The organism is Janthinobacterium sp. 17J80-10, from assembly GCF_004114795.1.
GTDB lineage: Bacteria > Pseudomonadota > Gammaproteobacteria > Burkholderiales > Burkholderiaceae_D > Paucimonas.
Genome location: NZ_CP035311.1, coordinates 3489799 through 3546177 on the forward strand (window position 1 = coordinate 3489799; position 56379 = coordinate 3546177).

The 56379-nt window shown below is 58.8% G+C and carries 57 protein-coding genes and 1 tRNA gene (2 of these 58 cut by a window edge); 29 read left to right on the forward strand and 29 right to left on the reverse strand.

The annotated features are described in order from the left end of the window. On the forward strand, positions 1–148 hold the 3' end of the coding sequence (locus EKL02_RS15660; RefSeq protein ID WP_128902903.1) for a cytochrome c3 family protein. The gene continues 434 nt to the left of window position 1, outside the view; 148 of the gene's 582 nt are visible here — the last part of the coding sequence; the start codon falls outside the window, past its left edge; its stop codon occupies positions 146–148. A 48-nt stretch (positions 149–196) separates the two neighbouring features. On the opposite strand, the gene hemN is transcribed toward EKL02_RS15660, so the two are convergent. Next, positions 197–1627 (reverse strand): oxygen-independent coproporphyrinogen III oxidase, encoded by a 1431-nt coding sequence (gene hemN, locus EKL02_RS15665; protein ID WP_128902904.1) that lies wholly within the window; start codon positions 1625–1627, stop codon positions 197–199. Positions 1628–1805: 178 nt separating this feature from the next. Between hemN and EKL02_RS15670 the strand changes: the two genes are divergently transcribed. Then, positions 1806–2255: a YbaN family protein gene (locus EKL02_RS15670; RefSeq protein WP_241687738.1), complete on the forward strand. Its 450-nt coding sequence runs from the start codon at positions 1806–1808 to the stop codon at positions 2253–2255. On the opposite strand, the gene EKL02_RS15675 is transcribed toward EKL02_RS15670, so the two are convergent. Further along, complete coding sequence (locus tag EKL02_RS15675) at positions 2218–2658, reverse strand: ProQ/FinO family protein (RefSeq protein WP_128902905.1); 441 nt, start codon at positions 2656–2658, stop codon at positions 2218–2220. The genes EKL02_RS15670 and EKL02_RS15675 overlap by 38 nt on opposite strands. Positions 2659–2822: 164 nt before the next feature. Here EKL02_RS15675 and EKL02_RS15680 point away from each other — a divergent pair, with 164 nt between their 5' ends. After that, on the forward strand, positions 2823–3842 hold the full coding sequence (locus EKL02_RS15680) for a serine/threonine-protein kinase (protein WP_128902906.1): 1020 nt from the start codon (positions 2823–2825) through the stop codon (positions 3840–3842). Positions 3843–3855: 13 nt separating this feature from the next. Here the strand turns inward: EKL02_RS15680 and EKL02_RS18695 are convergent, their stop codons facing one another. After that, positions 3856–3990 carry a hypothetical protein gene (locus EKL02_RS18695; protein ID WP_277750569.1) on the reverse strand — a complete coding sequence of 45 codons (135 nt, stop codon included), beginning with the start codon at positions 3988–3990 and terminating at the stop codon, positions 3856–3858. A 180-nt stretch (positions 3991–4170) separates the two neighbouring features. Between EKL02_RS18695 and EKL02_RS15685 the strand changes: the two genes are divergently transcribed. From EKL02_RS15685 to EKL02_RS15695, 3 genes are all read left to right on the forward strand, one after another. Next, positions 4171–4722 (forward strand): NAD(P)H-dependent oxidoreductase, encoded by a 552-nt coding sequence (locus EKL02_RS15685; RefSeq protein WP_128902907.1) that lies wholly within the window; start codon positions 4171–4173, stop codon positions 4720–4722. 335 nt (positions 4723–5057) lie between these two features. Continuing rightward, a complete protein-coding gene (locus tag EKL02_RS15690; RefSeq protein ID WP_241687739.1) occupies positions 5058–6323 on the forward strand; it encodes an AI-2E family transporter in 1266 nt (421 codons plus the stop codon). A gap of 59 nt (positions 6324–6382) precedes the next feature. Further along, a complete protein-coding gene (locus EKL02_RS15695) occupies positions 6383–6862 on the forward strand; it encodes a hypothetical protein (protein ID WP_128902908.1) in 480 nt (159 codons plus the stop codon). Positions 6863–7342: 480 nt separating this feature from the next. Here EKL02_RS15695 and EKL02_RS15700 read toward each other — a convergent pair whose 3' ends face one another. From EKL02_RS15700 to EKL02_RS15720, 5 genes are all read right to left on the reverse strand, one after another. Beyond that, positions 7343–8485, reverse strand: coding sequence for an outer membrane beta-barrel protein (locus EKL02_RS15700; RefSeq protein WP_128902909.1), 1143 nt, complete (start codon positions 8483–8485; stop codon positions 7343–7345). A 109-nt stretch (positions 8486–8594) separates the two neighbouring features. After that, positions 8595–9884 carry an ice-binding family protein gene (locus tag EKL02_RS15705; RefSeq protein ID WP_164932045.1) on the reverse strand — a complete coding sequence of 430 codons (1290 nt, stop codon included), beginning with the start codon at positions 9882–9884 and terminating at the stop codon, positions 8595–8597. A gap of 565 nt (positions 9885–10449) precedes the next feature. After that, positions 10450–11280 carry a response regulator gene (locus tag EKL02_RS15710; protein WP_128902911.1) on the reverse strand — a complete coding sequence of 277 codons (831 nt, stop codon included), beginning with the start codon at positions 11278–11280 and terminating at the stop codon, positions 10450–10452. A gap of 38 nt (positions 11281–11318) precedes the next feature. After that, the gene (locus tag EKL02_RS15715; protein WP_347232091.1) at positions 11319–13631 is read right to left on the reverse strand and encodes a PAS domain S-box protein; all 2313 of its coding nucleotides are present in this window, start codon (positions 13629–13631) and stop codon (positions 11319–11321) included. Positions 13632–13755: 124 nt separating this feature from the next. After that, a complete protein-coding gene (locus EKL02_RS15720; protein WP_128902912.1) occupies positions 13756–14505 on the reverse strand; it encodes a Crp/Fnr family transcriptional regulator in 750 nt (249 codons plus the stop codon). A gap of 370 nt (positions 14506–14875) precedes the next feature. On the opposite strand from EKL02_RS15720, the gene EKL02_RS15725 reads away from it, so the two are divergent. Both EKL02_RS15725 and EKL02_RS15730 read left to right on the forward strand, forming a co-directional pair. Further along, positions 14876–15517 (forward strand): glycine zipper 2TM domain-containing protein, encoded by a 642-nt coding sequence (locus EKL02_RS15725; protein WP_241687740.1) that lies wholly within the window; start codon positions 14876–14878, stop codon positions 15515–15517. Positions 15518–15690: 173 nt separating this feature from the next. After that, positions 15691–15840 carry a lmo0937 family membrane protein gene (locus EKL02_RS15730; RefSeq protein WP_128902913.1) on the forward strand — a complete coding sequence of 50 codons (150 nt, stop codon included), beginning with the start codon at positions 15691–15693 and terminating at the stop codon, positions 15838–15840. A 597-nt stretch (positions 15841–16437) separates the two neighbouring features. On the opposite strand, the gene EKL02_RS18285 is transcribed toward EKL02_RS15730, so the two are convergent. The 11 genes from EKL02_RS18285 to EKL02_RS15785 form a co-directional block, all read right to left on the reverse strand. Then, positions 16438–16608 (reverse strand): hypothetical protein, encoded by a 171-nt coding sequence (locus EKL02_RS18285; RefSeq protein ID WP_164932046.1) that lies wholly within the window; start codon positions 16606–16608, stop codon positions 16438–16440. A 172-nt stretch (positions 16609–16780) separates the two neighbouring features. Beyond that, positions 16781–17368 (reverse strand): hypothetical protein, encoded by a 588-nt coding sequence (locus EKL02_RS15740; protein WP_128902915.1) that lies wholly within the window; start codon positions 17366–17368, stop codon positions 16781–16783. Continuing rightward, the gene (locus EKL02_RS15745; RefSeq protein WP_241687741.1) at positions 17337–18248 is read right to left on the reverse strand and encodes a hypothetical protein; all 912 of its coding nucleotides are present in this window, start codon (positions 18246–18248) and stop codon (positions 17337–17339) included. The genes EKL02_RS15740 and EKL02_RS15745 overlap by 32 nt, the downstream gene beginning before the upstream one ends. A gap of 55 nt (positions 18249–18303) precedes the next feature. Then, positions 18304–19746 (reverse strand): cardiolipin synthase, encoded by a 1443-nt coding sequence (gene cls / locus EKL02_RS15750; protein ID WP_128902916.1) that lies wholly within the window; start codon positions 19744–19746, stop codon positions 18304–18306. Continuing rightward, positions 19746–20819, reverse strand: coding sequence for a glycine zipper 2TM domain-containing protein (locus EKL02_RS15755; protein WP_128902917.1), 1074 nt, complete (start codon positions 20817–20819; stop codon positions 19746–19748). The genes cls and EKL02_RS15755 overlap by 1 nt, the downstream gene beginning before the upstream one ends. Positions 20820–20934: 115 nt before the next feature. Next, the gene (locus EKL02_RS15760; protein WP_128902918.1) at positions 20935–21141 is read right to left on the reverse strand and encodes a DUF3185 family protein; all 207 of its coding nucleotides are present in this window, start codon (positions 21139–21141) and stop codon (positions 20935–20937) included. A 122-nt stretch (positions 21142–21263) separates the two neighbouring features. Further along, entirely contained in the window at positions 21264–21578 is a 315-nt protein-coding gene (locus EKL02_RS15765; RefSeq protein ID WP_128902919.1) for a BON domain-containing protein, read from the reverse strand. Between the two features lie 73 nt (positions 21579–21651). Then, the gene (locus EKL02_RS15770; protein ID WP_128902920.1) at positions 21652–22326 is read right to left on the reverse strand and encodes an OmpA family protein; all 675 of its coding nucleotides are present in this window, start codon (positions 22324–22326) and stop codon (positions 21652–21654) included. 269 nt (positions 22327–22595) lie between these two features. Beyond that, on the reverse strand, positions 22596–23075 hold the full coding sequence (locus tag EKL02_RS15775; RefSeq protein WP_128902921.1) for an SRPBCC family protein: 480 nt from the start codon (positions 23073–23075) through the stop codon (positions 22596–22598). 15 nt (positions 23076–23090) lie between these two features. Continuing rightward, complete coding sequence (locus tag EKL02_RS15780) at positions 23091–23675, reverse strand: DUF1571 domain-containing protein (protein ID WP_206732409.1); 585 nt, start codon at positions 23673–23675, stop codon at positions 23091–23093. Positions 23676–23732: 57 nt separating this feature from the next. Beyond that, on the reverse strand, positions 23733–24011 hold the full coding sequence (locus EKL02_RS15785) for a hypothetical protein (RefSeq protein ID WP_128902922.1): 279 nt from the start codon (positions 24009–24011) through the stop codon (positions 23733–23735). 155 nt (positions 24012–24166) lie between these two features. Between EKL02_RS15785 and EKL02_RS15790 the strand changes: the two genes are divergently transcribed. Then, positions 24167–24373, forward strand: a complete 207-nt coding sequence (locus EKL02_RS15790; protein WP_128902923.1) for a hypothetical protein — start codon at positions 24167–24169, stop codon at positions 24371–24373. A gap of 209 nt (positions 24374–24582) precedes the next feature. Then, entirely contained in the window at positions 24583–25269 is a 687-nt protein-coding gene (locus EKL02_RS18425; RefSeq protein ID WP_206732410.1) for a PEP-CTERM sorting domain-containing protein, read from the forward strand. A 150-nt stretch (positions 25270–25419) separates the two neighbouring features. Here EKL02_RS18425 and EKL02_RS15800 read toward each other — a convergent pair. From EKL02_RS15800 to pepN, 3 genes are all read right to left on the reverse strand, one after another. Further along, positions 25420–25495, reverse strand: a tRNA-Thr gene (locus EKL02_RS15800). A 71-nt stretch (positions 25496–25566) separates the two neighbouring features. Continuing rightward, positions 25567–26583, reverse strand: coding sequence for a class 1 fructose-bisphosphatase (locus EKL02_RS15805; RefSeq protein WP_128902924.1), 1017 nt, complete (start codon positions 26581–26583; stop codon positions 25567–25569). A gap of 10 nt (positions 26584–26593) precedes the next feature. After that, positions 26594–29311 (reverse strand): aminopeptidase N, encoded by a 2718-nt coding sequence (pepN, locus tag EKL02_RS15810; RefSeq protein ID WP_128902925.1) that lies wholly within the window; start codon positions 29309–29311, stop codon positions 26594–26596. A 62-nt stretch (positions 29312–29373) separates the two neighbouring features. On the opposite strand from pepN, the gene EKL02_RS15815 reads away from it, so the two are divergent. Continuing rightward, entirely contained in the window at positions 29374–29715 is a 342-nt protein-coding gene (locus EKL02_RS15815; protein ID WP_128902926.1) for a hypothetical protein, read from the forward strand. A 52-nt stretch (positions 29716–29767) separates the two neighbouring features. Continuing rightward, complete coding sequence (locus EKL02_RS15820) at positions 29768–30430, forward strand: DUF4136 domain-containing protein (protein WP_128902927.1); 663 nt, start codon at positions 29768–29770, stop codon at positions 30428–30430. Here the strand turns inward: EKL02_RS15820 and EKL02_RS18290 are convergent. From EKL02_RS18290 to EKL02_RS15830, 3 genes are all read right to left on the reverse strand, one after another. After that, positions 30421–30558 carry a hypothetical protein gene (locus EKL02_RS18290; RefSeq protein WP_164932047.1) on the reverse strand — a complete coding sequence of 46 codons (138 nt, stop codon included), beginning with the start codon at positions 30556–30558 and terminating at the stop codon, positions 30421–30423. The genes EKL02_RS15820 and EKL02_RS18290 overlap by 10 nt on opposite strands. 23 nt (positions 30559–30581) lie before the next feature. Continuing rightward, positions 30582–31556 (reverse strand): quinone oxidoreductase, encoded by a 975-nt coding sequence (locus EKL02_RS15825; RefSeq protein ID WP_128902928.1) that lies wholly within the window; start codon positions 31554–31556, stop codon positions 30582–30584. Positions 31557–31654: 98 nt separating this feature from the next. Next, positions 31655–32569, reverse strand: coding sequence for a DMT family transporter (locus tag EKL02_RS15830; protein ID WP_128902929.1), 915 nt, complete (start codon positions 32567–32569; stop codon positions 31655–31657). A 183-nt stretch (positions 32570–32752) separates the two neighbouring features. On the opposite strand from EKL02_RS15830, the gene EKL02_RS15835 reads away from it, so the two are divergent. The 7 genes from EKL02_RS15835 to rng all read left to right on the forward strand — a co-directional run bounded on the left by EKL02_RS15835 (position 32753) and on the right by rng (position 39144). Further along, positions 32753–33478, forward strand: a complete 726-nt coding sequence (locus tag EKL02_RS15835; RefSeq protein ID WP_128902930.1) for a YebC/PmpR family DNA-binding transcriptional regulator — start codon at positions 32753–32755, stop codon at positions 33476–33478. A gap of 4 nt (positions 33479–33482) precedes the next feature. Then, the gene (gene purD / locus EKL02_RS15840) at positions 33483–34751 is read left to right on the forward strand and encodes a phosphoribosylamine--glycine ligase (RefSeq protein ID WP_128902931.1); all 1269 of its coding nucleotides are present in this window, start codon (positions 33483–33485) and stop codon (positions 34749–34751) included. A gap of 10 nt (positions 34752–34761) precedes the next feature. Further along, the gene (gene hemF / locus EKL02_RS15845) at positions 34762–35658 is read left to right on the forward strand and encodes an oxygen-dependent coproporphyrinogen oxidase (RefSeq protein ID WP_241687742.1); all 897 of its coding nucleotides are present in this window, start codon (positions 34762–34764) and stop codon (positions 35656–35658) included. Between the two features lie 120 nt (positions 35659–35778). After that, positions 35779–36513, forward strand: a complete 735-nt coding sequence (gene rsfS, locus EKL02_RS15850) for a ribosome silencing factor (RefSeq protein ID WP_128902933.1) — start codon at positions 35779–35781, stop codon at positions 36511–36513. Positions 36514–36522: 9 nt separating this feature from the next. Beyond that, positions 36523–36993 carry a 23S rRNA (pseudouridine(1915)-N(3))-methyltransferase RlmH gene (gene rlmH, locus EKL02_RS15855; RefSeq protein ID WP_128902934.1) on the forward strand — a complete coding sequence of 157 codons (471 nt, stop codon included), beginning with the start codon at positions 36523–36525 and terminating at the stop codon, positions 36991–36993. A 46-nt stretch (positions 36994–37039) separates the two neighbouring features. After that, positions 37040–37675 (forward strand): Maf family protein, encoded by a 636-nt coding sequence (locus tag EKL02_RS15860; RefSeq protein WP_128902935.1) that lies wholly within the window; start codon positions 37040–37042, stop codon positions 37673–37675. 8 nt (positions 37676–37683) lie between these two features. Then, positions 37684–39144, forward strand: a complete 1461-nt coding sequence (gene rng, locus EKL02_RS15865; protein ID WP_128902936.1) for a ribonuclease G — start codon at positions 37684–37686, stop codon at positions 39142–39144. Between the two features lie 18 nt (positions 39145–39162). On the opposite strand, the gene msbA is transcribed toward rng, so the two are convergent. Genes msbA through EKL02_RS15880 form a run of 3 tightly spaced genes read right to left on the reverse strand, consistent with a single transcriptional unit; the run spans position 39163 to position 42838 of the window. Then, positions 39163–40887: a lipid A export permease/ATP-binding protein MsbA gene (gene msbA / locus EKL02_RS15870; RefSeq protein ID WP_128902937.1), complete on the reverse strand. Its 1725-nt coding sequence runs from the start codon at positions 40885–40887 to the stop codon at positions 39163–39165. Positions 40888–40901: 14 nt separating this feature from the next. Next, entirely contained in the window at positions 40902–42107 is a 1206-nt protein-coding gene (locus tag EKL02_RS15875; RefSeq protein WP_128902938.1) for an O-antigen ligase family protein, read from the reverse strand. Positions 42108–42133: 26 nt separating this feature from the next. Continuing rightward, positions 42134–42838 carry a glycosyltransferase gene (locus tag EKL02_RS15880; RefSeq protein WP_128903552.1) on the reverse strand — a complete coding sequence of 235 codons (705 nt, stop codon included), beginning with the start codon at positions 42836–42838 and terminating at the stop codon, positions 42134–42136. Between the two features lie 206 nt (positions 42839–43044). On the opposite strand from EKL02_RS15880, the gene dnaE reads away from it, so the two are divergent. Next, positions 43045–46491: a DNA polymerase III subunit alpha gene (gene dnaE / locus EKL02_RS15885; protein WP_128902939.1), complete on the forward strand. Its 3447-nt coding sequence runs from the start codon at positions 43045–43047 to the stop codon at positions 46489–46491. Here dnaE and EKL02_RS15890 read toward each other — a convergent pair whose 3' ends face one another. Continuing rightward, positions 46492–47343, reverse strand: a complete 852-nt coding sequence (locus tag EKL02_RS15890; protein WP_128902940.1) for a glycosyltransferase family 2 protein — start codon at positions 47341–47343, stop codon at positions 46492–46494. A gap of 104 nt (positions 47344–47447) precedes the next feature. Here EKL02_RS15890 and EKL02_RS15895 point away from each other — a divergent pair, with 104 nt between their 5' ends. The 9 genes from EKL02_RS15895 to EKL02_RS15935 form a co-directional block, all read left to right on the forward strand. Further along, positions 47448–48290: a sulfurtransferase gene (locus EKL02_RS15895; protein WP_206732411.1), complete on the forward strand. Its 843-nt coding sequence runs from the start codon at positions 47448–47450 to the stop codon at positions 48288–48290. Positions 48291–48549: 259 nt separating this feature from the next. Continuing rightward, positions 48550–49773, forward strand: coding sequence for a hypothetical protein (locus EKL02_RS15900; RefSeq protein ID WP_128902942.1), 1224 nt, complete (start codon positions 48550–48552; stop codon positions 49771–49773). Continuing rightward, positions 49770–51173 (forward strand): cytochrome P450, encoded by a 1404-nt coding sequence (locus tag EKL02_RS15905; RefSeq protein WP_128902943.1) that lies wholly within the window; start codon positions 49770–49772, stop codon positions 51171–51173. The genes EKL02_RS15900 and EKL02_RS15905 overlap by 4 nt, the downstream gene beginning before the upstream one ends. After that, positions 51170–51517 carry a hypothetical protein gene (locus EKL02_RS15910; RefSeq protein ID WP_128902944.1) on the forward strand — a complete coding sequence of 116 codons (348 nt, stop codon included), beginning with the start codon at positions 51170–51172 and terminating at the stop codon, positions 51515–51517. Before EKL02_RS15905 ends, EKL02_RS15910 begins: the two co-directional genes overlap by 4 nt. A gap of 355 nt (positions 51518–51872) precedes the next feature. Then, positions 51873–53288 carry a mannose-1-phosphate guanylyltransferase/mannose-6-phosphate isomerase gene (locus tag EKL02_RS15915; protein ID WP_128902945.1) on the forward strand — a complete coding sequence of 472 codons (1416 nt, stop codon included), beginning with the start codon at positions 51873–51875 and terminating at the stop codon, positions 53286–53288. A gap of 38 nt (positions 53289–53326) precedes the next feature. Next, entirely contained in the window at positions 53327–54478 is a 1152-nt protein-coding gene (locus EKL02_RS15920) for a hypothetical protein (RefSeq protein WP_128902946.1), read from the forward strand. Positions 54479–54488: 10 nt separating this feature from the next. Further along, a complete protein-coding gene (locus EKL02_RS15925) occupies positions 54489–55286 on the forward strand; it encodes an ABC transporter permease (RefSeq protein WP_128902947.1) in 798 nt (265 codons plus the stop codon). Further along, positions 55283–55933: an ABC transporter ATP-binding protein gene (locus EKL02_RS15930; protein WP_128902948.1), complete on the forward strand. Its 651-nt coding sequence runs from the start codon at positions 55283–55285 to the stop codon at positions 55931–55933. The genes EKL02_RS15925 and EKL02_RS15930 overlap by 4 nt, the downstream gene beginning before the upstream one ends. After that, positions 55908–56379, forward strand: partial view of a glycosyltransferase family 1 protein gene (locus tag EKL02_RS15935; protein WP_128902949.1) — the start only. It continues 1049 nt past the right edge of the window; only the first 472 of its 1521 coding nucleotides appear in the window; it begins with the start codon at positions 55908–55910; its stop codon lies off the right edge, out of view. The genes EKL02_RS15930 and EKL02_RS15935 overlap by 26 nt, the downstream gene beginning before the upstream one ends.

Sequence of the window (56379 nt, forward strand, 5' to 3'; positions counted from 1 at the left end):
CCACCAGTTCGAATCGATGGATTTCACCAAGCAGAGCAAGCGCGCAGTCGATGCCCATTCCACCTTCCTCGCCGGCGGTGAAAAGACCTGTATCGATTGCCACAAGGGGATCGCCCACACGCTGCCCGACATGGCAGGCGTGAAATAAAAAAACGGCGCCGCAATGGCGCCGTTTCTGTATCGGGCAAAGGCAGTATCAGATCGTCTTGGAGTAACGCATGCGTTCCAGCTTGATTTCGTGCGGCATGCCCAGATAACGGTCGAACACCATGCAGATATTGCGGATCAAAAGCCGCCCCTTCGGCGTGACGGTAATGCCTCCTGCCGTCATTGTCAGCAGGCCATCTTCCTGGAGCTGCTGCACCTGCTGCAATTCACGGGCGAAGTAAGTGCCAAAGTCGATGGCAAATTCCCGTTCGATGGCCGGCATCGACAGCGCAAAATCACAGGCCAGTAACTGGATCACGCGACGGCGCAGGAAGTCGTCGGCGTTCAATGCCAGGCCGCGCGCCACCGGCAATTCGCCGGCGTCGATGCGCTGGTAATAGTCTTCGAGCTTTTTCTCGTTCTGGCTATAAGTGCCGCCCACCGCGCTGATTCCCGAGACGCCGCACGACACCAGCTCGGCTTCCGCATGGGTGGAATAGCCCTGGAAGTTGCGTTGCAGGCGATTTTCCCGCTGCGCCACCGCGAGGTCGTCGCCCGGCTTGGCAAAGTGGTCCATGCCGATATACACATAACCCGCGCCTGTCAGCCGTTCGATGCACAGGGCCAGCATGTCGAGCTTGGTTTCCGGGCTGGGCAAATCCTCTTCGAGGATCAGTTTCTGCGACTTGAACAGCTGCGGCATGTGCGCGTAGTTGTAAATCGAGATACGGTCCGGGTCGGCATCGATCACCTTGGAAAGCGTCTCGCTCATCGTGCGCATGTTTTGCTTGGGCAGCCCGTAGATCAGGTCGATGCTGATGGAACGGAAACCTGCGTCCCGCGCCGCGTTGATCACGGCGAGCGTTTGCTCCTGCGGCTGGATGCGGTTGACGGCCTTTTGCACTTCCGGGTCGAAGTCCTGCACCCCCAGGCTGATGCGGTTGAAGCCCTGGGCGCGCAACACATGCACGCGCTCCGGGTCGACCGTGCGCGGATCGATTTCAATCGAATATTCGCCAACCTCGTCCGGAGCAAAACTGAAGGATTTCCGCATATGCGCCAGCAAGCCATCCATCTGCGCATTCGACAGGTAAGTCGGCGTGCCGCCACCGAAGTGCAGCTGCTCGACCTGGTTCATGCCCTCGAAAAGCTGCGCCTGCATCGAGATTTCCCGCAGCAGGTAATCGAGATAGATGTCCGCCTTGTTATGGTCGCGGGTGATGATCTTGTTGCAACCGCAGTAGTAGCAGAGCGACTCGCAAAACGGGATGTGCACGTACAGCGACAGCGGCGTGGTGGCGCCAGCGGCACGCACGCGGGAGACTGCCTGCAGATAGTCTGCATTGCCGAATCCCGGCGTGAAACGGTCCGCTGTCGGATACGAGGTGTACCGCGGCCCCTGTTTGCTGTGGCGGCGGATCAGGTCGGCGTCGAACTGGACGAGCGGACCGGTGATGGGTAATTCTGCGGGGGCAGTCATGTTGCGCACTCCTTGCGACTCGATACGCAAGTGTACGAGCGCAGTGCAGCAAAAGTGGTTGATCCAGGTCAAGCAAAACCAGGTGGACGCGCTCCTGGCGCTGCAAAGGGCATGATCAAAACATCAAGTTAGGAGGCTTGATCTGGATTATTTCCATTCTGCCGATGCACGGAGTAGCATGCATGCCATGCCACCCCTGTTGCCTGCGGAAACCGCCGCAATGAAAATCGTCCTGAATGTCGTCGCAAGCATTGCCGTTGTACTGGCAATCCTCGGACTATTCCTGCCACTGCTACCGACCACGCCTTTTTTGCTGCTGGCCTCGGCCTGCTATGCCCGCGGCTCGACGCGGATGCACAGGTGGCTGCTGCACAACCGGCTATTCGGCGAAACCCTGCGCAATTATGAAAACAACAAGGCCATTCCCTTGCGCGCCAAGGTCGTCGCCCTGGTCCTGCTGTGGAGTTCGATGCTGTTTTCAATCTGGACAGTCGGCCATCCAGCCCTGAAGGGAATACTGCTGGTGATCGCCCTGGGCGTCACCGTATTCCTGTTGCGCATGAAAACCCTGCAACCGGCCCCGGTCGAGATCAGCGGGTGCGCGAAAACTTCGCCGCCAGCTGATTGAGTTTCTCGCTGCGCCGCTGCGCTTCCTCGTCGGCTTTTTTTTGCGCGTCCTGGGCCTGCCGTTGCGTCTTGCGCAGTTCGGCATCCTTTTTCAGGCGCTCGTCGAGCGCCTTGCCCGCATGGGCGCGCTGCTCTTCCGTGACCTCGCCGGCGGCGTTGCCATCCAGGTCGAAGCGGGCAGTCGCCTTTTTCATCGCCTTCAGATACCGCAACGAATTGGTATGCATGCCGAGCGCAATGCGCAGCGCCTTGCGGTTCAGGTCCGGCTGGCGTTCGATCAGCTGCTTGTCGATGCCGATGGCCAGCGGCAGGCAATCGCGCAACACGGCAAAATTCGTCTGCAATTCCTTCAGCAGGGCACGTGCGACTTGAAAGGGGCTGGGCACGTTGTTTTCGATACTCATACAGGATAAAAAGAGTGAATTTCCAAAGGAATGCAGGATATCACGGAGTCGCGCCCGTTCCTTGCGTTGGATACGCCTGAGACTGTGGCAATTTTTTCTTGGACACCAAAAGTTACCCTAAAAAAACTAGCAAACTGGCAACATTAATGGCATGCTTTACAAACATGACACTCGCCAACCCCATTGCCACCAATAAAGATACCCTGAGCCGCATCGGCCGCTTTCGCATCATCCGCGAACTTGGCCGCGGCACCATCGGTTGCGTCTATCTCGGGCATGACCCGGTCATCGACCGCGAAGTCGCCATCAAGACCTTCCTGCCCTCGATGGCGGCGCCGGCACGCAGGCGCATGGAAGAACAGTTCATCAATGAAGCGCGCGCCTCCGGACGCCTGAACCATACGAATATCGTCACAATTTACGAAGCCTATTCGGAAAGCGGCACGACCTATATTGCGATGGAATACCTGCAGGGCACCGAACTGCACCGGTTGCTGGCGGCCAAGCACAAGTTTTCCACCAGCGACATTGCCTCGATCATTTATCGGCTTGCTGGCGCCCTGGACTTCGCCCACAAGCACAATGTCGTGCATCGCGATATCAAGCCGGCGAATATCTTCCTGGTCGCCGACAATCAGCCCAAGCTGATGGATTTCGGCATTGCGCGCGCCCCCAACCGCGTCGCGGATGAACAGGGTGACAGCAACGACGCGCCCTACACCCTGTATTGCAAGGACAACCTGCTCGGCACGCCGAATTACATGTCGCCGGAGCAAGCCACCTACTCCCCGGTCGACCACCGTACCGATATCTATTCACTGGGCGCTGTGATGTACGAGATGCTGACCGGACGCCGGCCGTTCGTGGCGGAAAACGTCGAAAAGCTGCTGGAAAAGATTGCCCACAGGGCCCCCAAGGCGCCGCATGAAATCAATCCGGAAATACCGGAAGGCCTGTCGGCGATCGTCATGCGCGCCATGAGCAAGCGCCCGGAAAAGCGCTTTGCCAGCGCAGCCGACATGGCCGAAGAAATCAAGCGCTACGTATTGGAAGGCAAGCGCCGGCGCCGCGAAGACCGCACGCGCGAAGGCGAGGAAAAACGGCGGCGCAGCGACCGCCCGCAGGAAAAGAACAATCCGGGTTTGCTCGGCCGGCTTTTCAGAACGGTCAGCGGAAAATCCTGAGCCGCATCCCGCCTTAGCGCACCAGCGCCAGGAGCGTGACAGCAGCAGCCAGCGAGGCGGTGCACAGTGCCGCGATTCCCATGCGCTTGCGGTTGTATAACGCGGTGCGGCGACCGAGATAGATTTTGTTGTACAGTGAATGTCCCATGGCCCCACCTCCCCGGCAGTAATAATTTTACGCGTGAACTGAAATCAAACTGATCCTGGCATGTCTGTCTAACAGCCATGGATCAACGATACCAGCACCACGGAAGTTGTCTGGCAAAGAAACAAAAATTTACATCCCCTTGCAACGGACTTTTCAACCTTACAACGTCAGGAGCACAGCATGAATCAATACCAGATCGCCGTCATTGTCGGCAGCCTGCGCCGCGATTCCATGAACCGCAAGTTTGCCGATGCCCTGATACGCCTGGCGCCGGCGGAATTCTCCTTCAAGCAACTTGATATCGGCACCCTGCCGCTGTACAACCAGGACAATGAAGCCAACCCGATGGAAGCGGTCAGGCAACTGAAAGACGACATCAAGGCGGCGCAAGGCGTGCTGTTCGTCACCCCCGAATACAACCGTTCGATTCCCGGCGTGTTGAAAAACGCCATCGACCATGCGTCGCGTCCCTATGGCCAGAGCGCCTGGGCAGGCAAGCCGGCCGGGGTGATCGGCGTGTCTCCCGGCGCCATCGGCTCAGCCCTGGCGCAGCAGCATTTGCGCAATATCCTGGCGTACCTCAACATGCCCACCCTGGGGCAGCCGGAAGCGTTTGTGCAAGCCAAGGAAGGTTTATACGATGATGCCGGCAATATTGGCGAAGCCAGCAAGAAATTCCTGCAGGGGTGGATGGGTCGCTACGTCGACTGGGTCAAACAGCACGCGGCCTGATGTAGCCGGCATCCAGGTATCGGGCCAGCTCGATAGCTCCGACATACATAAGCGCGCTGTAATTCCAGGGTGACCGGGATGCCTGCACTGGATCCCCTTTCGCGTCCAACTTTCTTCACAATGCCTCAGATCTTAGGGCAAAAAACGGTTACTACCAACGAACCGTGCGAGTGTACGTCAGCGCACCGATAAATTCCCAAACTCAACTTATAGTTGCCCATCAACTCGCGAAGCGCGCTACCGGCGCTGCCAGGCGCGGCTCCTACACTACAGCGAAACGACCGTCATGTTGCCGGTTGTGCTGCATATTTTGGGAATACAACAGAGATTCGGCCTTGCCGGCCACCACCTATGCACATTGCGAGCAGACGTCTCGCACAAAGGCCATTATGCAAACCAGCAGAATTTTGAATGACATTCCCGCACTGACGACTCCGTCGATTTCTGAAGCGCGCATGCAGGATTCACCGGCCGATGCCGCCCTCACGCCCAGCTCCGCGGCGGCACTGGTTCCGCCCGTCTCCCGAGGCGCTGCACTCACGATTATTGCAACGGTGGCACTCGTGTTTGCGCTGCAGTGGGCGGAAAACTTTTTCATCCCCGTCATTTTCAGCATCCTGATTTCTTATACGTTGACGCCGGTCGTGGCCTGGCTGGAACGCATCAAGGTTCCACGTATCGTCGGCGTCAGCCTGATACTGCTCACGCTATTGGGCGGGACTGTCGCCGTGGTTGATTCGCTCCACACTGAATTTCAATTGATAGTGCAACGCTTGCCAGATGCGGCGCACCAAATCACGACGGCGATATCCAAAGCGCAGGGCGGCCAGCAGAGCACCATGCAAAAAATGCAGGCAGTTGCCACTGAAATTGAAAAAGCGACCGCGCAAGAAGCCGGTGCGATTCCTGGCGCCAAACGGGTGCCGGCTCCAATTGTAATCGCCCGTCCCGCCTTTAAACTGCAGGAATGGTTATGGGCAGGGTCAATGAGCGCCGCCGGCTTCCTCGGGCAAGCGACCATGGTTGTATTCCTGGTGTTTTTTCTTTTACTGTCCGGCGATAGCTTTAAACGCAAGCTGGTGAAGATTACGGGGCCATCGCTGGCATCAAAAAAAATCACGATTCACATCCTGGACGATATTAACCAATCGATCCAAAGCTATATGTTCATGCTGCTGGTCACAAACATCTTGCTGGGCGTGTTGCTATGGGGGGCGTTTCGCTGGATTGGCCTGGAAAACGCCGGCGCCTGGGCCGTTGCCGGCGCATGCTTGCATATCATCCCCTATTTTGGGCCAATGATTATCGCCCTGACCACCGGCCTCACGGCGTTCATGCAGTTTCAATCATTATCGAAAATGTTTCTGGTATCCGGCACTTCGCTGCTGGTCGCGGTCCTGGTCGGCACTTTTATCACGACCTGGATGACCGGGCGGATTGCAAAGATGAATGCGGTTGCAGTGTTTATCGGCCTGCTTTTTTGGGGATGGGTCTGGGGTATCTGGGGCCTGTTGTTGGGCATCCCGATTATCGTGATGGTGCGGGTGATTGCAGAACACATCGAAGGCTGGCAGCCAGTGGCGGAATTGCTGGGCGAATAAAATCGCCTGCCAATAAAGCCGATTACTTATACAACCCTGTATTTTTTAAAAGGCATCACATGAAAAAATTTATTTTTGCAGCAAGTTTGCTCGCCTTGAGCTCCGCGGCAATTGCGGCTGACGTTGGCGTATCGGTCAATATTGGCCAGCCTGGATTTTATGGCCAAATTAACATCGACAACGTACCACAGCCGCGCGTCGTCTATGCTCAACCTGTGCTGATTCAGCGACCGGCACGTTACGTCGAGCAGCAGCCAGTCTATATGCGGGTGCCGCCAGGACATGCCAAGAAATGGTCGAAGCACTGCGCCAAATACAATGCTTGTGGCCAGCGCGTGTATTTTGTGCAGGACAGCTGGTACAACAATGAATATGCGCCACGTTATCGTGCGCAGCAGGGCGATCTGAATTCCCATCATGACAATGGCCGTGACGGTCATCCTGGCAATTACGTCAGGCAAGATCGGAATGAAAAACAGGATAGAACCAGCAATCATGATCACGGCAATGGCCATCAAAAAGGCAACGGCAAGCATTAACGCTACACTGACGCAGTAACCGGGATGATCCTCTAAAGAGTCAAGAAAGGATCGTTCCCCCTATAAGATTGTCATTCCTAGGAAACGCCGCTGTTTCTTCTACCTCGGTTACGACATATCCGTGCCAGCGAAAATGCCTTGATCGTCAGATATGCATCCAGCTTCCTCGTCCATTCTTGCAGTATCTGTCGTCCCACACGTCCTCCCCCCTCCATTCTGGTGCCGCTTTGGTGTACTGCCAGACACGGCAGTGCACGCTCTTCAACGTCGTAGACTCCGAACGCTTCGCGCAGTGATCGGCGCTCGGGAAGCGCATAGACGATGCCGTCGGCTTTCTTAAAGGCAGGTATCATCACATGTTCATAGAATTTGACGGGCACATTGATGCAGCCACAGGAAAGCAAGACTTAAAGTGAAAGAGGCTGGCACGATTTGCATCGTGCCAGCCTCTTGTCTGCGCTTTAACGGATCTTTCCGGAATTACCTGGTGCCAGAGACTTGAACTTCCACCCGACGATCAGGTTGCAGGCATGCAATCAGCTGCGAACTGGCTTTCGTGCCTTTACATTCGCCTGGCTTGGTCACCGGGTCGGCGCCATTGACGCCTTTAGACGTGATCTTGACGGCCGGGATGCCTGCCGATTGTGCCAGATAAGCCTTGACCGCTTCCGCACGGCGGCTGGACAGTTTCACGTTGTAGGCATGCGAACCGAGGCGGTCGGTATGGCCGGTGACGATCACGACATCAAAGGCGGTACCCTTCAAATCAGCCGCCAGCTTGTCGAGCGCCTGCTTGCCGGCCAGCTTGAGGGTCGTCTTGTCGAAGTCGAACAACGAATCGGCGGCAAAGCTCACACGGGTCGCTACCGGCGCTGGCGCCGGAATGACAGTGACAGGTGCCGGCTGTGACGCAGGTGCAGCCGCAACGAATACCGGCGTATCAACGCGCGCTGCCGGGGTGGGTGTTTTTGCGCCGAAGCGGTAAACCAGCCCAACCGAGATCAACTCGATGTCGCCCTTGTTACCGACGGCATCGTTGATACGATAGCGTTCCACTTCGCCGCGCATCGCCAGCGCGTCAGTAAACGCGTACTGAAGGCCTACGCCGAGCTTGTAGTTGGCGGCGCGCTTGCTCGGATTCGGATTGGTGACGGTCACTGCACCGGTGCTGACGAAACGATCCCGGGTTTGCGCATAGGTAACACCGGCGCGGCCGAATGCGGAAAACTTTTCCGTGATCGGCAAAATACCGACCAGGTCGAGATTCAGGCCTCTGATCTTGGCATTGCCGGTCAGCGTGCCGGCCGGTATCGTGTTGGCGGTATATCCGAACTTGCCCAGATCGAAATAGCCGCCTTCGAGGGCGAGATTCCTGTTCAGCTGATAGCCGCCAAGAACCTTGTAGCCGGTAGCGCGGTCGTCATCAGTGATCGTGCTCGATGAAAAGCCGCCGTTCAACAAGCTGCTACTGATGCGGGCGTCGTCGATGGTCGCCCTTGACTGGCCGATATTGGCACCGGCATACCAGCCGGCCTGATTGGTTTCGTCGGCCATGGCGAAGGGGCTGGTGATCGCTGCGAGAGCAATCAAACCCAGCGCCCGTGATGCGCTTGCTAATTTCATACAGTGCTCCAGGAAAATTTCAGAATATTTGTGAGGCGAGCTTGTTGCATGTTCAAGGCATTGCCGGACCAAACCGGTGCGTCGTTCAGCCGGCATGCGTCATGCATTTTTACTGGCAACCAAGCGGTGCAGTGACATGCCCGGGCACGGAAACGACGTTGGAGTCAAACACGAACGCGCCAGCGGTGAATGCGCCGGCAAACAAGCGGCCGCACGAGGTGGCACCGGTCGTCATCGTGATATCTGCGCCGGCCAGGATATTGCCTTGCCATACAGAGTTCGTGCCAAGCGTGGCGGAAGTGCCCGCCTGCCAATAAACATTGGATGCCTTGGCGCCGTTGATCAGGAGGATGCGTGCGCCCGCTGCAGTGCCGATGGTGCTTGACGACTGGAAGATGAAGGAAGCATCAGGGTCGTTCTGGCCATCGAGCGTCAGATCACCGGTGATCAGGATCGACGTGGTGGATTGATAGACGCCCGGAGCGAACAGATTGTCTCCCTGAACCAGTGCATTGCCGGTCGGTGCACCGAGGGTTGTGCCAGCCGCAATCGTGGTGGCGCCGCCCAGCGAACCAGCTGCCGGAGGGCCGGCCGGTGGGGTAATGCTCAGATACGCAGCACGCAAGTCAGCCTGCACCGCATTGGCAGTGGTGGTATCTGGGAATGTTGGCGTAATGACGGTGCCATTGATGGTCGGCGGGGAACCGCCACACAGGCCAAAACCGCCGACGTTATCGACCATTACTGCATTACAGGTGGCGGTTGGATTCAGTACCACATTGCCATTGATATGGCTGATCGGGACAGTCAGCGTATTGGTGACGCCGGCAGTTGCGGCAATGCCGTACGAAGAGGCTGTTCCAAGATTGACCGCTGAAGGAGGCGTTACCGCGGCGACTGGGGCTGTCTTGAAGTTCCATGCATAGTCACAACCCATCGCCCTGCCAGCGGCGCTCGTGGCGGCCTTCAGGATCACCGCAGTATAAGCGGTGTTGGGCAAGAGCGCCGACGCGGTGGTGAAAGTCGCGACGTTGGTGATGGCGTTATAGGTGACCGATGCCGGGACAAGCGCCGCGCCGCTCGCAGGGGCAACGGCAAAGCTGGAAGAATTGATGGTCGCGGCAATCATCGGCATGCTGAAAGTCGCCGTAATCAATTTGCCGCCGCCAGCCACGCCATTGGTGCCCGTGGTCGCTGCCTGGCTGCCACTGACCGGATTCGTCACGGATACTGCCGGAATGGTGGCGCCATCGACCGGGCATATCGCCCCCGGAATGATTGAGCCCACCGGGACTGTAAACACGGCAACGCCGGCGCCCAGGATCGGGGCGCGTCCGCTATCGCCACCGCCGCAACCGGCGATGAAGGCAACCAGCAGGCAGGGAGTAAGCCACTTCATTCTTGTGGAGTACGTTTCTAATCTGTTCATTTTGTTTTCTTTCGGTTTGGAATGACTGTGGTTAAGCTGACACGTGGCGCCAGAGTGAATCCACTTGCTTGGGAACCGCCCAAGTTCAAAAAATAGAAACGCGGTTCGTATGGAGGAAGCTTGCGCTGTTGCAAGCATTTGATCGGTGCGCTAGCGAACGCAGCGCCCATTACCGCCATGCACAGAGCCTTCTAAGCCGCCGGCATTGTTCTGGGGGCGCCGCAAATGGGCTTTGCGCTGATCATAGCTGCCGCATAGTGCAACATGATGCCCCTGACGCCTATGCCAAGGGCACCTCGCTGACCATCTTCATCTGGGGGTGTACGACTCTTGGCAAACGGCGGGGAGCGGGACTGATGCAGCAAACGATGAAGCCGAGAATCAGACAGAACCTTGAGCAACAGCCAAGGCCGTTCCCTGAGAGACCGCCCGCGCTGTGCGATGACCAGCGCGCAGACGCTCGACAATGGAATCAACGACGAGGGGATTTCAGTATGTTCAAAAATGATCTCCGCCGCAGCAAGCTTTTAATGTATTAACGAGCAGCAAGCATACGATGCGTGACATCCATCCCCACGCCGCGATAACCGACAAACCGGCTGGCGGTATCGAAAATCGGCTCACCGCTGACTTGCAGATACTGAATCGTGCCGTCGGCAATGGTGCGGCTATAAATGAGATCCAAAAATGGCTTGCGGGCGGCGATATTCGATTCGAGCATTGCCCGCTCAGCCGCATTCCAGCCATCCAGTATCGTAGTGGTGGAACCTAGCATTTGGTCTGGCGCAATGCCAAGCATCTCAAATACGGGGCCAAACACTTTGGTGAATTTTCCGAGAGCATCTTGCTCCCAATACCAGTCCGACGACAATTCCGTAAAACTGCGAAACCGGGCTTCGCTCTCGCGCAATTCTGCCGTGCGTTCTTGCACTGTTTGTTCAAGTAGCCTGTTGTAGTTATCAAGCTTTTGATAGAGCAGACGCACTTCCAGCATGTTGTGAATGCGGGTCTGCACTTCGACCAGGTCGAATGGCTTGCTGACAAAATCTTTAGCGCCGGCTTGCAACGCCCGCAGCTTGTGCCCCGGTTGCGCGGTGATCACTAGTACAGGCAAATAACCTTCCGCCTCCAACGGCTTTAACTTCTCCATGACTTCGAAGCCATCCATCTCCGGCATTTGCAGATCAAGCAGAATCAGGTCGTAGCGATTTTTACGGTGCAACTCTGCCACTGACTGTGGGTCGCGCGTCGATGAAATCTGCAGATAGCCGGAATTGCGCAGCATTTGCTCGAGCAGCAGGACGTTGGCCTCTTGATCATCCACGATCAAGATAGCGGCATGTAATATTTCTGACTTTTCTAACACGGTGTTTACCCCAAGGCCGTTGATCGGATCTTATGTGCTTACGGTAGCAGTTCAGACTTACGCGTTGCGCCAATCTCCGCCGCACGACGCAAGGCGACGTCCAGCGCATCCATAAATTCCGGCACCTTGATTGGCTTGGTCAGGTAGCGGAAGAAGCCCGCATCCAGTCCTCTCTTTACGTCACGCGGCACCGCATTGGCAGATAGTGCAATGATCGGGATATGCGCCGTGCTCGCATCGTTACGTAAAATTTCCAGGGCATCAAAGCCGCTGATGCCTGGCAAATTAATGTCCATCAAAATCAAGTCTGGCTGATAGGTGCGCGCAAGCTCCACGCCGAGATGGCCGTCCACCGCAGTCAATAATTTCAAATCACTGCGCCGCGCAATCAATTGTTCTACCAGCACCAGGTTGGCAGGATTATCTTCAACATACAGCAGGGTGCGCAGCGGCGCCCGAGCCTCGGCCGCGCTAAGCCGGCTGTCGTCGCCAAGACTCTCGCTGCTACCGAGCGCCAGCGCAGGTGCGCTCGATGCCGCCAGGTCAAACCAGAACACGCTGCCGGCACCAACCGTGCTGGATACGCCAATTTCACCGCCCATCAATTCAATCAATTGCTTGGTAACAACCAAACCAATGCCGGTTCCTTCTTCGCTGCCATTGGCCTGCCCGAGCCGGTTAAATGGCTGAAAGAGCTGTGCAACTTGTTCCTCGCTCAAGCCGGCGCCCGTGTCCGCGACACTGACGCGCACACGGTTCAAACCGACCAACGCGCATTCGACGGTGACAGCACCGCCATCGCGATTGTATTTAATTGCATTGGCCAGCAGATTGATCAGCACTTGCTTGACCCTGGTGCGGTCTGCGTGAACATAAAAATGCTTGTCAAACGACGGGAAGGTCATGCGAATCTGCCGCTTTTGCGCCTGCGGCTCAATCATGGCCTGGCAATCTTGCAATACGTCGGCCAAAGACATGGCCTCTTGCGACATTGTCACCTTGCCCGACTCGATCATCGCCAGATCAAGAATTTCATTAATCAGGCGCAGCAAATACCAGCCTGCCTGCAGAATCTGATCGATTGACTGCTTTTGCGCCTTCGAAGGTGGCGGCGTATCTGATGCCATTAGCTGCGCAAAGCCGAGCACGGCGTTGAGCGGCGTACGGAGCTCGTGACTCATGCTGGAAAGAAATTCTGACTTGGCCAGGTTCGCTTTTTCGGCGATCGCGCGGGCGCCTTCCAAGGCGGCATTCGTTTCCTGCAAAGCATGCTCGAACTGCTTACGTTCGGTGACGTCGCGTGCCGCGGCAAAAACGCCTTGCAAGTTTCGATCGCGGTCATGAAAGGTGGTCGCGTTATACGACACCACGGTTTGTTTGCCGTCGCGGGACAAGGCCGTCAATTCGTAATTAGTGACTTTGCCTTCTTGCAGAACTTGTGTGATGGCGGCTTCTGCCCGCGCGGGATCCGTGAAATAATTTTTAAACGGTGCACCGATCAAATCCTCGCGGGAAGTACCGGTCAACAGCTCCATTTGTTGATTGACATCGCTGATGATGCCACGCGGATCAGTCGTCATCAGTGCATCGATATTCGACTCGATCAGCGAACGGGTGTAATACTGTTGATCCCGCAGCCGCTGGTCAAGCAGCGCTTGTTCGGCTTCGACCCGCTTGCGCTGCGAATTGTCCGTACCGATGAACATATAACCAATCAAGTGATCCGCCTCATCCCGCAACGGGGCCACCGAAACCACGACCGGAAAGCGACTGCCATCCTTGTGAATATAGGTCATTTCATAAATATCTTCGACGCCTTGTGTGGCCTTGGCGACCAGCGCTTCAAAGCCGGCGGCAACAGGACGTCTCAATTCCACGCTCAGTGCGGCGGCCCGAGCAGTCAACACCTGCGGCTCCAAAATGTCGGCCGGCGTCATTTTCTTGACCGCGTCGATTGCGCCATAACCCAGCATGCGCTCAGCACCGACATTAAAGATCTGGATGACGCCCTGCGGATCGGTCGCGATGCAGGAAAAATTTGCGCTATTGAAAATGGCATGTTGCAGTGCGCCTTCTTTCAGCAAGGGCTGTTGCGCTTCCTGCAACGCGCGTTCGATCTTCAACCGCGCCGCCATTACCCGGAGAATCCGCACATAGATAAAGGTTAGCGCCGCCAACAGCACCACCACACCACCTTCAATGATTTTGACAAGCGTGGTGGATTGGGCGGCAGTATTCAGGGCGATGCCGCCGACCAGCAACAATACCGTCAGTGTCATGCCGAAACCGACCAGCATCAATCGTTCGCCCGGCGCATTTTTATTGGTAGAGATCATTGAAATCACTTGCATTTACTTGAACCGAAATCCCGATTCAATAAGGTTGCCGCACGATGGCCTTGCGGATAAGACGATTTGACGTGAAACGAAAATCCACGTCCTGGCGTGGCAAATTTCCCGCTCTTGCTTCTCAACTTCACGAAAATCCTGCGCCTGGCGGCTGTATTTGACGCTGGCGGGTATCGGATAGCAGGCGCGCGAACTCTTTTTTGACGACGGCGTAACATTCGCAGACATTTTTTTCAAGACCGGCCCGGTTGGCCACGGTAATGTGTCCCCGTCGATAACGGATGTAGCCACAGTTTTGCAGCTTGCCGGCGGCTTCAGTCACGCCTTCACGCCGCACCCCCAGCATGTTGGCGATCAGTTCCTGCGTAATTGTCAACTCAGTTGCCGGTATACGGTCGATCGTCAGCAACAGCCAGCGGCAGAGTTGCTGCTCGACCGAGTGATGGCGGTTGCACACTGCCGTCTGCGACATCTGCGTCATCAGTGCCTGGGTATAGCGCAGCAGAAGGCGCATGACCGGACCGGCACGATTGAATTCTTCCAGAAGAAGATGCGCTTTCAAGCGGTACCCATGACCGCCAGTTTGCACCACCGCACGACTTGACGTCGTATCGCCACCCATGAAAATAGAAATGCCGAGTATGCCTTCATTGCCGACACCAGCCATTTCAGACGATCCGCCGTTTTCCAGCAAATAATGCAGCGATACGATCGCCGTGGTCGGAAAATAAACAAATTGGAGCTTGCCGCCGGATTCATAGAGAACGTCACCAAGGAGCATCGGCACTAATTCCAGGTGAGGCAACAGGCGCGAAAATTCCGCGTCGAGCATGGCTGCCAAGAGGTGGTTTTGATTAGGATCGTGGATACTGGACATGGGATTCTGGCTTCCAATCGTGAGGCAAACGGGCTCAGCAAGACCGGGAGCATGGGATCACACGGTAACACACAGCGTTCCTAACGCAGCACTTTATTGCGTGTGCGCCGTTGAAATCGTGCATATATCCAGATATCCGATTCTATTCCGCCAATGTGGCCGGCTTTTTGAACGCCAGCAGGTTTACTTCTGATATTTCCCCGATCACCTGACGTCGCACGCAGCGCGCTCGTTTTGATGTGTGTGACAACGCACCGACCACCCTCATGTTTAGGAGCATCTTAGGGCATCGGTGATGTCACATTACAAAAGAACGTGCTTTGCATAGCCTGGGCCGATGTAACGGCGCCTGCACCAAAACCAAACGCCATTGCGTAACACGGCAAGCCAATCAACTTGCCAAACTTCATATAACAACAAGGGAACCACCATGAACACTGTAAATAAGCGCTCGCTCCATCCGATGATGATGGCCGCCTGCATTGGTCTTTTCGTATTTTGCGCGGTAGGCATCGCCGCAATGATGGGATGGATACCGAATTCGATTGGGAAAAATCCCGAAGCCTCTGCACTGATCGCCGACAACAAGCCCGCCGAAGTTGAAAAGCCACGGCACGTGGCGCAGGCAGTGAAACAACAAGCCGCACCGGTGCGCGTGGCAAGCGCTGTGAAGGCAAGTTGCAGTCAATGCGGCATTGTGGAATCAGTTCACGCCATTGAAACACGTGGCACAGGCAGCGGTGTCGGCGCCGTCGGCGGCGCCGTCGTCGGTGGCCTGTTGGGAAATCAGGTCGGTGGCGGCAATGGCAAAAAAGCCATGACAGTCGTCGGCGCGCTAGGTGGCGCGGTGGCCGGCCATGAAATCGAAAAAAGCGCCAGAGCCAATATCAGCTATGAAACCGTCGTCCGCATGGAAAACGGCTCAATCCGCACCATTGCCAATGCAACGCAGCCTTCATGGCAAAGCGGCGACCACGTCAAAGTGATCGATGGTGTTATCCGCTCAAGCTAGTCAGACCGGTGCCAGCCTGCGTGCCTTGCACATGGTCTGGTCTAAATATCCCCGTGCTGCATCATTTTTGTTGCCGGATTCCTTTTAATTTAACAAACACAGGTTGCAGATGCTCGAGTTAATCCAGCGCGGCCCGCATCCTTGTAGCGCGACCTGAACCCTGAAAGAAAAAAATGTTATATACCATTGCAGTTGTCCTGGTGATCTTGTGGCTTCTTGGCCTGGTGACCTCCTTTACCGTTGGCGGATTGATTCACGTTCTTTTGGTCATTGCAGTCGTGGTCGTTCTGCTGCGCATTATCAGCGGCAGAAAGCCGCTTTAAATGGCTTAACGAATACATTCTTGCGCGTGACTTTCACAAGGAAGTGCCAGTTGCGGAGGTATAAAAAAGACAGGCACGACCTGTCTTTTTTAATGGCGAATCAGTTGATCGGATGATTCAGAGTTTTGAGCGCAACGATGCTTGCTGACGCGCCAGGCGCCTGGCCTGGTCGTCGAATGACATTGAAAGCCTGGCAGCTTTCAGGGTGGATATGTCCGGTTCCAGGCTACGCTGTGGCGCACGCGGCATAGCCCACGCCACCCTGCGCGCCTCCTCTGCTGCTGAATAGTTATTGACGGCGTTTATGACCTTTGCCTTGACTGGCCGTGGACCAGACGCAGGGCCAGCGTCAACGGCTCTGGCTTCGGCATGGCAGGACTGGTCGGTATATGTCACACTGCCGGCGTCATCGATACACTGAGAGACCGCTCCCGCGGCAGGTACGTTCAACGCCATGAGAAGCAATGCGCCGATGATTGAATGGGGGAAAGGAAAATGGATCATGCAAGGCCTGTCGTGTTTGAATCGTTGCAGCATGCGCCGATCCCGCACGAATATCGGTTCGTCACCGCACCAACGCGCACGCAACTGATCGGCTTAAGCCGGATCTTTTCCACGCGTACTGGCAACGCCGGTCAATATGCCAACCCCGAGCAAGATCACCGATGCGATGGCGACATATAGCGTCGGCACGCCCGCAGTAACCAAACCCCAGGCGACGCCGCCGATAAGAATAGCAAACCCGACTAGATAAATAAGAAATGACATAAGGACTCCGATAAAGTAAATGATGATAAGACGCCGCGCCGGTGATACTGGTTACATCGACATTGCATTAAAATTACATTGACGATTTATACAAATAAAAACCCGGCAAAACATTCTATTTTTGCCGGGTTTTTTACAGCGCCAACGTGCTGTGCTGTTTCTAGAATCTGTTTTATTTGGTTGCGCCCGGAGCCGATGCCGTCGATGGCGTAGCCAGGGAATCCTTCAGCACTGCATTTGCCTCTTTCATTTCCGATTTCATTTCCGACTTTGCCTCAGACTTTTCGATCTTCATTTTTCTCTCTGCGGCTTTTTTGGCCGTCTTGTTTTCTGCCTTGGCGACTCGGTGGGCGTGGCGTTTTTGCACGATCGGGTCGGAATAAACTGGCGCATTTGGATCCACTTTGACGGTGTCTGCACCAGAGACTGCCTGCGCCGACGCTACATTGGCGAATGCCATAACAGATGCTGCAAGCAGTAAATGACCTAATTTCATGGGAATTTCTCTCTGTAAGTTTATAAATAATGAAGTCAAAGACACCAAGCACAAAACCTGTTTGCGCTTAAGCGCTTTTAAAGGACTGGCTGTGCAACTGCCACCTCTGTTATCCGCTTTTCCTGCCGAGCGCTCTGTTCGCTGTCGCACATTCGTTAAATTATGAAATTTAAAACGATCTTTAGGCAGCGCAACAGGAATTTCTCCTAGATTTCGGAAACCTAATGGATGGTCAATGTGCCGCCTGCTGCCGTTCATATTCACTGCGCTTCATGCTCAAGTAAGTCTGACGATCCATTTCGCGCAATTGACGCGGATAGCGCTCAGTGGCAGTAAACCAGTCCTGCAGGCGCTTTTCGGTTTGCGAGGATTCGGCAGAGTTGGCTGCACCCAGGAAGGCATCGATCGCCAGGTAATAGCGCATCGTATTGCGCTCCATTAAGCCTCGCACCCCGCCAATATAGTCAGGCTGCCCGTCATGACGCTTGCCGATCACGGAAAATCCAACTTTATGACTGCCGATCGTGCCGAGATAGGTTTTCATCGCCAGTTTTCCAGCGAAGCTCACGTCGTACGAAAAAGTTAAATGCAGAAAGGTTTTATCATGAGGAAGCGGTACGGCCTCCAAAAAAATACGGTACGCGCTGGTCTCCATAGGCCCTTGCCTGGCGCTCAAGGCGACACCGAAGTATTGCGGTGTGGCTGCCGCCACGCTATAGGTAAATTCAAATTGCTCGGTATCGATCAATTCTTCAGGAGTTTTCTTGCCAAGATTAATTCTCAGCCTGGAAGATGACGGCCCCTCGGTGGCATTGCAAAATTTGGTATTGATATGCAAGAGCATGATGTCGCACCAATGATCCGGATTGTTTAATCCGGCATGCACTGCGCTAAACGGATGATTGACGACGGCGTATATATCGCCGCCGAGACGACTCTCGCCTTCCGACGATTCAAGTATCAACGGCTGTTTGAATGGCGTACTTCGCAACGACGCTTCCAGCGACGCATGTTTGGCATGCAGCAGCGCGACACTCTCAGATTCGGCCGCTATGGCCGGACTGACTGCCGCACAAAATAGTAATAACGCCAACGCCCGGCGCACGACCGTGCCCGCATCCTGTCTGATTTTTGCTTGCTTCATCACGATTCCTTTGTAATCCTGCGGCCACCCGGCATTCGCATAAGGCGCCGAGGTATCAGAGCCAATAAGCCAATTGTCGTGCGGCCCATTCCTTCAGCCTGTCACCAGTGCCTCGCCGCTGCCATTTGCCAGGAGTGATTTCGACCGAGTTGCGCAAATCTTCCGTAAACGCGGCCTCCATTGCTGCGCCAAACTCTTCCCCCATCACCACCAGATTGATTTCACTGTTGTGTAAAAAACTTCTGGTGTCGATATTGGTTGAACCGACGGTCGACCACATTTTGTCGACGACCGCGGTTTTGGCATGCAAGATAGCGACTTGCAACTGATAGATTCTGATCCCGCTTTCCAACATTTCAGCGTAATAAGATCGCGCTGCATGAAACACCAGGCTACTGTCGGTCACGCCTGGCAAAATAATCCTGACGTCGACGCCACGGCGCGCTGCTGCGTTCAATGCCTGCAAAATCTGTGCATCCGGCACGAAGTAAGCGCTGGTGATATGCACCGTGTGCTGCGCGCCTTCAATTGCCAGCATGTAGGCCTTGTAGATTTCATGGTCGCCGCCGGGTTCGCTGGCGAGCACGCGCACAAGCTTGTCGCCAGCCTCGATCTGAGGTGGAAAGAACATCCTGTCTGGCAAATCCGGCGCATTCTGGCTCGCCCGGGATTCCAGAAAAACGGTTTGCAGCGCCGCCACGGCGGGGCCTTCAATTTTGATATGCGTGTCGCGCCAGCCCACTTTTTCATCGCGGCGGGCAGACGAGCGAAATAGCGAACTGGTCGAATAATCGCCACTGATATTGACGCCGCCAGTAAATCCAACGCTGCCGTCGACGATAAGAATTTTCCGGTGATCGCGGTTATTCGGCAGCCACGGCCCGATCAGTTTCAGTGGATTGACCGGATTAAACGCGAGCAGGTGGATGCCGGCATCACGCATTTTGTCAAAAAACGCTTGCGGTGTGCCAAAGGTGCCGACGCTATCGTAGGTGATGGCGACCTGCACCCCTGCCCTTTGGCGGGCGATCAAGAGGTCCGCAAACTTCATGCCGAGATCGTCTTGATCGAAAATATAGGTTTCCAGATGAATATGGTGACGGGCGTTACTGATCGCCTCAATCATTGCCGCCATGGTTTGCGGACCATCGTAGAGCAGCGTGACTTTATTGCCGGTGATAAGAGAACTTCCGGTCGCTGCCTCTTCGCGCACCGCGACTTCCCTAACGTCGGCATGCGAGATGCGCGCGCCGTGCCAACGCCTGGCAATGAGCGCGTTTGATTTTGCCGGCCTCATGTCGCCTTGCGCATTGGCCACCGTCGGGCTAGCCACGGAGATCAGCGCATCATCACGGTAAGGCACCTCGGGCAAGGATGCGCATGCTGTTGTCAGCAGTATGGCGCAGCCGGCACCGATTGCATGGATCAGTCGCTTGAAGTTAATGGCGCAACTGGCGCGGAATGGCGCCTGCCGACCGCCTGCTGCGCCCGGCTTCATTATGTGCGCGCCATGACGCCGTCGGTGATCTTCACCTTGTCGCCGACGCGATAGACCGGTTCCGTTTCCGAGGGGATGATTTGGGTCGCGCCGTTTTGCGAACGCACCACGATTTCGTAGTGGCTCGTCTTGCTCATGTTGGCTTGAATCCTATTGCCGGCATAAGCACCGCCGACGGCGCCCGCAATTTGCGCAGCGGTACGGCCGTTGCCGCCGCCGACTTGCCGGCCCAGCAAGGCGCCGACAACACCGCCACCGATAGTACCCAGGTAGTTGCCGTCTCCCTTGACTTCAATGAGGTTGATTGCTTCGATCGTGCCACAGGTGGCGCAGATGCGATCAGCAGGTGCCGGCGCCGCCGCGACATTTTGCAAGGCTTTTCCCAGCTTGGCGCTGGTGGTGCGCTCTCCGATGTGCAAATAGGCGGTGACGACGCTATTTGCAGCGATTCGATCGCGAGTGCGAATGGTATAGGTATTGGCGTACTCGCCGCTGCTTACTTCAGGCAGATAGATTTTTCCCTTGACGCCTTCGATTACCAAGTCGACTTTGGCCCCCGGTGTTCCACGCACTGTAAATTGCAAGTCGTCGCCGCGCGACAGGTCGCGCGATTGGACCACGTCGAAGCGCCCGATGACAGGCTGCGGTCCAGGCGCGGCTTTGGCGCTGTGATAGCCGACACCGATTTGCAGGGATTCATTCAACACGGCGCTGGCCACTTGATTGCCGACGCGCAGGTTGGCGGTGACCGGGCTGCGCGCAACGATTTTGTCACGGCTGCTGATCGTATAGCTGCCTTCATAACGGCCGGGCTCAATTTCCACCAGCGTGAGATTGCGCATGGCGCCGTCGATACGCATGGTGGCTGCGCCTCCCGGGGTGCCGTACAGGGTAAAGTCCAATTCCACGCCGGGCGCGAGTTTGCGCGCCTCATCGACGTTAAAGCCTTCGATCCTGGGCGCGGATTGGCTTGTATTATATTGTTGCGCCTGAACCGGGCCAGGCAACAAGGCCAGCGGCATCAGTACCGACATGGCAACTATGCCACTCAAAAGCGTTTTTGCGATTTTCATTTTTATCCCTATGGGTGTATGCAGTATTGGATCAACTTTGTTTCTTTAACCCAAGTCTGCACAGTATCCAGTGCATGCCGATCGGTCTGTGTGCTAACGAACGCTTTGGCAGGACTCAAGCTTTACGCGATGCCAGTGCCAAGCCCGCAGCACCGGCTACTGTCATCATGACCCCACCGATCAGCATCCAGATCGAACGATCGCTGGGCGCGCCATTAAAAATCCTGGCAATGCTGGAATTGAAGGAGTTCATTTCACTGATACCGAAAAGCAGCAACATGATGCCGCCGGCAAGAATCGCTAACGAGATTGATTTATTCATACAGTCCTCTCAAATAAGGGCGCCGATGAAACAACAACGGCCTTTCCATTGCCATGCATTTGGAAAAGCCGTTGTAAATTTCAGGTAAGCCGGCCGCAATGCGGCCTGAGCTTTATGCAGATTTATTTCACGCGCATGTCGTTTTTTACCGCAGTCACGCCACTGACGCTTTTTGCCACGGCGACGGCACGACTCATGTCGCCAGGATCGGCCACGAAGCCGCTCAATTGCACAGAGCCTTTGAAGGTTTCAACATTGATTTCCTTGGATTTCAAGGATGCGTCATTGAAGATGGCGGCTTTAACTTTGGCGGTTATGGCAGTATCACCAATGTATTGGCCCGTGCTCTCTTGCGTTGGCGACGATGCACAGCCCACCATGGCGGCAGCAAAAGCGACAGCGGCAAAAAGGATGGAAATTTGTTTTAATTGTTTCATGATGATGTTCTCCGAATAACGTTAAAGAAGTAATAATCAACCTGCCACGCGAAGTCGGCAGGCAAAGCGGGTTTTACAGTGTGCGGACCACGGTTTTGGCGCCGGTCAGCTCGACATCGACGCGGCGATCAGGTTGCAGGCAAGCGACCACTTTCACGCTCTTCTCACCCTGGCAATTGCCGGCTTTCGTCATCGGCTGACTTTCGCCGGTGCCTTCGGCATCGATACGGCTGGCTTGTACATTTTTGCTTATCAAATATTCTTTGACGGACTGCGCACGGCGCTCCGACAGACGCTGGTTGTACTCATTGCTGCCGAAGCGGTCGGTGTGGCCGGTGGCGACAATACTGTCATACGTGGCGCCGTCAATCTGACGCACCAGGCCATCCAGCATCGTTTTGCCTTCGGGCTTCAATTCCGCGCTATCGAACGCAAAAAGTGCATCGCCAGAAAAGCTGATCTTTTGGGATTGCGCTTGCGGCTTCGCCTCTACTGGCAAGGCGGCTGCCAGGACCGGCGCCGGTGCGGCAACGGAGGTGATGGGGCGGCCGCAAGAATCGACCGAGCGCGACGGCGTCCATTCGCTGCTTTGCCAGCACAGGCCTGTGCTGTTCATGACAATCACAGAGCCAGGGGCGTCGACCAGGTAACCCTGGTTCTTGCTGTCCTGACCCGCTGCCATGGCGGCCATCGGAATGAGCGCCGTCACGGCAAAGGCTGCAAGAATCGTTTTTGTAATTTGTTTCATATTATTTTTTAGTCCCTAATTTTTTTCAGTCCGGGAAAGCCCCGAATCGACAGGCATCACATCAGACGCCCTGCTAGGCGAATCTAGCTGGAGTAACGCGGTCGCTGTTTGTTTCTTAATTTGCGTCAATGGAGTCAGAATACGCACCAGAAACATGTCCGTCCGTGCGCCACCGCACCAAGCAAGAATATGGCGGGAGCCTTGAGAAATCGCAGGATTTTGAATTGACCAAGCTGCGCCGAAATACCAGCGAAAAAAATGGCTGGCTTTTACGCTAACCGCGCCGCCAGGTGGCGTGCCAGGCCAACGCCACCGGCGCGCATGACCGCATCGTGATTCCATCGGAAAATCGGCTTTGCCAGCGGCGCAAGCACGATCATCCATAATTTGGTCGTGCGCACCTGCCATTCGTAGCGCACGGTAGTGCGGCCCTGGCCGCGCAGGAAGCGCCAGCAGCCCTTGCCTTCGAGGTCACCTTCGACACGTCCTTCCAGAAGCAGTAACGGCTCGACCCGGGTCACGCAGGTGACGAACATCAGCCGGTAAGGCAGCACGCCCTTCCAGATATATCGCTGCCGTGCGCCTAGACCATCGGCATCGCCGCGCTCGAGAGTGACAACCGATTCGGCGCCTTTCCACCAGTCGGGCCATGCCTCGGCATGGAAAATTGCGTCCCAGACGAGATCGAGCGGCGCATCGAATTGCCACTCCGTGAACAGATGGTAGCGATTGTTGCAGGCTTCGAGCATGCTACCCTCCCTCATTCATGGCGCAAATAATCGCTCATCGAAAGGCACGTCGATTTCGACATCCGCCATTTCGACAGTTTCGACCATGGCGCCATCAACATCAAAGCTTTCCACTCTCAACGGAAACATGGAAGCGGTCGCCAGCCACACCCGATAGCGATGCACGCCAGCCACCACAGCTGTTCCGCTGCCAACAATGTCCAGGCCAATTGCCGCGCGCGCTGCAAGCGCCGACTCGCCCAGTTGCATCATGCTGCCACAGGCGCGTAGCTCCTGGAGGTTGGTCAGCAACGCGCCGATATCGGAGCGATCAATCCGTTGGCCGCTGCGGCTGCGAAGCAAGGGGTTGCCTGCTCCCAGGCGCAGGGCCGGCGCACGATTCAACCCGAAAGGCCATAATCGCACCTTGCGCACGACGGGATCAAAGATCACCACCATGCCGCTGTGCGGCTGGATGAAGTCCATCCGGACCCAACCGGGCTTGCGATAGAAATAGCGGATCACCTGGCGCTCGCCGTCGGCGGCCGTTGCGCGGATGGTGAGCTGATAAGTAGTCAGTGCACGAAAGCGCTCTGCTGCATCGTCCAGGGAATCGGCCATGGCATTACCCCCGAGCGCCACGATAAGGATCAAGGTAAGTATGCCCCATGGCACGCGCTACTCCCTTGCCTCCAGCACGCCTGCCATGCCACGCTGGCGATGGCTTTTAAAGCCAAGCAGGCGCTTGGCACAATAAAATGCGTACGTTCCGGGCGGAAGCTTGAGGCGCAGCACTTTCGCTTCTTCGGCAAGTGGCACATCCACCAGTACCGTACCATCGGCGCCCATACTTTTCTGATCGGCAGCAGCATCCAGCGCAGCGCAAGGAGTACCTGTCCAGTACGCAAGCAGGGCAAATACGACGGCACACCGCCGGGTGTACAGGGACGGCTTCATTGACTCCACCTTGTGACGAACCACTCCCAACGATCCTATAGATTCCGTGCTGGAAATTTGGTTCGCCAGGCAAAACCCCTTCATCCGAACTCATTTTACGCAGTGCCATCCAAGGGCTTCCTGCCTTGATTTTTTTCAATTGAAAGGATCCCTTAATGACTATCCGCAAGCCAAACCGGACGCACGTCCAGTCTTCGAACCCGGCCCAAATGCAACGCCGCAAGGAATCGGGCGACCAGCACATCCTGCCACTGGACGACCCGGATGAAAGCCCGCATCGGCCGCAACACCTCAGCCGGGAGGACATGCAAAAGACCTTGCCGCGGTCGGGTACCACGCCGGAAGAGCCAGAGTCTTTTTGAACACGACGTCATCAACGGACATAGTCGTTGTGATTAGCGAAGCAGGCACATCGTTCGCCTGCTTCTCCTGATCAGTTTCCGCGTCTTCCGGCCCGCCCAGGCAGCATGTCGAAAAGCTTTACAACCCGCTTGAGACTTTCGATGGAGATTCTACTAACTCATTGAATAATTAGCTTTTTATTAAGTCGGCTTGTTTTTTGCTTAACGTTATGACCCAGACAAACCAACTTAAGGAATATCAAATGAAGCTATTTAAAAAAATGACTTCGGGAATAGCCGCCCTTGGGTTCCTTGCTGTTGCGTCGACTGCACAGGCCATTACGTTTGATGTCTCGGCTTCCCTCACGCCTGGCGCCGGATACGGCGTCGATTCTGGCTCGAATCCCGAGAATGGCGGCACGCTGCTGAATGTGGTGTTTACAAATTCCGGGATTCTCCAGAGCTTCCCATTGAACGCCATTAACGATACCTACACTTTCACCATCGGAACGGTGAATTTCAATGAGCCAAACATCGGGAGTGGTGCCAACCTGGGCATCAATAACAATGAACAGGACAATCTCAGCGTGCTCGCTTCCTTTGTCTTTACCAACCCGCTGGGGACAACCCAAACCCTGACGGCGACCGGCGTAGCCACTCAAGGCTCAATCAGCGATCCCGCCGTGGATTACACGCTGAGCTGGAATCCGCTGGCAGTGAATTTTGGCTCGGGCGGCCAATTTGAAATTGATCTGCTCGACCTTTCCTTCAGCAACATCGGCACGCAAGCGCAAACCGCGACGATCAAGTTGCTGGCGCTGCCGACGACGTCCAATGTTCCCGAACCGGCCTCGCTGGCGCTGTTGGGACTGGGACTTGCCGGGCTCGGCTTTGCACGGCGCAAGCGTGCCGCCTGAACCTAAGCGTCAAGCCAGCACTGATTCAAAAAAGCCTGCCCTGAAATAGAGGCGGGCTTTTTGTTAGCCTGGCCGGCCATCGTACCGGCGCCATTTCTTCAGAAAGCAAAAAGCCCAACCTTGTGAGTTGGGCTTTTTGCTTGAGTCTACTGGTGCTGATGAGAGGAATCGAACCACCGACCTACTGATTACGAATCAGTTGCTCTACCAACTGAGCTACATCAGCCAAGACCGCTATTTTAGCAAAGAACCGGGCTGTTACGCCAGCCGGGCATTGTCAGGCGTAATCGGCCCTGATCAGGCATCGCGATGGTAGCTGGTCACCAGCTCAACCTCATTCTTCGACCCCAGGAAAACCGCCACGCGCTGGTGCAGGGTTTCCGGCTGAATGTCCATGATGCGTTGCGTGCCATTGGTGGCAGCGCCACCGGCCTGCTCGACGATGAAGGCCATCGGGTTGGCTTCATACATCAGGCGCAGCTTGCCAGGCTTGTTTGGTTCGCGGGCATCGGCCGGATACATGAAGATGCCGCCGCGGTTCAGGATGCGGTGCACGTCGGCGACCATGGAAGCAATCCAGCGGGTATTGAAATCGCGGCCGCGCGGACCGGTTTTGCCGGCCAACAGTTCGCCGATATAGCGCTGCACCGGCGCATACCAGTGGCGCGCGTTGGAGGCGTTGATGGCGTATTCCTTGGTATCGGCCGGAATCTGGATATTTTGCTGGGTCAGCACCCACGAACCCATTTCGCGGTCGAGCGTAAAGCAGTTGACGCCATTGCCGGTGGTGAGCACCAGCACGGTTTGCGGGCCATACACGGCATAGCCGGCGGCGACCTGCTTGCTGCCCGGCTGCAGAAAGTCCTGTTCCGTCGGCGTGACCATGCCGTCCGGCGCCTTCAGCACCGAGAAGATGGTGCCGATGGAAACGTTGACGTCGATATTGGACGAGCCGTCCAGCGGGTCGAACATCAGCAGGTATTCGCCCATCGGGTAGCGGTTCGGGATCGGGTGGATGGTTTCCATTTCTTCGGATGCCATGGCCGCCAGGTGGCCGCCCCACTCGTTGGCTTCCAGCAGGATCTCGTTGGAGATGATATCGAGCTTCTTCTGCACTTCGCCCTGGACGTTTTCGCTGCCGGCGCTGCCCATCACTTCACCGAGCGCGCCCTTGCCGACCGCATGGCTGATGGTCTTGCAGGCGCGGGCGACGACTTCGATCAGGAGGCGCAACTCGGCCGGCACGGTATTGTGCTGGCGCTGTTGCTCCACCAGGTGTTGCGTAAGGCTGATGCGTTTTGCGTTGTTTGTCATGGTGTTCCAGTCAGTTTGCAAGGGATTTCGAGATAACTTCCAGCACGTCGCCCGACAGTGCCGGGGTGTCGGCGACCTGCTGCAGGGCGGCGCGCATTTTTTCGCGCAGCGGCGGGGCAAATTTGCGCCAGCGGTCGAGCGAGCGCGCCAGGCGCGCGGCGACCTGCGGGTTGATCGCATTCAGGGCGATGACGTGCTCGGCCCAGAAGGCATAGCCGCTGCCGTCGGCGGCATGGAATTGCGCCGGATTGGCATTGCAGAAGGCCAGCACCAGGCTGCGCACGCGGTTCGGGTTTTTCAGGGTGAAGGCGGGATGGCGCGCCAGTGCGCGCACTGCCGCCACATCTGTGCCGCGGGCGGTCGCCTGCAGCGTGAACCATTTATCGATGACCAGGGCTTCATGCTCGAAGTCGCGGTAAAAACGCTCCAGGCCGGCCTGGCGTCCGGGCGCGCTGCTGTTGACCAGCGCGGTCAGCGCAGCCATGCGGTCGGTCATGTTGCCGGCATGGTCGTACTGCGCCTGCATGAGCGCATGGGCAGCGGCATCGTCGCGCTCGCCGAGGTAAGCCAGCGCCAGGTTTTTCAAGCCGCGCCGGCCGGTCGACTGCGCATCCGGGCTGTAGGGGCCCGGCGTCTGGTTGTCATGGTAAGCCGCGAGCAAATCTTCCTGCAGCTGATCCGCCAGGGCGCGCCGCAGCGCCTGGCGCGCGCGGTGGATGGCATGCGGATGGATCACGTCCATCTCTTCGGAAAGCATGGCTTCGGACGGCAGCATCAGCGCCACTTCACGGAATGCCGGATCCAGGCCGGTATGGCGCAGGGTGCTGCGCAGCGCACTCACCAGCGCTGAATGCTCGGCAAGCGATGCGCCCGATGGCCCCGCAGGCAAGTCGGCGGCGTCGCCATCGAAAGTCTGGGCAGCGGAATCGGCCAGCAGCAGCTTGTCGACCAGCACCAGCAAGCGGCGCGTGGCCAGGCGCTGGCCGGCTTCCCAGCGGTTGAATGGATCGCTGTCTTGCTCCATCAGGAAAGCCAGTTCCGCATCGGTGTATTCGTGGGTCAGCACCACGGGCGCCGAAAAATTGCGCAGCAGCGAAGGCACCGGGCACTCGCCCACGCCGTGGAATACGAAGGTCTGGTGCGCTTCAGTCAGCTCCAGGGTGGCCGTGGTGGGCGCATCGGCTGCCTGCGCGCCGGGCGTCAGCTGCAGCGGCATGTCGCGGCCGCTGGCGTCAAGCAGGCCGACGGCGACCGGAATATGAAATGGCAGCTTCTCTTCCTGGCCCGGCGTTGGCTTGCAGCTTTGCGCCAGCGTCAGTGTGTAGGTTTTTTCGTGGGCGTCGTATTCGCCGGTGGCCGACACATGCGGCGTGCCGGCCTGGCTGTACCAGCGCTCGAACTGCGACAGGTCACGGCGGTTGGCGTCGGCCATGGCGGCGCGAAAATCATCGCAGGTCACAGCCTGGCCATCATGCCGCTGGAAATACAATTCCATGCCGCGGTTGAACCCGTCGCGGCCCAGCAGGGTCTGGTACATGCGCACCACTTCGGCGCCCTTTTCATACACCGTCACGGTGTAGAAATTGTTGATCTCGATATACGAGTCCGGGCGTACCGGGTGCGCCATCGGGCCATCATCTTCCGCGAACTGGGTCTGGCGCAGCACGCGCACATCCTCGATACGCTTGACGGCGCGCCCCGAGGCGCTGCCGACCATGTCGGCGGAAAACTCCTGGTCGCGAAAGACGGTCAGCCCTTCCTTCAGGGACAGCTGGAACCAGTCGCGGCACGTGACGCGGTTGCCGGTCCAGTTATGGAAGTATTCATGGCCGACCACCGCTTCGATGCCGGCGTAATCGATATCGGTTGCAACGCGCGGATTGGCCAGCACATATTTGGTGTTGAAGATGTTCAGGCCCTTGTTTTCCATGGCGCCCATGTTGAAGTCGCCCACGGCAACAATCATGAAGCGATCCAGGTCCAGTTCAAGGTTGAAGCGCTCCTCGTCCCAGCGGATGCTGTTCTTGAGCGAATCCATCGCGTGCTGGGTCTTGTCGAGGTTGCCGTGCTCGACCCAGACCTGCAACAGGACTTCACGGCCGGACTTGAGCTGGAAGGCTTCTTCCTGGCACACCAGGTTGCCCGCCACGAGCGCGAACAGGTAGGACGGCTTCTTGAAGGGGTCTTCCCACAGCGCGTAGTGGCGGCCATCGCCGAGGTCGCCTTCCTCGATCAGGTTGCCGTTGCCCAGCAAGACCGGGTAACGCGCCCGGTCGGCGCGCAGCATCACGGTGTACTTCGCCATCACGTCGGGGCGGTCCGGGAAGTAGGTGATCTTGCGGAAGCCCTCGGCTTCGCACTGGGTAAAGAAATTGCCGCTGGAGACGTACAAGCCCATCAGCGACGTATTGCGCTCGGGATGCAGGGCGGTTTCGATTTCCAGGGTGACGCGGTTCGGCGCGCCCGGTATGCGCAAGGTGTCGCCCTCGAGCAGATACTGCCCTTGCGCAAGTGTCTTGCCATTCATGCGGATTTGCACCAGGCGCAGCTCATGGCCATGCAAGACCAGGTCGCGCTCGGGGCTGCCGGGATTGCGCACCAGGATGCTGCGGGTGGCAACCCGGGTTTCCGCCGGGTCGAGATCAAAGCCCATCTCGACCTGTTCGACGCGGTAGGCGGGAGCGGTATATTGCTGGCGGTAGATCGTCGGAGGAGTGTCTGTACGCATCGCGGTGGAGTCCTGCAAAAGAAAGGCGCAAAATAGGATTTTACCAACCCGGAGGGAGAATCATGAAATTACTAACAACGGCTGGCCTGCTTTGCCTCATGCTTGGCCTTGCTTCCTGTACCCAGGAGCAACAAAACCAGATTAGCCGCTCGGTGCAAAACTGGACCGGCACCAATGGCGTGCTGGAATTTTATGCCGGCGAAAAATTAGCCCGGCGTTTCCTGAAAATCGACAAGATTTCCACCGCACTAGGAACGAGCGATGGCCAGGCACGTTCTTACCGGTATGGTTACGGCATCCTGGATGAAAACCTCAACATGGTGGCGGATGCAGGCGAAAAAAAGGTGTATTTCGAAATCAGCGATTTTGGCGCCAGCTACATTTTCTTCGAAAACCCGCACTGAAATGAATCCGGGACTATCATTAAGCATGTCACAGAATCAACCGGAGCGCGCCATGAGACGCGGCATACCCTTCCTTATCCTGGCGGCGCTGGCGCTTTTGCTGAGCGGCTGTGCCACCCCCACCATCCGCAACGAGGTGACGGCGTTCCATGAATGGCCGGCGCAACTGGCCGACAAGTCCTTTGTTTTCGAGCGGTCTGCCGCCCAAAACAATGACCTGGAATACCGCAACTATGAAAACCTGGTGCGCGCCGAACTGCTGCGACTGGGTTTTGCCGACCCTGCCGGGGGGGCGAAAGCCGCGCTGAAAGTCAACATGGCGTACCAGGTCAGCGACCGCGACGTGCGGGTGGTGCAACCCGTGGTCGTCAATTCCGGCTGGGCCGGGCCCTACTATGGCCCGCGCTGGCCCTACCGTTATTACGATCCGTTTTACGACCCGTTCTGGTACTCGCCGCCGGTCGTCAGCTACCAGGAATCGAATTACCGCCTGTTCCGGCGCCAGCTGCAGGTCGGCATCACGCGCATCAGCGATGGCAAGAAACTGTATGACGTCACCGTTGCCGGCGAAGGCCAGACCTCGTCGCTGGCCGCCGTCATGCCCTACATGGTCAAAAGCGCCTTTGCCGAGTTTCCCGGCAAGAGCGGCGTGCCGCGCCGGGTCGAACTCGAATTCACGGAAGTGCCCGCGAAAGAGCGCAAGCCTCAGGAATAGTAAGCCAGCGAAGCGAAGGTCACCCCCACCACGACCAGCACCGCCGCGACCAGCACAAGCAGCAGGCGCCCGAACTTGGGCGAATCGTCCGCAGCGGCGGGCTCGTTTAATTTGGGGTCAGAGTGCATTTTTATCCAGTCAGTTAATCGGTTTATGGCAGCAGGATGCTCGAACCGGTGGTCTTGCGCGCTTCGAGGTCTTGGTGGGCCAGCGCGGCATCCTTCAAGGCATAGCGCTGGTTGACCGGGATCTTGATCTTGCCGCTGTCGACCATGGCAAACAGTTCGCTCGCCATTTGCTCGAGGTCATTGCGTTTGGCAATATAGGTAAAGAGCGTCGGCCGGGTCACATACAGCGAGCCGCGCGAGGCCAGTTCCTGCATGGAAAATGGCGGCACCGGGCCGGAAGCCGCGCCGAAACTGACCAGCATGCCCAGCGGCGCCAGGCAATCCAGCGAGCCGGTGAAAGTATCCTTGCCGATCGAGTCATATACCACCGGCACGCCGGCGCCACCGGTGATTTCGCGCACGCGCTCGACAAAATTTTCCTTGTTGTAGTTGATCACATGGGTGCAGCCATGGGACTTTGCCAGCGCCGCCTTTTCATCGGAGCCGACGGTGCCGATCATGGTCACGCCCATGGCGCGCGCCCACTGGCAGGCAATCAGGCCTACCCCGCCGGCGGCGGCATGGAACAGGATGGTTTCACCGCCGCGCAAGGGATACGTGCGGCGAAACAGGTATTGCACGGTCAGGCCTTGCAGCATCATGGCCGCCGCCGTTTCGAAATCGATGGAGGCCGGCAGCCGCACCACCTTGGCAGCAGGCATCACGCGGTCCTCGGCATACGCCCCCGGAGGATGCGAGGCATAGGCCACACGGTCGCCCACGCGCAGGAAAGAAACATCGGCACCGACCGCGTCGACCACGCCGGCCGCTTCCATGCCCAGCCCTGCCGGCAAGGATTGCGGATAGGCGCCATTGCGGAAATACACGTCGATGTAGTTCAGGCCAATGGCGGCATGGCGCACCCGCACCTCGCCGGGGCCAGGCGCGCCCACCTCGACATCGACATATTCCATGACTTCGGGGCCGCCCACCCGGGAAATCCTGATTGCTTTAGACATGCGCACCTCGCAGGTTGTAAAAGTGTTTGATCCGAATTGCCAGCATTCTAAACCGGCGTGGCGATGGCGTAATGGCGCGCGCCCGCCGCACTGCCGCTTCACGCTTTCTTGCGCGACAACAAATACATGCCGCACAAAACCAGCGCGGTGCCGCCCAGCTGGATTGCCGTAATCGGCTCGCCGAGGATCAGCGCGGCCAAAAACAGGTTCGACACCGGCCCCACCATGCCGGCCTGGGACGCGCTGGCCGCACCGATCTTTTCCACGGCCAGCATGGTCAGGTAGACCGGCAGCACGGTGCAAAACACTGCATTGAGCAGCGACAGGACATACACCTCGTGCGGCTGCACCAGCATGCCGGCCGGCCGCAGCAGGAAATACTGGGCGATGCACGCCACGCTGGAGACGCACATGGCATAGGCCACCAGGCGCAGGGTGCCGACCTTGCGCACCAGTTCGCCCGATAGCAGCAGGTACAGGGCGTAGGTAATTGCGCTGGACAGCACCAGCGCGCCGCCCAGGGCGATATTGCTGCCGCCGACCCGCACGTCATGCAGGAATACCAGGACCGTGCCGCCATAGGACACCAGCAGCGCGAGCCACTCCAGGCGTGTGACTTTCCTTTTCAGGAAAAGGAAGGAAATCAGCAAGACGAAGGATGGGGCGAGAAACAGGATGAGCCGTTCCAAGCCGGCGCTGATGTACTGCAGCCCGAGAAAGTCCAGGAAGCTCGACAGGTAATAACCGATCAACCCCAGCACGACGATCTTGCCGCGCTCGGCCGGCGACAGCGGCGCGTCGGTGCGGCTTTTCCACAGCGCGATGCCAAGGAAAAACGGCAGCGAAAACAGCATGCGAAATGTGATCAGGGTGACCGCATCGACGTCGTAGCGGTAAATCAGCTTGGCGACGATGGCCTTGGCAGAGAAAAAAACCGCGCCCAGGGTGGCGATGCCGAGGCCAAGCAGGAAAGCCTGGCGCGTCGGCGTCATGGAAGATTGATTTACAGACATGGAAGGATTGTAGGGCTTCCTCCGCATTCATGCCGAAGGCCACGTAAAGGGCAGTTTTGACAAGGGCCGGTATGGTAAAATCCGCGTTTATCCACGTGCCTGCGGTCGACTCGACCGGAATGAAAAACTGGCGTTTTTCCCTTCAAAAACAGGCACTTGCAAAACGCTTACGAAAGAGTCGCCATGGCAGGACATAGCAAATGGGCCAACATCAAGCATAAAAAGGCAGCAACCGATGCCAAGCGCGGCAAGATCTGGACCCGGCTGATCAAGGAAATTACAGTAGCAGCCCGCATGGGCGGTGGCGATATCAATGCCAACCCGCGCCTGCGCCTGGCGGTGGACAAGGCGGCCGACGCCAACATGCCCAAGGATAACGTCACCCGCGCCATCCAGCGCGGCACCGGCGGCCTGGAAGGCGTCAACTATGAAGAAATCCGCTATGAAGGCTATGGCATCAATGGCGCCGCCATCATCGTCGACTGCCTGACCGACAACCGCGTGCGTACCGTGGCCGAAGTGCGCCACGCCTTTTCCAAGTTCGGCGGCAACATGGGCACCGAAGGCTCGGTGGCTTTCCTGTTCAAGCATTGCGGCCAGTTCTATTTCGCCCCGGGCACCAATGAAGACGCCCTGATGGAAGCCGCGCTCGAAGCCGGCGCCGAAGACGTGCTGACCGACGAGGAAGGCGGCATCGAAGTGCTGTGCCCGCCGCACGACTTTTCCGCCGTCAAGGATGCCCTGGAAAAAGCCGGCTTCAAGGCCGAAATGGGCGAAGTGACGATGAAGCCGTCGACCGAAACCGTCTTCACCGGCGAGGACGCCCTGAAAATGCAAAAACTGCTGGATGCGCTGGAAAACCTGGACGACGTCCAGGAAGTCTTCAGCAACGCCGTGATCGAGGAATAAGCACATGAAAGTACTGGTAGTAGGCTCAGGCGGCCGCGAACACGCGCTGGCCTGGAAACTTGCGCAATCGCCGCGCATCCAGATGGTCTATGTCGCGCCCGGCAATGGCGGCACCGAACTCGATTCGCGCCTGAAAAACGTGCCGATCACCGATCCGGCGTGGCTGGCGCAATTCGCCATCAAGGAAGGCATAGGCATTACCCTGGTCGGCCCGGAAACCCCGCTGGCCGCCGGCATCGTCAACATCTTCCGCGACCAGGGCCTGAAAATCTTCGGCCCGACCAAGGAAGCCGCGCAACTGGAAAGTTCCAAGGATTTCGCCAAGGCCTTCATGCAGCGCCACGGCATCCCGACTGCCGAATACCAGACCTTCGCCGACGCCAGCGCCGCGCACGAGTACGTCAACCGCAAGGGCGCGCCGATCGTCATCAAGGCCGACGGCCTGGCCGCAGGCAAGGGCGTGGTGGTGGCCATGTCGCTGGACGAAGCGCATGCCGCCATCGACGCCATGCTGTCGGATAACAAGCTCGGCGACGCCGGCGCGCGCGTGGTGATCGAGGAATTCCTCGATGGCGAAGAAGCCAGCTTCATTGTCATGGTCGATGGCCACAACATTCTGCCCATGGCGACCAGCCAGGACCACAAGCGTCTGCAGGACAATGACCAGGGGCCGAACACCGGCGGCATGGGCGCCTATTCGCCGGCGCCGATCGTTACGCCGGCGCTGCACGCGCGGGTCATGCGTGAAATCATTGACCCGACCGTGCAGGGCATGGCACGCGATGGCATTCCCTTTACCGGCTTCCTGTATGCCGGCCTCATGATCGACAAGGATGGCAACCCCAAGACGCTGGAATTCAACTGCCGCATGGGTGACCCGGAAACCCAGCCGATCATGGCGCGCCTGAAGACCGATTACCTGACCGTGCTGGAGCATGCCGTCGCCGGCACGCTCGACAAGGTCGAACTCGACTGGGATCGCCGCACCGCGCTGGGCGTGGTGATGGCCGCAGCCGGCTATCCGGAAGCGCCGAAGAAGGGCGACGCCATCCATGGCATCCCGGCCGAGACGCCCGATGCCGTCACCTTCCATGCCGGCACCACCCATGCCGACGGCCACCTGGTGACCTCAGGCGGACGCGTGCTGTGCGTAGTCGGGCTGGGCGACAGTGTCAAGATGGCGCAGCGCGAAGCCTACCAGGCGGTGGAAAAGATCCAGTTCAATGGCATGCAATACCGCCACGACATTGGCTGGCGCGCAATCAAGCGGTAAAGGCTCTCCCATGAATTCCGCTTCCGTCAAGACTTACCTGACCGGCCTGCAGAGCCGCATCGTCGGCTCCCTCGAAGCTGTCGACGGCAAGCCGTTTCTGACCGATAGCTGGGAACGCGCCGAGGGCGGCGGCGGCACTTCCCGCATCATCGAGGAAGGCAATGTCTTCGAACGCGGTGGCGTGGGTTTTTCGCACGTCATGGGCAAGAGTCTGCCGCCATCGGCTGCCGCCAACCGGCCCGAAATTGCCGGACGCAACTGGGAAGCCATGGGCGTGTCGCTGGTGCTCCACCCGCGCAATCCCTATGCGCCCACGGTGCACATGAATGTGCGCTTCTTCGTCGCCAATGCCGAAGGCCAGGCGCCGGTGTGGTGGTTTGGCGGCGGCATGGATCTCACGCCCTACTACGGCTTCGAGGAAGATGCCCGGCATTTTCACCAGACTTGCAAGAATGCGCTCACGCCGTTCGGCGCCGAGCTGCACCCGCATTTCAAGAAATGGTGCGACGATTACTTTTTCCTCAAGCACCGCAATGAGCCGCGCGGCGTCGGCGGCATCTTTTACGATGACTTCCACGCCCTCGGTTTTGAGCAGAGTTTCGCCATGACGCAAAGCGTCGGCGACGCCTTCGTCGATGCGTACGTGCCCATCCTGACGCGCCGCAAGGACACCATCTACGGCGAGCGCGAGCGCGACTTCCAGGCTTACCGGCGCGGCCGCTATGTCGAATTCAACCTGGTGTTCGACCGCGGCACCCATTTCGGCCTGCAGTCGGGCGGGCGTACGGAATCGATCCTGATGTCGCTGCCGCCTGTGGTGAAGTGGCGCTATAACTGGAGCCCCGCGCCCGGCAGCGCCGAAGCGCAGCTGTACACCGAGTTTTTGACTCACCGCGATTGGGTCTGACGTACGCACTGCCACCAGGCAAGAACAAACTAGCCAGAATACCTGCCGGCGACCTTGCCATCGCCGGCAGTGTTAGACTATAAATAAAATAACGTAACTTCTACCGGAACAAAGCCCCGCATGGATATCAAAAAACTGCAAGCCCTCGTCGTTGACGCCCTCGAAGACGTCAAGGCACAAGACATCCGTGTCTACGACACCGCCCACGTAACCAGCCTGTTCGATCGCCTGGCCATCGCCTCCGGCACTTCCAACCGGCAAACCAAGGCGCTGGCCGCTTCGGTGCGCGACAAGGTCAAGGGAAATGGCGGCACGATCCTCAGCATCGAAGGCGAAGACACCGGCGAATGGGTGCTGGTCGATCTCGGCGACATGATCGTCCATATCATGCAACCGGCCATCCGCGACTATTACCGCCTGGAAGAAATCTGGGGCGAGAAGGAAGTCAAGCTGGGCGCCGCCAAGCGCACTGTCAAACGCCCGGCCAACGAGCCCGAAGAAGAGGAAGAAGCCCCGAAAAAGCGCGGACGCCACCTGACCGTCAGCCGCGCGCCTGCCGAGGTTGAGGCGGAAGCGCCGAAAAAGACCCCGGCCCGCAAGACTGCCACGGGCGCCGCCAAAACGGCAACCAAGACGGCTGCGAAGACGACCCGGACGACGGCAGCAAAAACGACGGCTGCAAAGACTGCGACCGCCAGGACGACTGCGGCGAAAACGACTGCGGCCAAGTCCACCGCCGCCAAGACCGCTGCGCCCCGCAAGACGGCTGCCAAGACTGCTCCTGCCCCGGTCAAGGTAAAGGTTGCCACCCGCAAGACGCCGGCAAAGAAGTCGCCGGCCAAAAAAGCCGGTTAAGCGCCTGGCATGCAGTTGATCATCGCTGCAGTCGGGCACAAGATGCCCGACTGGATCGAAACCGGCTTTTCCGAATATGCCAAGCGCATGCCGCCTGAATGCCGGCTGTTGCTCAAGGAAATCAAGCCGGCAGACCGCGCAGGCGGCAGGACAGCAGAAACGGTCATGGCGCAGGAACGCAGCCGCATCGAAGCAGCGATCCCGAAGGGCGCACGGATCATTGCCCTGGACGAGCGCGGCAAAGATGTTACTACTGTCCAACTTTCCAAATTTCTGACAGAGTGGCAACAAGACGGCCGTGATGTTACATTTGTCATTGGCGGTGCCGACGGTCTGGATGCGCAATTCAAGGCGGGCGCCGACATGCTGGTGCGCATTTCCAGCCTGACGCTACCCCACGGCATGGTACGGGTACTGCTGGCGGAACAGTTGTACCGCGCCTGGTCGATCACGCAAAACCACCCCTATCACCGGGTGTAATACACAATAATAAGTAACCTCATAACGGCATTTGACCAAGCAGGGCATGAAACACAGCGACCAGAAAATCTACCTTGCCTCCAAGAGTGCGCGCAGACGCGAGCTGCTGCGCCAGATCGGGGTGGAATTCGAACTCCTGATGCTGCGCGACCAGACCCCGCGCGGACCGGAAGTCAGTGAAATCGTGCTGCCTGGCGAGGCTGCCGACGTTTATGTCGCGCGGGTCACGCTGGAAAAGGCGGAATGCGCGCATCACACCATGCTCTGGCGCAAATTGCCGGTTCGCCCGGTGCTGGCAGCCGATACCACGGTCGTGCTCGAAGGCCGCATCCTCGGCAAGCCCGCAGGCTACGCAGAAGCGGTCGAGATGCTGCGCCTGCTTTCCGGACGAACGCACGAAGTCCTGACCAACGTCGCGGTGCGCCACTACGACGATGTGTGGCAAGTCACCCAGCGCTCGCAAGTACGCTTTGCGCATCTCACGGAAGCCGAAATCCACGCCTATTGCATGACCACCGAACCCTACGACAAGGCCGGTGGCTACGGCATCCAGGGCATGGCCGCCGTCTTCATCGAAGAAATTTCTGGCAGCCATTCCGGCATCATGGGCTTGCCGCTGTTCGAGACGGCCGGGTTGCTGCGCCAGGCTGGCGTGCGCATCCTCGGCGCCAACGGTCAGTGAGACGCCCCATGAGCGAAGACATCCTCGTCAATATCACCCCGCAGGAAACCCGGGTTGCACTCGTCCTGCAAGGCGCCGTGCAGGAATTGCACATCGAGCGCACCTTGTCGCGTGGCATGGCCGGCAATATCTATCTCGGCAAGGTCGTGCGCGTTTTACCCGGCATGCAATCGGCCTTCATCGACATCGGCCTGGACCGCGCCGCCTTCCTGCACGTGGCCGACATCTGGGAAGCCCGCTCGCGCGAGAACGGCGGCGCCCCCACCCCCATCGAAAAGCTCCTGTACGACGGCCAGTCGCTGATGGTGCAGGTGGTCAAGGACCCGATCGGCACCAAGGGCGCGCGCCTGTCCACGCAAATTTCCATCGCCGGGCGCATGCTGGTCTACCTGCCGCAGGATCCGCACATCGGCATTTCGCAGCGCATCGAAAACGAAGCCGGCCGAGAGCAGCTCAAGCAGCGCGTGCAACGCCTCCTGCCGCCCGAGGAAAAAGGCGGCTTCATCATCCGCACCATGGCCGAGGACGCCTCCGAAGCCGACCTGCAGATGGATATCGATTACCTGCGCAAGACCTGGTCCAATCTGAGCCAATTGACCAAGACAAAGCCCGCGCCACTGCTGCTGTACCAGGACCTGAGCCTGGCGCAACGCGTGCTGCGCGACTTCGTCAACGACGACACCTCCAGCATCCAGGTCGATTCGCGCGAAAACTTCGTCATGCTGCAGCAGTTCGCCACCACCTACACGCCTTCGGTGCTGCCGCGCCTGATGCACTACACGGGCGAGCGGCCGCTGTTCGAACTGTACGCCGTGGAAGAGGAAATCCAGCGCGCTCTGGGACGCCGCGTCGACCTGAAATCCGGCGGCTACCTGATCGTCGACCAGACCGAGGCGATGACCACCATCGACGTCAATACCGGCAGCTATGTCAGCGGCCGCAACTTCGACGACACCATTTTCAAGACCAATCTGGAAGCGGCGCACGCCATTGCGCGCCAGCTGCGGTTGCGCAATCTGGGCGGCATCATCATCCTCGATTTCATCGACATGGAAAACGCCGAGCACAAGACGGCCGTGCTGGCCGAATTGAACAAGGCCCTGGCGCGCGACCGCACCAAGATTTCAGTGTCAAATTTTTCCGCCCTGGGCCTGGTCGAGATGACCAGGAAGCGCACGCGCGAGTCGCTCGCGCACATCCTCTGCGAAACCTGCCCCGCATGCGCCGGCAAGGGCCAGGTCAAGACCGCGCGCACCATCTGCTATGAAATCCTGCGCGAACTGTTGCGCGAGGCGCGCCAGTTCAACCCGCGCGAATTCCGCATCCTCGCCTCGCAAGTGGTGGTGGACATGTTCCTCGAAGAAGAGTCGCAGCACCTGGCGATGCTGGGCGACTTCATCGGCAAGCCGATTTCCCTGCAGGTCGAGTCGCAGTTCCATCAGGAACAATACGACATCATCCTGATGTAGCGCGACGGGCCTTTCGCTCTACGAGAACTGCAGCTGGTATAGCTTGGCGTAAATGCCGTTCTTTTCCAGCAGTTCGGCATGGGAGCCGGTCTCGGCGATCCGGCCGTGGTCCAGCACCACGATGCGGTCGGCGCGCTCGATGGTCGACAGGCGATGCGCAATCACCAGCGTGGTGCGCCCGCGCATCAGCTCATCCAGCGCCGCCTGCACTGCCCGTTCCGACTCCGTATCCAGTGCCGAGGTTGCCTCGTCCAGGATCAGGATGGGCGCATTCTTGTAAATCGCCCGCGCAATCGCCAGGCGCTGGCGCTGGCCGCCCGACAGGCGATTGCCATTGTTGCCCACCGATGTCTCCAGGCCCTGCGGCAGGCTGGCCACCACATCCTGCAGGTGGGCCGCCCTGACCGCCGCCTCGATGCGGGCGCGATCAGGCTCGACATCGCCATAGGCAATGTTGGCGGCGACCGTGTCGTCGAACAGCACCACATTCTGGCTTACCATGGCGATCTGCGCGCGCAGGCTTGCCAGCGCAATCTGCCCTACCGCTTCGCCGTCGAGGCGAATCTCGCCGGAAGTCGGCGTATGGAAGTCCGGCACCAGGTTCACCAGGGTGGACTTGCCGCCGCCCGACGTGCCCACGAATGCCACGGTTTCGCCGGGGGCAATCGCCAGGTTCACGCCCGTCAGGGCCGCGCGCTCCTGCTCCGGATAGATAAAACCCACGTCGATGAAATCCAGCCGGCCCGTCGCGCGCCCCGGCAAGGTCTTGCCGCCGGTGCGCTCGGGCGCGGCATCGATCAGGCCGAAGACGTTTTCTGCCGCGGCCAGTCCGCGCTGCAGCGGGCCATTGATTTCGGCGAGGTGCTTCAGCGGCGTCAGCAACATCAGCATCGCGGTAATGAAGGCGGCGAAGCTTCCCACCGTGGTCTGGCCATCGCCGGCCTGCACCAGCGCAATGACAATCACGACAGAAACCGCGCAGGCAGTCATCACCTGGGTGATCGGCACGGTGGCGGCGAAGGTGGTGGCCATGCGCATGGCAAAGCCACGCAACTTGTCGGAACGCTTTTCGAAGCGGTCCAATTCATAGCGCTGGCCACCGAAAATCTTGATGACCTGGGCGGCGCGGGTGGTTTCCTCGACCACCTGGGTCAGTTCAGCGTTAATTTCGAGGAATGTCTTGGTCAGGCGCCGAAAACGCTTGCTGGTCAGGCGCACCACGCCGGCAATCAGCGGAATCAGCACCAGGGTGACCAGCGTCAGGCGCCAGTTCAGGTAGAGCAGATAGCCCAGCAGGCCGACCACGGTCAGGCTGTCGCGGATCAGTGCGGTCAGCACGGTCTTGAGCATGTCGACGATCTGCTGCACTTCGAACATCATCGAGTTGATCACCTGGCCGACCGAATTGCCGCTGTAATAGCCGAGCGGCACATCCATCAGGCGCCCAAACATGCCTTCGCGCAGTCGGTTCTGCAGCCGGGTCGACACCCAGGTAATCATGTAAGTCGTGACAAACGTCGACATGCCGCGCAGCAGGAAAATCCCGACAAGGAAGGCCGGCACCATCCATAGCGAAAACGTCCGCTTGCCGGAAAAGCCCTTGTCGAGCAGGATTTCCATCATTTTTACCAGCGCCGGTTCTGATGCGGCGGTCAGCGCCATGCCGAGCAAAGCCAGGGCCAGGCGCCCCTTGTAGGGCGCCAGCATCAGAACGAGGCGTTTCAATTGCGGCGAAAATGCCATGGTAGTTCCCGGTTTCAGCCAGCGATCGCTGGCGTGTGGCGTCTGGCGCCGGCCAGCGGAATCGCCAGCAGGATCATGAACGGCATGCCGAACACGGCATCGCGCAGCACCGCATTGAACATGCCGCCCACCATGATGGCCAGGCCCAGCATGAGTAGCGGCATGCCCTCAGCCTCCGGCATGCGCCACGCCACCAGCAGTTGCGTCAGCCAGATCCACAGCAATGCCGCCAGGCCCAGCACGCCCATTTCCGCTGCGTACAGCAGATAATCATTATGGGGGGTGGCAAAGGCATACGTGTCGCGTTCCCGCGCCAGTTTGGCATAGAGGGGCTCCCAAGTGCCGATACCATGTCCGGTCAGTGGCTTGTCGGCGATGATTTCGGTCGTCAAGGCATAAATTTCCAGACGGATCCCTTGATGGCTGGGCTTTTGTCCCTGCGAATAGGCGGCCACATCCTGGAACGCGGACGCCATGCGCGTCTTGAACGTACTCGATGATGCCATGACTGCAGCGAGCATGACGGCCGATACCAGCAGGACACCGACACTACGCCCATTCCACTTCAGGCAGCGCAAGCCAACCAGCAGGCACATCAGCAAAAAAATGATGGATGCAGTGCGGGTCCTGGCCAGGAAAAGCACCGGCAATGCAATATAAACGATGGTAAGGATACGCATCAGCAACACCTGGCGGTTGCTGGCCAGGCGCGTAATATCCCGAAGAAGGAAGCCGACTGCCAGCGCCAGTAAAATACCGACCATGATCGACTTGTTCCCGTAATAGGAAGCATAGGCGCTGAACAGGCTAATATGGGGCAGCAAGTCTGCAGCGTTCAAATAAAGCAGGGTTGATGCAACGACTGCGCCCGCGGCGAAGGACTTGAAGGCTCTGCCCTGCCAATCGCCTTTCCCGACACTGAGGAACAGCAGCAGGAACAGGTAGATCTGATAATGGGCGAAACTGGACCAGAATCCGCGCGCCGGCCGTTCCAGAACAATCGCCGCCAGGCAGCTCAGGAGCGTCAAGGCAACGACCGGCCGGAACATCACGTTTTCCTTCATTCGCAGCCACGCCCCGCGGTAGTCGCCAGCCAGCAGCAGACTGAAAAGGAAAACAACCACCCCGAAATAGATGATCCCGATCGGAAAAAACAACAGGAAAGGCAGGACCGCCAATACTTTCTGCGGCCACTCGCTGCGGCGTGCTGCGAAACTCATCGTCGGTGTAATAACGGTATTAATGGTTACTCGCGCCAGTAATCGGCGATCCAGGGCGCCTTCTTGACGAAGCGCAGCGCGCGATTGCGCCGCCCTTCCAGGGCGTCAGGCGGATTCACCTCGCCATGGAAAATGACGATACGGGTACCGGCAGGCACGTGCGGCGCGCGCCAGTAATTCAGCGGCCAGCGTGGAATGCAATGATATTTGTAGCTGCAGCACCAGTCAGCAGGCCAGTAGTCCAGCTTGCCCTGCTTGTGCAAGACATCCGACAAAAATGCTTGCTCGTTGCGGAACGTCTTGCGCGCGTCGGCCTGGGTGGCGCGGAACTGCGCCAGGACATCCGCATGGGCGCCCAGGCGGAACCGGTAGACCGATGAATTGCCCGTCACCCGCCAGGGACGCTTCCAGTCATGGATGATCAGGAATTCGCCGGGCTGCTCGAAAAAACAGTCGATACTGTCGGTGATGACGACGTCCAGGTCGAGAAACAGCGCCGTGCCGCGCAAACCATGCAAGTCGGCTTCGAAGGTTGTCAGTTTTTTCCAGCCGCGCTCGGGCAAGCCGTCGGGCAGCTTCAGGTCGGGAATCGGCAGGCATTCGACCTCGGCGCGCACGCCTTCGCTGCGGTCGGTCAGGCAAACGAAGCGGAAATCGCCGCGCAAGTGGCGCCGCACCATCGCATACAGGCGGTTGACGTACTCGGGGCCGTACTTGGTGCCCCACTTCATGCACAGGATCACGCGCCCGTCATCGGCCGCCGGGGTGCTCGTTGTTGTCAAAATCACTCCATCCAGTAAAAACTGCGGGCCGCAAAGGCCCGGACTGTCCGGATTATCCCCGGCCATTTCAAGTTGTGCAATGACTTGAGGGAAAATCCCGGCATTTCGCCGGTCGGGCTTCCCGCCAGGGGGTTCCGGGCGGGTAAAATAGGCAGATGACTTCCCCGCAATTTATCCATCTCCGCCTCCACTCCGAATACTCCATCGCCGATGGCCTGGTGCGCATCGACGACGTCGTCAAGGCAGCCGCCAAGGACCAGCAACCGGCGCTCGCCATCACCGACCTTGCCAACCTGTTCGGCATGGTCAAGTTCTACAAGGCGGCACGCGGCAAGGGCGTCAAGCCGATCGCCGGCTGCGACGTCTGGATCACCAACGACGACGACCGCGAAAAACCCTCGCGCCTGCTTTTGCTGGTCAAGAACCGCGATGGCTACCTGCAGCTGTGCGAATTGCTGAGCCAGGCCTGGCTGACCAACCTGCACCGCGGACGCGCTGAAATCCGCGCCGAATGGCTGGCGCAATTGCCCCCGGGCGGCCTGATTGCCTTGTCGGGCGCGCAATACGGCGATATCGGCATGGCCATCGACAATGGCAACCTGGCGGCCGCGGAAAAATCCGCGCAGCGCTGGGCAACGATCTTTGCCGGGCATTTTTACATCGAAGTGCAGCGGCCTGGTCTCGGCAATACCGAGGCGCCCCTGCGCCAGGCGGTGGCGCTGGCCGCCCGCCTCGGCCTGCCGGTGGTGGCAACCCACCCTGTGCAATTCCTGAGCCCGGAAGAATTCACCGCGCACGAAGCGCGCACCTGTATCGCCGAGGGCGAGATCCTCGCCAATACGCGCCGCGTCAGGCGTTTTTCCGAACAACAGTACTTCAAGACGCAGGACGAAATGGTGGCGCTGTTTGCCGACATGCCTGCGGCGCTGCAGAACACCCTGGAAATCGCCAAGCGCTGCAACCTCGAGCTGGAACTGGGCAAGCCCAAGCTGCCGAATTTCCCCACCCCCGGCATGACCATCGACGAGTTCCTGGTGGCGCAGTCGAAGGCGGGCCTGGAGGAACGCCTGCTGCAGTTATTCCCGGATGAAACCAGGCGCGAGCAGGTGCGCCAGCGCTATGAGGATCGCCTGAAGTTCGAGACCGACACCATCATCAAGATGGGCTTTCCCGGCTACTTCCTCATCGTGGCGGACTTTATCCAGTGGGGCAAGAACAATGGCGTGCCGGTGGGGCCGGGGCGCGGCTCCGGCGCCGGCTCGCTGGTGGCGTATGCGCTCAAGATCACGGATCTCGACCCGCTCCAGTACAACCTGCTGTTCGAGCGCTTCCTGAACCCGGAACGCGTCTCGATGCCCGACTTCGACATCGACTTTTGCCAGGAAAACCGCGACCGCGTGATCCAGTACGTCAAGGACCGCTACGGCCGCGAGGCCGTGTCGCAGATCGCCACCTTCGGCACCATGGCCGCCAAGGGCGCGGTGCGCGATGTCGGCCGCGTGCTCGACATGAGCTACATGTTTTGCGACGGCATCTCCAAGCTGATTCCGTTCAAGCCGGGCAAGCAGGTCACCATTGCCGACGCCATCGAGGAAGAGCCGCTCCTGAAGGAGCGCATGAACAACGAGGAAGAGGTCAAGCAGTTGCTCGACCTCGCCCAGCAAGTTGAAGGCATTGCCCGCAACATCGGCATGCACGCCGGCGGCGTGCTGATCGCCCCCGGCAAGCTGACCGATTTTTGCCCGCTTTACACCCAGGGCGGCGACGCCGGCGTGGTGTCGCAGTACGACAAGGATGACGTCGAGGCCGTCGGCCTGGTCAAGTTCGACTTTCTGGGCCTGACCACGCTGACCATCCTGGATCGCGCGGTGAACTACATCAAGATGCTCGACCCGGCCAAGGCCGATTTCGCGCTGGAGAAGCTGCCGCTGAACGACCGGCCCTCCTATGAGCTGCTGACCAAGGCAAAAACCGTCGCCGTGTTCCAGCTTGAAAGCCGCGGCATGCAGGGCATGCTGAAGGATGCGCGGCCCGACCGCTTCGAGGACATCATTGCGCTGGTGGCGCTGTACCGTCCGGGCCCGATGGACCTGATCCCGGATTTTTGCCGACGCAAGCATGGCGAGAAATTCGACTATCCTGATCCGCGCACCGAGGGCATCCTGTCCGAAACCTACGGCATCATGGTGTACCAGGAGCAGGTGATGCAGATGGCACAGGTGATCGGCGGCTACTCGCTGGGCGGCGCCGATCTCTTGCGTCGCGCCATGGGCAAGAAGAAGGCCGAGGAAATGGCCGAGCATCGCGAAATTTTCCGCACCGGCGCCGCCAAGAACGGCCTGACGCAGGAAAAGGCCGACGAGATTTTCGACTTGATGGAAAAGTTCGCCGGCTACGGCTTCAACAAGTCGCACGCCGCCGCCTACGCGCTGCTGTCCTATCACACCGCCTACCTCAAGGCGCATCATCCGGCCGCGTTCATGGCAGCCAACATGTCGTTGGCCATGGACGACACCGACAAGGTCAAGATCCTGGTCGAGGATGCCATGGATGTCTGCGGCCTGACGATCCTGCCGCCGGACATCAACCAGTCGGACTACCGCTTCATGCCGGTGGGCGAGCCGGGCAAGAAAGCCATGCAGATCCGCTATGGCCTGGGCGCGGTCAAGGGCTCGGGCCAGGGCGCCATCGAGGCGATCGTCGCTGCGCGCAAGTCTGGCGGGCCGTTTACCGACCTGTTCGACTTTACCAAGCGGGTGGACAAGCAGCAGATCAACCGCCGCACCATCGAATCGCTGATCCGCGCCGGCGCCTTCGACTGCTTCCAGGTCGACCGCGCGATCCTGCTGGCATCGGTTGCCCTGGCGCTGGAAGGCGCCGAGCAGGCCCAGGCGGCTGCCAACCAGGTCAGCTTGTTCGGCGACGACAGCGACATGGCTGCGCCCCCCGAATACATCAAGGTGCCTGCCTGGAGCGAGAAGCAGCGCCTGACCGAGGAAAAGGCCGCGCTTGGCTTCTACCTGTCCGGCCACCTGTTCAATGCCTATGCTCCCGAAGTGCGCAAGTTCGCGCGCAGCAAGCTGGCCGACCTCGCGCCCTCGCGCGATCCGCGCCTGATCGCCGGCGTCATCACCACGGTGCGCACGCAAATGACCCAGCGCGGCAAGCTGGTCATCGTCACGCTCGACGACGGCAGCGCAACAGTCGATGTCACGGTCTACAACGAGATGTTCGAGCCGAACCGGCGCATGTTCAAGGAAGACGAATTCCTGGCCGTGCAGGGCAAGGTCTCGGAAGACCGCTTCTCCGGCGGCTTGCGCATCACGGCCGAGAAAGTCATGGATATCGCCGCTGCGCGCGCCGCCTTCGGCAAGGCCTTGCGGCTGTCGATGAATGGCCAGGCCGACGCCAATAAGCTGCGCGAGATGCTGGCGCCTTACCAGCAGGCGGAAGATGCCTGCCGCATCATCGTGGAGTACACCAAAAATGGCGCGCTGGGCGAGTTACAGCTGTCCGACGCCTGGCGCGTGCGCGGCGACGATGCCCTGCGCAGCCAGCTGGGCGAATGGCTCAAGCACGAGAATGTCTGGTTCGAGTATTGATTACTTAAAATCGCGCAATCCGCGGATGCGCCCCAACAGGCGTGCAACGTAGCGCGGCGCCGGCACCAGCAGGCGCGGCACCAGCGCCGCCAGCGCCAGCCACAGCGTCTTGCGGCGCAAGCGCGCGGCCTGTTCGGCGCCCACATGCTTGCCGGTAAAAATCAGCTTTGATTGCGCGTGGTGGTAACCGCGATAGAATTCGGCGCGCAGCGGACTGTTGCCGCGCACCGAACTGCGCGACAGGTGGGTGACCGAAATCCCCGGCACCAGCACGATGGCCTTGCGGCTGTCGAACACGCGCTGGCACAGGTCTTCGTCCTCGTAATACAGGAAGAAACCCTCGTCGAAGAAGCCGATTTCGCGCATCACTGCCATGTTGAACAGCATGGCGGCGCCGCAGACGAAACCCACGCAACATGGCCCCTCGGCCGCCGGCCCCTGCGAGCGCCATAACTTGCCCGGCCAGCGGTAGCTCAGCTCCACCTCGCCGCCGCGGCGGATCAGGTGCGGCGCGATGATGGCAGCCTCCGGAAAGGCGCCCGCTGCCGCCAGCAAACCGCGCAGAAACTCGTCAGAGGGAAGGCAGTCCGGATTCAGCAACAGCGCATGGCTGGTCGTCACCCGCCGCAGCGCCAGGTTGTTGGCGGCGCCAAAACCGAGATTACGCTCGTTGCGCAACACCAGGGCATTGGGCATGGCGCGCGCTGCCACGTCGGCGGTGCCGTCATTGCTGGCATTGTCGACAATGGTCACATGGGGCAAGGCTGCCAGAGTCGGCGCCAGTGCGGCAATGCAGTGCGCGCTGTTATAAGTGACAACGATGACGGTCAGGTCGGCAATAGTAGGAGTCATTGGCAATTTGAGATTGGAGCGCCCAAATTTTATCACGGGGCAAATATCCCCACCGTCCCCCAGGGTTTATAATGTCGGCAAATCAAAGACTTAGAGAAGTTTCCATGCAGTCAAGCACCCAATCCATCGTTAACATCGCTGCCTACAAATTCATCAGTTTCGATGACACGCAAGAAAGGCGCGCCGAATTCCAGGCCCAGTGCAAGGCGCTGGATTTGAAAGGCACGATCCTGCTGACGCCCGAAGGCATCAACCTCTTCCTGGCGGGTGTGCGCGAATCGATCGACCGCTTCCTCGCCTGGCTGCGCAGTGATGCGCGCTTTGCCGATATCGAGGTCAAGGAAAGCTTTTCCGACGCCCAGCCCTTCAAGCGCATGCTGGTCAAGCTGAAAAGCGAAATCATCACCATGAAGATGCCCCTGATCCAGCCGGAAAAAGGCCGTGCCCCGGCAGTCGATGCCAAAACGCTCAAGCGCTGGCTGGACGCCGGCGTCGACGACGCGGGCAAGCCTGTGGTGATGATGGATACCCGCAATGCCTTCGAAGTCGATGTCGGCACGTTCGACAACACCCTGGATTACCGCATCCACAAGTTTTCCGAATTCCCGGAAGTCGTGGCAAAGCACAAGGATGAACTGGCCGACAAGACCGTGGTGACCTTCTGCACCGGCGGTATCCGCTGCGAAAAGGCGGCGATCCACATGCAAAACATCGGTTACGAGAGTGTGTATCAGCTCGAAGGCGGCATCCTCAAGTATTTCGAGGAAGTTGGCGGCGCGCACTATACCGGCTCCTGCTTCGTGTTTGATTACCGCACCGCGCTCACGCCCGAGCTGGAGCCTTCAGGGGAAATCCGCTGCCGCGACTGCGGCAACGTCATCAAGGCGGAAGAACCGGACCAACCACTGCGCATCTACGGCAGGCTCTGTCCGCATTGCGCTGCATAATCAATAGCCGTCCATATCCCGTTCTGTCACGGGATACAGGCACAAGCCGAAGGCCAGAAAAATAAAGACCAGGATCATTACTGCCAAAAGCGCAACAAGGGTGCCCATGAAGTATCCCTTTGATATTTTTTTTAGGAAATGACGCAACAAGCAGAATGCCAAGCCTAAGGAACTACGAAATTGGCCCCTTGCGCCTTCTCAATGTCCGTTACAATTCCTCGTCCCGCTTTCCACAAGCTAATAGTTCCCAATCGCAATAGTGGTTTCTCCCGTTAAAAAACGCCATGTCTATTACCTGAGTGGCTTCGATCCGCGAGGCCCCTCTTATTACCGGCGTTTGTACGCGAATGAAGGCGCGCGGCAGGCTGCCGTCAATGGCATGTCGCTGGACATTGGACCGCGCCAGCGCCCGTCCAGCCTGAGCAGCCAGTGGCAAATCCAGGCCGGGATCGATAGCCACGAGGTCACAACCACTTACGAATTCCTGCGCTGGGACGACCTGATCCGCAAATACTGGGAACGCAACGAACTGAAAATCCTGTTCGATTACTGCCGCGTGTATGCCATGTGCATTGCCAACGGCATGTTCGGGCATGTGCTCAAGACGGCCTGGCCCCCCTTCGTGGCGGCGGTCGTGCCGCTCTTGCTGATGCTGGCATCGCTGCTGCTGGCAATCGGCGCCGGCTGGCTGGCGGGCGGCGCCTTGCTCGCGGCAGGCGCGCCCGCCTGGCTGGCCCTGGCCACTGGCGTAGCCACCGGCGCCGGCGTGGTGCAACTCGGCCGCACGCTGGAAAAGCGCATGAACAGCTTCTGGCTGCTGCGCATCTATGCCTTCACGCGCCGCCAGGCAAACGAACACCTGACGGACCTGGAAGACCGCCTCGACGGCTTTGCGCGCCAGCTGGCCGCGAAGGCACGCGCTGCCGACACCGATGAAATCCTGCTGGTTGGCCACAGCACCGGCACCATCATGGCCGTCTCCGTGCTGGCGCGCGCGCTGCAGATCGACCCGGCGCTGGCCAGCCACGGCCCGCGCATCAGCTTCATGACGCTCGGCCAGTGCATTCCCATCCTGAGCTTCCTGCCGAAAGCCAGGCGCTTTCGCGCCGAACTGGCGGCAGTCGCCGGCGCCGCGGACATCGACTGGATCGATTTCACCGCACCCACCGATGGCGCCTGCTTCGCCTTCGTCGACCCGGTCGCCGCCACCGGCATCCGTGACAACAGCCAAGGCAACGCCGTCCGGCAAGCGGCGCCGCGCCCCAAGATCCTCTCGGCGCGCTACCCCACCCTGTTCACCCCGCAAACCTACGCCGCCATGAAGCGCGACTGGTACCGCCATCATTTCCAGTACCTGATGGCCGGCGAGCTGGCGGGCGACTATGACTTTTTTGCGATCACCGCCGGCGCCCTGCCGCTGGGCGAGCGTTACCGCAACCACGCTCCGGTCACCAATTTCACCGGTCTGAAGGTATTCAAATGAGCCGTTTCTGTCCCGTCTATCCCAAACCGCGCAAGAACAAGGCGTCCGCCCTGCTGATGTTGTTCGGCAAGCGCCGCTCCTGGCTGGATGGCCTCTACGAGCGCAGCTACGGCATGAAAATGGGCGAGGTCAAGCTGCCCGGCGCGCAACTCTACATGGTCAACGAGCCGCCGCTGGTGCGCCGCATCCTGATCGAACAGGCGGCCAAGTTCCCCAAGCACACCATGCTCGGCAAGCTCCTGGCCCCGCTGCTGGGCGAGAGTATCTTCACCACCAATGGCGCGCAATGGCAGCGCCAGCGCACCATGATGGATGGCTCCTTTGCGCAGACCCGCCTGAAGCTGGTGTTCCCGCTGATGAAAGCGGCCGCTGCAGCCATGAAAGAGCGGCTCGACAAGCTGGAAGACGGCGCCGAGTACGACATCGACCTCGAAATGACGCATGTCACGGCCGACATCATCTTCCGCACCATCCTGTCGCAAACCCTGGAAGGCGAGACCTCGCGCAAGATCTTCGAGGAATTCACGCGCTTCCAGGAAATGGCGCCGCGCATCCTGAACCCCATGCTGTTCAAGCTGCCGCGCATTTTCTCGCCCTGGCTGGCAATCCGCCGCAGCAACCGCGCCGCGCGCGAAATCCGCGCGCAGCTGGAAGTCTTCATCCGTCCGCGCTATGACGCGCACCGCGCTGGCACACCCGGAGAGTACCAGGACATCCTGGCATCCCTGCTGGATGCCGTCGATCCGGTGGCCGGCACCGCTTTTTCCTTCGACGAACTGGTCGACCAGGTGGCGATGCTGTTCCTGGCCGGGCACGAAACCTCGGCCAGCGCCCTGTCCTGGGCGATGTACCTCATCTCGCACCGTGCGGAAATCCAGGAACGCATGCATGCAGAGGCGATGGCCGTCATGGGCGAGCGCGAACCCGACTATTCCGACATCAAGAGCATGGAACTGATCTGGAACGTATTCCGCGAAACCCTGCGGCTCTACCCGCCGGTGGGCTTTTTCGCGCGCGAAGCCACCGAAACCCAGGGCATGCGCGACAAGACCGTGCACGAAGGCGCGTCCGTCATCATCGCCCCCTGGCTGATCCACCGCCACCGCGAACTGTGGGAACGCCCCGACGAATTCGACCCGGACCGCTATGGCTCGGCCAGCGCGCGCGAGTCGCTCAAGTGCGCCTACCTGCCCTTCAGCCTGGGCCCGCGCGTGTGCATGGGCGCCACCTTCGCGCTGCAGGAAGCCGGCCTGATCCTGGCCACGCTGGTCAAGCATTACCGCTTCGAGGCGCCTGCCGGCTATACGCCGGAGCCGGTGGGGCGGCTGACCGTGCGCTCGGAAAACGGCGTTCGCGTGATTATCCGCAAGCGCAAGCAAGGCAACGGGGAAGCGGCATGAAGGAAAGGCTTGCCGGCTTCATCCTGATGTGCGCAGTGGTGCCCATGGCCATCCTGGGTTACCTGATCATTTGCTGGGCCGGGTTTTTCGGCAAGGCCGAGCGCGGCCGCGCCGGCGTGCGCGCGCTCGACCATTTCGTCAATGCCACCGTTTTCAATGGCTATGCCTGGGAATCGATTTCCTCGCATGCCTGGCGCATGCGCGAGAAGCACCCCTGGGCCAGGATGGTCATCTGGGTAACCGACCAGTTTCAGAAGGACCATTGCATGCGGGCGAACAAGCGCGAGCAACCGGTGGTCGATCTGGTGCTGGAAAAGGGGCTGGAGAAGCAGACAATCCACTAGGCCAACGTCAAAAGCGCCTGGAATGGCAGGAAGGGGCGCAATCCGCTGTCTCGCAAATCCAACGAGCCACTTCGACAAGGCCGCTGGCTTTCTAGGGATTTCGACAATAAAACATGGGCATTCATGGCATCTTCGGGACAAGCCATGCGATTCCTGCAATAAAATCATTGCCTGATATCAAGATCACTTATCAGACGAGAATCACTTAGATCTTGCCTATCTACAACCCTAAAATAAATTTTAATTTCCGGTTATTCTTTAATACAATGTTGAGTGAAATCAAGATTCTTTTATGAATTTTGCAAATACCGAAAGTTACTAAGCAGCGGCAGTAACACATTGATTAGAGAGTAGCATGAGCATCGTTCCCACCATCCTGTGCGGCGGCGCCGGTTCCCGGCTTTGGCCTGTTTCCCGTGAATCGCATCCAAAGCCTTTCATTCGCCTGGCAGATGGCCAGAGCCTGCTGCAAAAAGCTTTCTTGCGCGGTGCGATGCTGCCAAACGTGCGTGAAATCCTGACAGTCGCCAATCGCGAACTGCTGTTCAAAACCCAGGATGACTTCCGCGAAGTAAATGACGGCAAGCTTGCCACCTCCTTCATCCTCGAACCGTTCGGACGCAATACTGCCGCAGCGATCGCCGCCGCAGCATTGCACGTCGCCCAGGCGCACGGCGAAGACGCCGTCATGCTGGTACTCGCGGCAGACCATTTGATTGCCGACCAGGAGGCATTTTCCCTAGCGGTAAGCGAAGCCGTTGCCTTGGCCCGCCAGGGCAAGCTCGTCACCTTCGGCATCCAGCCAGATGCACCGGAAACCGGCTATGGCTATATCGAAGCGAACGGCAACCAGGTTTTGCGCTTCGTCGAAAAACCCTCGCTGGCAAAAGCCGAGGAATACCTGGCATCCGGCAGCTTCTTCTGGAACTCCGGCATTTTCTGTTTTGAAGCAGGCGTGATGCTGCAGGCGCTGGAACAACATTGCCCGGATATCCTGGGCGCCACCGCGACCTGCATGACCGCCTCGCGCGCCGCGCAAGGCAAGGATTTCAGCCAGATCGAGCTCGACCCGGACAGCTTCGCGCTTGTGCCGGACAACTCGATCGACTATGCCGTCATGGAAAAATCCAGCCAGGTGGCCGTGGTTCCCTGCGACATCGGCTGGAGCGACATCGGCTCATGGAGCGCTCTGGGCAACCTGACCAATTCCGATGAACAGGGCAACCGCATCAATGGTGAAGCCCTGCTGCACGATGTATCCAATTGCTATATCCGCAGCGGCAAGCGCCTCATCGGCGCCGTCGGCCTCGACAATCTCATCATCGTCGACACGCCGGATGCGCTGCTGGTGGCAGACCGGTCCCGCGTGCAGGACGTCAAGCACCTGTACGCAGCATTGAAGGCACAGGGGCATGAAGCCCACAAGCTGCACCTCACCGTGCACCGCCCCTGGGGCACTTATACCGTGCTGGAAGATGAAGTCCGCTACAAGATCAAGCGCATCGTCGTCAAGCCGGGCGCCTCGCTCTCGCTGCAGATGCACCACCACCGCAGCGAGCACTGGATTGTCGTCAGCGGCATGGCGCGGGTCGTCAATGGCGACAATGAACTGTTCGTCAACACCAACGAATCCACCTATATCCCGGCCGGCCACAAGCACCGCCTGGAAAACCCCGGCATCCTCGACCTGGTCATGATCGAAGTGCAAAGCGGCGAGTACCTTGGCGAAGACGACATCGTGCGTTTCCAGGACGTCTACGGCCGCTGTTAAGCGCATTGCCCCCCTCGTAGCACAACCGAAGTCAGATAATGCAAACTGTTGCCGCATCAAAAAGTCAAAGCCGATTTGCCAGGTTCGCCAGCGCACTCAAATCCCGCCTTCTGAGCAATCGCCTCTTCCTGGCGACTGTCCTGATTCCGACATTGCTGGCAAGCCTGTATTTCGGGCTCATCGCCTCCGACGTCTACATTTCCGAATCGCGTTTCGTGGTACGCAGCCCGCAGCGCCAGAGCGCAAGCGGATTGGGCACCTTGCTGCAAAGCGCCGGCTTCACGCGCTCGCAGGACGACACGTACTCGGTGCAGGACTTCATGCACTCGCGCGATGCCATGCAGCAGATCAACGCCACCCTGCCCTTGAAAGCCGCTTTCGGCAACAGCGACATTGACTTGTTCAGCCGCTTCGACAGCCTCTCGCTGGATGACAGCGTCGAAGCCCTGTACCAGTATTACCAGAAGCAACTCGACATTAACGTGGATACTGCCTCCTCGATCACGTCGCTCCGAGTAAAGGCCTTCACGGCAGAAGACTCGTATCGCATCAACACCATGCTGCTGGAGATGGGCGAAAAGCTGATCAACAGGCTCAACGAGCGCGCGCGCCAGGACATGATCAGCTTCGCCTCGGCGGAAGTAAGCAGCGCCGAGCAAAAGGCCAAGGCAGCCGCGCTGGCGCTATCCGGCTATCGTAGTCAGAAAGCCGTATTCGACCCGGAGCGTCAATCCGCCCTGCAATTGCAGCTGATTTCCAAGATCCAGGACGAACTGATCGCCACCAAGACCCAGGTGGCACAACTGCGCGCCCTTACCCCGGACAATCCACAGATTCCTTCGCTGCAAAAACGCACGGAGTCACTGCAAAGTGAAATGAACGCGGAAATGGCCAAGGTGGCTGGCGGCACAGCCTCGCTCACCAACAAGGCCGCCGACTACGAGCGCCTGGCACTGGAACGGGGGTTCGCCGACAAGCAGCTGGGTGCGGCGCTGGCATCCCTGGAACAAGCCCGCAATGATGCCCAGCGCAAGCAGCTCTACCTGGAACGCATCGTCCAGCCGAACAAGCCGGATGTTGCCGTGGAACCGCGCCGGTTGCGCGGCATCGCCGCAACTTTCATCCTCGGCCTGATTGCGTGGGGCGTGGCAAGCATTCTGCTGGCGGGCGTGCGCGAACACCACAATTGATGCGTGGCATATGAATAACCTGAACCAGACGCCGCTGCGCAAGGCGTTTGCCATCCAGTTCCGGGTGGTCCATGCCTTGCTGCTGCGGGAACTCATTACCCGCTATGGCCGCCACAACATCGGCTTCATGTGGCTGTTCGTCGAACCCATGCTCTTCACCGCCGGCGTGGCCGCACTATGGGCCGCGACCAGGTCGGCGCATGGTTCGACCCTGCCCATCATCCCCTTCGCCGTCACCGGTTACTCATCCGTCCTGTTATGGCGCAATGCGGCCAACCGTTGCGCCAACGCGATCCAGCCCAACTTGAGCCTGCTGTACCACCGCAACGTCCGGGTGCTGGACGTGTTCGCATCCCGGTTGCTGCTGGAAATTGCCGGCGCCACCATTTCCCTGATCATGCTGTCGATTTTTTTTATCGCGACCGGCATGATGAAGATGCCGGAAGATTTGCTGTTGATGGCTTGCGCCTGGCTCCTGCTGGCCTGGTTCGCAGTTGCACTGGGCCTGGTCGTCGGCGCGATCACGGAACGTTCGGAAATTTATGAACGCCTTTGGCATACCTTGACCTACCTGATGTTTCCGCTATCCGGCGCGGTGTTCATGGTCGACTGGCTGCCGCAAGCCGTGCAGAATGTGGTTTTATGGATCCCGATGGTGCACGGCACGGAAATGCTGCGCCACGGCTACTTCGGCGAGGCCGTTCAGACCCACGAAAACCCCGCCTATCTGATCACCGCCAGCCTGGTCATGACGCTGCTCGGCCTGGCCCTGATGCGTGAAACGGCGCGCCGGGTGGAGCCGGCATGATCGTCATCGACAAGCTCAACAAGGCTTACCATACCAGTCATGGGCCGCGCACAGTACTTCACGACATCAACCTACGCCTGGACAAGGGCGACAAGCTCGGCATCCTCGGGCGCAATGGCGCCGGCAAGTCCACCCTGATCAGGCTGATCAGCGGCATCGAACAACCCACCTCCGGCCACGTGCATCGCGGTTTCAGCATTTCCTGGCCGCTAGCCTTCGGCGGCGCCTTCCAGGGCAGCCTGACCGGGATGGACAACCTGCGCTTCATTTGCCGGGTGTATGACACCGATATCGCTGCCGCCACCGATTATGTACAGGATTTCTCGGAGCTCGGTTCCTACCTGAATGAACCGGTCAAGACCTACTCATTCGGCATGCGCGCCCGCCTGGCCTTTGCCTTGTCCATGGCAATCGAATTCGATTGCTACCTGATCGACGAAGTGCTGGCGGTGGGCGATACGCGCTTCCAGGAAAAGTGTCACTACGAATTATTCGAAAAACGCCAGGACCGCTCCATCATCCTGGTGTCTCACATGCCGCAGCAAATACAGGCTTACTGCAACACCTACAGTGTGCTCGACGAGGGCCACCTGCACCATTTTGAAAATAGCGACGAAGCATATGCGTTTTACGACAGCAAACAATGACAAGCTGAGGCTTTTGCTCGACCTCAAGCCAGCGCTGGACGGCTATGCCGGCATTCCCCAGGAATCCCGCCTGCTGTTCCGTGGACTCCGCTCCATGGAGGGTTACGACGTCGAGGGCCTGATCCAGCATGGCGGCAGAAAACTGCGCCCGGCGCTATCCAGCAAGACCCAGTCCCTGTCCGTTGCCAAGCGCATCAACCGGCTGTCGCGCGCCGTCGTTTCGCTTTACGAAAACCCCTACAGCAACATGTTCGACAAGGCTGTCCAGGGGGTGGAAAACTATTATGCGCTGCACTTGCTGCGCCTGCGCACCTTGACGGGCAGGCCGCTGCCCGCCGGCATTTTTGAATCGGAACATTTTGACGATTTCATCTGGCGCACCTTTTTCAGCAAAACCCTGAAGGCGGCGGACAAGGAACTGGTGTCCACGGCACGCTACCGGGTGC

What these genes read in the sequence shown, in the direction of transcription:
- hemN (WP_128902904.1), bottom strand. Translation starts at nt 1,627, where the DNA reads ATGACTGCCCCCGCAGAATTACCCATCACCGGTCCGCTCGTCCAGTTC.
- EKL02_RS15670 (WP_241687738.1), top strand. Translation starts at nt 1,806, where the DNA reads ATGCATGCCATGCCACCCCTGTTGCCTGCGGAAACCGCCGCAATGAAA.
- EKL02_RS15675 (WP_128902905.1), bottom strand. Translation starts at nt 2,658, where the DNA reads ATGAGTATCGAAAACAACGTGCCCAGCCCCTTTCAAGTCGCACGTGCC.
- EKL02_RS15680 (WP_128902906.1), top strand. Translation starts at nt 2,823, where the DNA reads ATGACACTCGCCAACCCCATTGCCACCAATAAAGATACCCTGAGCCGC.
- EKL02_RS18695 (WP_277750569.1), bottom strand. Translation starts at nt 3,990, where the DNA reads ATGGGACATTCACTGTACAACAAAATCTATCTCGGTCGCCGCACCGCG.
- EKL02_RS15685 (WP_128902907.1), top strand. Translation starts at nt 4,171, where the DNA reads ATGAATCAATACCAGATCGCCGTCATTGTCGGCAGCCTGCGCCGCGAT.
- EKL02_RS15695 (WP_128902908.1), top strand. Translation starts at nt 6,383, where the DNA reads ATGAAAAAATTTATTTTTGCAGCAAGTTTGCTCGCCTTGAGCTCCGCG.
- EKL02_RS15700 (WP_128902909.1), bottom strand. Translation starts at nt 8,485, where the DNA reads ATGAAATTAGCAAGCGCATCACGGGCGCTGGGTTTGATTGCTCTCGCA.
- EKL02_RS15705 (WP_164932045.1), bottom strand. Translation starts at nt 9,884, where the DNA reads ATGAAGTGGCTTACTCCCTGCCTGCTGGTTGCCTTCATCGCCGGTTGC.
- EKL02_RS15715 (WP_347232091.1), bottom strand. Translation starts at nt 13,631, where the DNA reads ATGCAAGTGATTTCAATGATCTCTACCAATAAAAATGCGCCGGGCGAA.
- EKL02_RS15720 (WP_128902912.1), bottom strand. Translation starts at nt 14,505, where the DNA reads ATGTCCAGTATCCACGATCCTAATCAAAACCACCTCTTGGCAGCCATG.
- EKL02_RS15730 (WP_128902913.1), top strand. Translation starts at nt 15,691, where the DNA reads ATGTTATATACCATTGCAGTTGTCCTGGTGATCTTGTGGCTTCTTGGC.
- EKL02_RS18285 (WP_164932046.1), bottom strand. Translation starts at nt 16,608, where the DNA reads ATGTCATTTCTTATTTATCTAGTCGGGTTTGCTATTCTTATCGGCGGC.
- EKL02_RS15745 (WP_241687741.1), bottom strand. Translation starts at nt 18,248, where the DNA reads ATGAAGCAAGCAAAAATCAGACAGGATGCGGGCACGGTCGTGCGCCGG.
- cls (WP_128902916.1), bottom strand. Translation starts at nt 19,746, where the DNA reads ATGAAGCCGGGCGCAGCAGGCGGTCGGCAGGCGCCATTCCGCGCCAGT.
- EKL02_RS15755 (WP_128902917.1), bottom strand. Translation starts at nt 20,819, where the DNA reads ATGAAAATCGCAAAAACGCTTTTGAGTGGCATAGTTGCCATGTCGGTA.
- EKL02_RS15760 (WP_128902918.1), bottom strand. Translation starts at nt 21,141, where the DNA reads ATGAATAAATCAATCTCGTTAGCGATTCTTGCCGGCGGCATCATGTTG.
- EKL02_RS15765 (WP_128902919.1), bottom strand. Translation starts at nt 21,578, where the DNA reads ATGAAACAATTAAAACAAATTTCCATCCTTTTTGCCGCTGTCGCTTTT.
- EKL02_RS15770 (WP_128902920.1), bottom strand. Translation starts at nt 22,326, where the DNA reads ATGAAACAAATTACAAAAACGATTCTTGCAGCCTTTGCCGTGACGGCG.
- EKL02_RS15775 (WP_128902921.1), bottom strand. Translation starts at nt 23,075, where the DNA reads ATGCTCGAAGCCTGCAACAATCGCTACCATCTGTTCACGGAGTGGCAA.
- EKL02_RS15780 (WP_206732409.1), bottom strand. Translation starts at nt 23,675, where the DNA reads ATGGCCGATTCCCTGGACGATGCAGCAGAGCGCTTTCGTGCACTGACT.
- EKL02_RS15785 (WP_128902922.1), bottom strand. Translation starts at nt 24,011, where the DNA reads ATGAAGCCGTCCCTGTACACCCGGCGGTGTGCCGTCGTATTTGCCCTG.
- EKL02_RS15790 (WP_128902923.1), top strand. Translation starts at nt 24,167, where the DNA reads ATGACTATCCGCAAGCCAAACCGGACGCACGTCCAGTCTTCGAACCCG.
- EKL02_RS18425 (WP_206732410.1), top strand. Translation starts at nt 24,583, where the DNA reads ATGACCCAGACAAACCAACTTAAGGAATATCAAATGAAGCTATTTAAA.
- EKL02_RS15805 (WP_128902924.1), bottom strand. Translation starts at nt 26,583, where the DNA reads ATGACAAACAACGCAAAACGCATCAGCCTTACGCAACACCTGGTGGAG.
- pepN (WP_128902925.1), bottom strand. Translation starts at nt 29,311, where the DNA reads ATGCGTACAGACACTCCTCCGACGATCTACCGCCAGCAATATACCGCT.
- EKL02_RS15815 (WP_128902926.1), top strand. Translation starts at nt 29,374, where the DNA reads ATGAAATTACTAACAACGGCTGGCCTGCTTTGCCTCATGCTTGGCCTT.
- EKL02_RS15820 (WP_128902927.1), top strand. Translation starts at nt 29,768, where the DNA reads ATGAGACGCGGCATACCCTTCCTTATCCTGGCGGCGCTGGCGCTTTTG.
- EKL02_RS18290 (WP_164932047.1), bottom strand. Translation starts at nt 30,558, where the DNA reads ATGCACTCTGACCCCAAATTAAACGAGCCCGCCGCTGCGGACGATTCG.
- EKL02_RS15825 (WP_128902928.1), bottom strand. Translation starts at nt 31,556, where the DNA reads ATGTCTAAAGCAATCAGGATTTCCCGGGTGGGCGGCCCCGAAGTCATG.
- EKL02_RS15830 (WP_128902929.1), bottom strand. Translation starts at nt 32,569, where the DNA reads ATGTCTGTAAATCAATCTTCCATGACGCCGACGCGCCAGGCTTTCCTG.
- EKL02_RS15835 (WP_128902930.1), top strand. Translation starts at nt 32,753, where the DNA reads ATGGCAGGACATAGCAAATGGGCCAACATCAAGCATAAAAAGGCAGCA.
- purD (WP_128902931.1), top strand. Translation starts at nt 33,483, where the DNA reads ATGAAAGTACTGGTAGTAGGCTCAGGCGGCCGCGAACACGCGCTGGCC.
- hemF (WP_241687742.1), top strand. Translation starts at nt 34,762, where the DNA reads ATGAATTCCGCTTCCGTCAAGACTTACCTGACCGGCCTGCAGAGCCGC.
- rsfS (WP_128902933.1), top strand. Translation starts at nt 35,779, where the DNA reads ATGGATATCAAAAAACTGCAAGCCCTCGTCGTTGACGCCCTCGAAGAC.
- rlmH (WP_128902934.1), top strand. Translation starts at nt 36,523, where the DNA reads ATGCAGTTGATCATCGCTGCAGTCGGGCACAAGATGCCCGACTGGATC.
- EKL02_RS15860 (WP_128902935.1), top strand. Translation starts at nt 37,040, where the DNA reads ATGAAACACAGCGACCAGAAAATCTACCTTGCCTCCAAGAGTGCGCGC.
- rng (WP_128902936.1), top strand. Translation starts at nt 37,684, where the DNA reads ATGAGCGAAGACATCCTCGTCAATATCACCCCGCAGGAAACCCGGGTT.
- msbA (WP_128902937.1), bottom strand. Translation starts at nt 40,887, where the DNA reads ATGGCATTTTCGCCGCAATTGAAACGCCTCGTTCTGATGCTGGCGCCC.
- EKL02_RS15875 (WP_128902938.1), bottom strand. Translation starts at nt 42,107, where the DNA reads ATGAGTTTCGCAGCACGCCGCAGCGAGTGGCCGCAGAAAGTATTGGCG.
- EKL02_RS15880 (WP_128903552.1), bottom strand. Translation starts at nt 42,838, where the DNA reads ATGAAGTGGGGCACCAAGTACGGCCCCGAGTACGTCAACCGCCTGTAT.
- dnaE (WP_128902939.1), top strand. Translation starts at nt 43,045, where the DNA reads ATGACTTCCCCGCAATTTATCCATCTCCGCCTCCACTCCGAATACTCC.
- EKL02_RS15890 (WP_128902940.1), bottom strand. Translation starts at nt 47,343, where the DNA reads ATGACTCCTACTATTGCCGACCTGACCGTCATCGTTGTCACTTATAAC.
- EKL02_RS15895 (WP_206732411.1), top strand. Translation starts at nt 47,448, where the DNA reads ATGCAGTCAAGCACCCAATCCATCGTTAACATCGCTGCCTACAAATTC.
- EKL02_RS15905 (WP_128902943.1), top strand. Translation starts at nt 49,770, where the DNA reads ATGAGCCGTTTCTGTCCCGTCTATCCCAAACCGCGCAAGAACAAGGCG.
- EKL02_RS15910 (WP_128902944.1), top strand. Translation starts at nt 51,170, where the DNA reads ATGAAGGAAAGGCTTGCCGGCTTCATCCTGATGTGCGCAGTGGTGCCC.
- EKL02_RS15915 (WP_128902945.1), top strand. Translation starts at nt 51,873, where the DNA reads ATGAGCATCGTTCCCACCATCCTGTGCGGCGGCGCCGGTTCCCGGCTT.
- EKL02_RS15920 (WP_128902946.1), top strand. Translation starts at nt 53,327, where the DNA reads ATGCAAACTGTTGCCGCATCAAAAAGTCAAAGCCGATTTGCCAGGTTC.
- EKL02_RS15925 (WP_128902947.1), top strand. Translation starts at nt 54,489, where the DNA reads ATGAATAACCTGAACCAGACGCCGCTGCGCAAGGCGTTTGCCATCCAG.
- EKL02_RS15930 (WP_128902948.1), top strand. Translation starts at nt 55,283, where the DNA reads ATGATCGTCATCGACAAGCTCAACAAGGCTTACCATACCAGTCATGGG.